The organism is Agrobacterium sp. SOY23 (assembly GCF_027212525.1).
In the GTDB taxonomy this organism is placed as follows: Bacteria; Pseudomonadota; Alphaproteobacteria; order Rhizobiales; family Rhizobiaceae; genus Agrobacterium; species Agrobacterium tumefaciens_I.
On sequence record NZ_JAPWDT010000012.1, the window covers coordinates 1 to 57,671 of the forward strand.

General features: G+C 54.6%; 43 protein-coding genes and 9 pseudogenes (1 of these 52 running past the window's edge). 19 read left to right on the plus strand and 33 right to left on the minus strand.

Features of this window, described 5'->3' with window-relative positions:
- Nucleotides 1-420: 420 nt before the first annotated feature.
- Nucleotides 421-811 (plus strand): annotated as a pseudogene (locus O3S81_RS24680) (IS3 family transposase); the annotation flags it as partial.
- A 196-nt stretch (nucleotides 812-1,007) separates the two neighbouring features.
- Here O3S81_RS24680 and O3S81_RS24685 read toward each other — a convergent pair.
- From O3S81_RS24685 to O3S81_RS24710, 6 genes are all read right to left on the minus strand, one after another.
- Nucleotides 1,008-1,271, minus strand: coding sequence for a hypothetical protein (locus O3S81_RS24685; RefSeq protein ID WP_269347550.1), 264 nt, complete (start codon nucleotides 1,269-1,271; stop codon nucleotides 1,008-1,010).
- Nucleotides 1,272-1,601: 330 nt separating this feature from the next.
- Nucleotides 1,602-2,687 (minus strand): hypothetical protein, encoded by a 1,086-nt coding sequence (locus O3S81_RS24690; protein ID WP_269347476.1) that lies wholly within the window; start codon nucleotides 2,685-2,687, stop codon nucleotides 1,602-1,604.
- 586 nt (nucleotides 2,688-3,273) lie between these two features.
- The gene (locus O3S81_RS24695) at nucleotides 3,274-5,580 is read right to left on the minus strand and encodes a hypothetical protein (RefSeq protein WP_269347477.1); all 2,307 of its coding nucleotides are present in this window, start codon (nucleotides 5,578-5,580) and stop codon (nucleotides 3,274-3,276) included.
- 308 nt (nucleotides 5,581-5,888) lie between these two features.
- Nucleotides 5,889-7,769 (minus strand): hypothetical protein, encoded by a 1,881-nt coding sequence (locus O3S81_RS24700; protein ID WP_269347479.1) that lies wholly within the window; start codon nucleotides 7,767-7,769, stop codon nucleotides 5,889-5,891.
- Between the two features lie 237 nt (nucleotides 7,770-8,006).
- Nucleotides 8,007-9,440, minus strand: a complete 1,434-nt coding sequence (locus O3S81_RS24705) for a VirE2 family protein (RefSeq protein ID WP_269347480.1) — start codon at nucleotides 9,438-9,440, stop codon at nucleotides 8,007-8,009.
- A 27-nt stretch (nucleotides 9,441-9,467) separates the two neighbouring features.
- Nucleotides 9,468-9,656 (minus strand): hypothetical protein, encoded by a 189-nt coding sequence (locus O3S81_RS24710; protein WP_269347482.1) that lies wholly within the window; start codon nucleotides 9,654-9,656, stop codon nucleotides 9,468-9,470.
- Nucleotides 9,657-10,363: 707 nt separating this feature from the next.
- Here O3S81_RS24710 and O3S81_RS24715 point away from each other — a divergent pair.
- The 6 genes from O3S81_RS24715 (at nucleotide 10,364) to O3S81_RS24740 (ending at nucleotide 17,841) form a co-directional block, all read left to right on the plus strand.
- On the plus strand, nucleotides 10,364-10,819 hold the full coding sequence (locus tag O3S81_RS24715; RefSeq protein ID WP_269347483.1) for a DNA mobilization endonuclease VirD1/MobC family subunit: 456 nt from the start codon (nucleotides 10,364-10,366) through the stop codon (nucleotides 10,817-10,819).
- A gap of 49 nt (nucleotides 10,820-10,868) precedes the next feature.
- Nucleotides 10,869-12,629: a relaxase/mobilization nuclease domain-containing protein gene (locus O3S81_RS24720; RefSeq protein ID WP_269347485.1), complete on the plus strand. Its 1,761-nt coding sequence runs from the start codon at nucleotides 10,869-10,871 to the stop codon at nucleotides 12,627-12,629.
- A 97-nt stretch (nucleotides 12,630-12,726) separates the two neighbouring features.
- Complete coding sequence (gene virD4 / locus O3S81_RS24725; protein WP_269347487.1) at nucleotides 12,727-14,763, plus strand: type IV secretion system ATPase VirD4; 2,037 nt, start codon at nucleotides 12,727-12,729, stop codon at nucleotides 14,761-14,763.
- A 632-nt stretch (nucleotides 14,764-15,395) separates the two neighbouring features.
- Complete coding sequence (locus tag O3S81_RS24730) at nucleotides 15,396-16,091, plus strand: conjugal transfer ATPase VirC1 (RefSeq protein ID WP_269347489.1); 696 nt, start codon at nucleotides 15,396-15,398, stop codon at nucleotides 16,089-16,091.
- Between the two features lies 1 nt (nucleotide 16,092).
- Nucleotides 16,093-16,809: a VirC2 family conjugal transfer protein gene (locus O3S81_RS24735; protein WP_269347491.1), complete on the plus strand. Its 717-nt coding sequence runs from the start codon at nucleotides 16,093-16,095 to the stop codon at nucleotides 16,807-16,809.
- A 30-nt stretch (nucleotides 16,810-16,839) separates the two neighbouring features.
- Nucleotides 16,840-17,841 (plus strand): hypothetical protein, encoded by a 1,002-nt coding sequence (locus O3S81_RS24740; protein ID WP_269347493.1) that lies wholly within the window; start codon nucleotides 16,840-16,842, stop codon nucleotides 17,839-17,841.
- Between the two features lie 416 nt (nucleotides 17,842-18,257).
- On the opposite strand, the gene virB11 is transcribed toward O3S81_RS24740, so the two are convergent.
- The 10 genes from virB11 to O3S81_RS24790 form a co-directional block, all read right to left on the minus strand.
- Nucleotides 18,258-19,253 (minus strand): P-type DNA transfer ATPase VirB11, encoded by a 996-nt coding sequence (virB11, locus tag O3S81_RS24745; RefSeq protein WP_269347495.1) that lies wholly within the window; start codon nucleotides 19,251-19,253, stop codon nucleotides 18,258-18,260.
- On the minus strand, nucleotides 19,250-20,653 hold the full coding sequence (locus O3S81_RS24750) for a TrbI/VirB10 family protein (RefSeq protein ID WP_269347496.1): 1,404 nt from the start codon (nucleotides 20,651-20,653) through the stop codon (nucleotides 19,250-19,252). The genes virB11 and O3S81_RS24750 overlap by 4 nt, the downstream gene beginning before the upstream one ends.
- Nucleotides 20,643-21,428, minus strand: a complete 786-nt coding sequence (locus O3S81_RS24755) for a TrbG/VirB9 family P-type conjugative transfer protein (protein ID WP_269347497.1) — start codon at nucleotides 21,426-21,428, stop codon at nucleotides 20,643-20,645. Before O3S81_RS24755 ends, O3S81_RS24750 begins: the two co-directional genes overlap by 11 nt.
- A 17-nt stretch (nucleotides 21,429-21,445) precedes the next feature.
- Nucleotides 21,446-22,120: a virB8 family protein gene (locus O3S81_RS24760; RefSeq protein ID WP_111794436.1), complete on the minus strand. Its 675-nt coding sequence runs from the start codon at nucleotides 22,118-22,120 to the stop codon at nucleotides 21,446-21,448.
- Nucleotides 22,121-22,154: 34 nt separating this feature from the next.
- Entirely contained in the window at nucleotides 22,155-23,336 is a 1,182-nt protein-coding gene (locus tag O3S81_RS24765; protein ID WP_111794435.1) for a type IV secretion system protein, read from the minus strand.
- Between the two features lie 3 nt (nucleotides 23,337-23,339).
- Nucleotides 23,340-24,140, minus strand: coding sequence for a type IV secretion system protein (locus tag O3S81_RS24770; RefSeq protein WP_269347499.1), 801 nt, complete (start codon nucleotides 24,138-24,140; stop codon nucleotides 23,340-23,342).
- Nucleotides 24,141-24,282: 142 nt separating this feature from the next.
- Complete coding sequence (locus O3S81_RS24775; protein ID WP_111794460.1) at nucleotides 24,283-26,568, minus strand: DUF87 domain-containing protein; 2,286 nt, start codon at nucleotides 26,566-26,568, stop codon at nucleotides 24,283-24,285.
- A 58-nt stretch (nucleotides 26,569-26,626) separates the two neighbouring features.
- Nucleotides 26,627-26,905, minus strand: coding sequence for a VirB3 family type IV secretion system protein (locus O3S81_RS24780; RefSeq protein ID WP_269347500.1), 279 nt, complete (start codon nucleotides 26,903-26,905; stop codon nucleotides 26,627-26,629).
- 71 nt (nucleotides 26,906-26,976) lie between these two features.
- Entirely contained in the window at nucleotides 26,977-27,291 is a 315-nt protein-coding gene (locus tag O3S81_RS24785) for a TrbC/VirB2 family protein (RefSeq protein ID WP_111794432.1), read from the minus strand.
- Between the two features lie 35 nt (nucleotides 27,292-27,326).
- Entirely contained in the window at nucleotides 27,327-28,256 is a 930-nt protein-coding gene (locus O3S81_RS24790) for a lytic transglycosylase domain-containing protein (protein WP_269347501.1), read from the minus strand.
- Nucleotides 28,257-28,616: 360 nt separating this feature from the next.
- Here O3S81_RS24790 and O3S81_RS24795 point away from each other — a divergent pair, with 360 nt between their 5' ends.
- On the plus strand, nucleotides 28,617-29,390 hold the full coding sequence (locus O3S81_RS24795; protein ID WP_111794431.1) for a response regulator: 774 nt from the start codon (nucleotides 28,617-28,619) through the stop codon (nucleotides 29,388-29,390).
- Nucleotides 29,391-29,485: 95 nt separating this feature from the next.
- Nucleotides 29,486-30,214, plus strand: coding sequence for a histidine kinase dimerization/phospho-acceptor domain-containing protein (locus O3S81_RS24800; protein WP_269347502.1), 729 nt, complete (start codon nucleotides 29,486-29,488; stop codon nucleotides 30,212-30,214).
- Between the two features lie 240 nt (nucleotides 30,215-30,454).
- Here O3S81_RS24800 and O3S81_RS24805 read toward each other — a convergent pair whose 3' ends face one another.
- The 5 genes from O3S81_RS24805 to O3S81_RS24825 form a co-directional block, all read right to left on the minus strand.
- Entirely contained in the window at nucleotides 30,455-30,829 is a 375-nt protein-coding gene (locus O3S81_RS24805) for a winged helix-turn-helix transcriptional regulator (protein ID WP_111794429.1), read from the minus strand.
- Between the two features lie 179 nt (nucleotides 30,830-31,008).
- The gene (locus O3S81_RS24810) at nucleotides 31,009-31,962 is read right to left on the minus strand and encodes a LysR family transcriptional regulator (RefSeq protein WP_112934536.1); all 954 of its coding nucleotides are present in this window, start codon (nucleotides 31,960-31,962) and stop codon (nucleotides 31,009-31,011) included.
- A 4-nt stretch (nucleotides 31,963-31,966) separates the two neighbouring features.
- Nucleotides 31,967-32,977 carry a LysR family transcriptional regulator gene (locus tag O3S81_RS24815; RefSeq protein ID WP_162693450.1) on the minus strand — a complete coding sequence of 337 codons (1,011 nt, stop codon included), beginning with the start codon at nucleotides 32,975-32,977 and terminating at the stop codon, nucleotides 31,967-31,969.
- Between the two features lie 150 nt (nucleotides 32,978-33,127).
- Nucleotides 33,128-34,921 carry a hybrid-cluster NAD(P)-dependent oxidoreductase gene (locus O3S81_RS24820; RefSeq protein WP_269347504.1) on the minus strand — a complete coding sequence of 598 codons (1,794 nt, stop codon included), beginning with the start codon at nucleotides 34,919-34,921 and terminating at the stop codon, nucleotides 33,128-33,130.
- Nucleotides 34,922-34,952: 31 nt separating this feature from the next.
- Entirely contained in the window at nucleotides 34,953-38,135 is a 3,183-nt protein-coding gene (locus O3S81_RS24825; protein ID WP_269347505.1) for an FHA domain-containing protein, read from the minus strand.
- Between the two features lie 211 nt (nucleotides 38,136-38,346).
- Between O3S81_RS24825 and O3S81_RS24830 the strand changes: the two genes are divergently transcribed.
- The 3 genes from O3S81_RS24830 to O3S81_RS24840 all read left to right on the plus strand — a co-directional run bounded on the left by O3S81_RS24830 (nucleotide 38,347) and on the right by O3S81_RS24840 (nucleotide 42,171).
- Entirely contained in the window at nucleotides 38,347-39,399 is a 1,053-nt protein-coding gene (locus O3S81_RS24830; protein ID WP_162693447.1) for a cytochrome-c peroxidase, read from the plus strand.
- A 12-nt stretch (nucleotides 39,400-39,411) separates the two neighbouring features.
- The gene (locus O3S81_RS24835; protein ID WP_111794423.1) at nucleotides 39,412-41,163 is read left to right on the plus strand and encodes an ATP-binding protein; all 1,752 of its coding nucleotides are present in this window, start codon (nucleotides 39,412-39,414) and stop codon (nucleotides 41,161-41,163) included.
- 63 nt (nucleotides 41,164-41,226) lie between these two features.
- On the plus strand, nucleotides 41,227-42,171 hold the full coding sequence (locus tag O3S81_RS24840) for a response regulator (protein ID WP_111794422.1): 945 nt from the start codon (nucleotides 41,227-41,229) through the stop codon (nucleotides 42,169-42,171).
- Nucleotides 42,172-42,770: 599 nt separating this feature from the next.
- On the opposite strand, the pseudogene O3S81_RS24845 reads toward O3S81_RS24840, so the two are convergent.
- Nucleotides 42,771-43,348: pseudogene (locus tag O3S81_RS24845) on the minus strand (transposase); the annotation flags it as partial.
- Between the two features lie 133 nt (nucleotides 43,349-43,481).
- Between O3S81_RS24845 and O3S81_RS24850 the strand changes: the two are divergent.
- Nucleotides 43,482-43,872: pseudogene (locus O3S81_RS24850) on the plus strand (transposase); the annotation flags it as partial.
- A 1-nt stretch (nucleotide 43,873) separates the two neighbouring features.
- On the opposite strand, the pseudogene O3S81_RS24855 reads toward O3S81_RS24850, so the two are convergent.
- Nucleotides 43,874-44,587, minus strand: a pseudogene (locus O3S81_RS24855) (IS110 family transposase); the annotation flags it as partial.
- Nucleotides 44,588-44,732: 145 nt separating this feature from the next.
- On the opposite strand from O3S81_RS24855, the pseudogene O3S81_RS24860 reads away from it, so the two are divergent.
- A pseudogene (locus O3S81_RS24860) lies at nucleotides 44,733-44,986 on the plus strand (IS3 family transposase); the annotation flags it as partial.
- A gap of 218 nt (nucleotides 44,987-45,204) precedes the next feature.
- Here O3S81_RS24860 and O3S81_RS24865 read toward each other — a convergent pair.
- The 3 genes and pseudogenes from O3S81_RS24865 to O3S81_RS24875 form a co-directional block, all read right to left on the minus strand.
- On the minus strand, nucleotides 45,205-45,567 hold the full coding sequence (locus O3S81_RS24865; RefSeq protein ID WP_269347506.1) for a hypothetical protein: 363 nt from the start codon (nucleotides 45,565-45,567) through the stop codon (nucleotides 45,205-45,207).
- 98 nt (nucleotides 45,568-45,665) lie between these two features.
- The gene (locus tag O3S81_RS24870; RefSeq protein WP_269347507.1) at nucleotides 45,666-46,301 is read right to left on the minus strand and encodes an outer membrane beta-barrel protein; all 636 of its coding nucleotides are present in this window, start codon (nucleotides 46,299-46,301) and stop codon (nucleotides 45,666-45,668) included.
- A 109-nt stretch (nucleotides 46,302-46,410) separates the two neighbouring features.
- A pseudogene (locus O3S81_RS24875) lies at nucleotides 46,411-47,482 on the minus strand (IS5 family transposase); the annotation flags it as partial.
- Nucleotides 47,483-47,605: 123 nt separating this feature from the next.
- Between O3S81_RS24875 and O3S81_RS24880 the strand changes: the two are divergent.
- Nucleotides 47,606-47,746, plus strand: a pseudogene (locus tag O3S81_RS24880) (transposase domain-containing protein); the annotation flags it as partial.
- Between the two features lie 41 nt (nucleotides 47,747-47,787).
- Here the strand turns inward: O3S81_RS24880 and O3S81_RS24885 are convergent.
- Nucleotides 47,788-48,581, minus strand: a pseudogene (locus O3S81_RS24885) (IS110 family transposase); the annotation flags it as partial.
- A 935-nt stretch (nucleotides 48,582-49,516) separates the two neighbouring features.
- On the minus strand, nucleotides 49,517-50,233 hold the full coding sequence (locus O3S81_RS24890; protein ID WP_269347508.1) for a hypothetical protein: 717 nt from the start codon (nucleotides 50,231-50,233) through the stop codon (nucleotides 49,517-49,519).
- A gap of 213 nt (nucleotides 50,234-50,446) precedes the next feature.
- Here O3S81_RS24890 and O3S81_RS24895 point away from each other — a divergent pair, with 213 nt between their 5' ends.
- The 4 genes and pseudogenes from O3S81_RS24895 (at nucleotide 50,447) to O3S81_RS24905 (ending at nucleotide 53,246) form a co-directional block, all read left to right on the plus strand.
- Nucleotides 50,447-50,953, plus strand: coding sequence for a hypothetical protein (locus O3S81_RS24895; protein WP_269347509.1), 507 nt, complete (start codon nucleotides 50,447-50,449; stop codon nucleotides 50,951-50,953).
- Between the two features lie 182 nt (nucleotides 50,954-51,135).
- Entirely contained in the window at nucleotides 51,136-52,149 is a 1,014-nt protein-coding gene (locus O3S81_RS24900; protein WP_111794418.1) for a hypothetical protein, read from the plus strand.
- Between the two features lie 538 nt (nucleotides 52,150-52,687).
- The gene (locus tag O3S81_RS26670; RefSeq protein ID WP_442864991.1) at nucleotides 52,688-52,825 is read left to right on the plus strand and encodes a hypothetical protein; all 138 of its coding nucleotides are present in this window, start codon (nucleotides 52,688-52,690) and stop codon (nucleotides 52,823-52,825) included.
- Nucleotides 52,825-53,246, plus strand: a pseudogene (locus O3S81_RS24905) (IS701 family transposase). The gene O3S81_RS26670 and the pseudogene O3S81_RS24905 overlap by 1 nt, the downstream one beginning before the upstream one ends.
- Before the next feature lie 217 nt (nucleotides 53,247-53,463).
- Here O3S81_RS24905 and O3S81_RS24910 read toward each other — a convergent pair.
- From O3S81_RS24910 to O3S81_RS24930, 5 genes are all read right to left on the minus strand, one after another.
- Nucleotides 53,464-54,600 (minus strand): NAD(P)/FAD-dependent oxidoreductase, encoded by a 1,137-nt coding sequence (locus tag O3S81_RS24910; RefSeq protein ID WP_111794417.1) that lies wholly within the window; start codon nucleotides 54,598-54,600, stop codon nucleotides 53,464-53,466.
- The gene (locus O3S81_RS24915; protein WP_269347548.1) at nucleotides 54,597-55,997 is read right to left on the minus strand and encodes an NAD(P)/FAD-dependent oxidoreductase; all 1,401 of its coding nucleotides are present in this window, start codon (nucleotides 55,995-55,997) and stop codon (nucleotides 54,597-54,599) included. The genes O3S81_RS24910 and O3S81_RS24915 overlap by 4 nt, the downstream gene beginning before the upstream one ends.
- A complete protein-coding gene (locus tag O3S81_RS24920) occupies nucleotides 55,997-56,287 on the minus strand; it encodes a (2Fe-2S)-binding protein (RefSeq protein WP_111794415.1) in 291 nt (96 codons plus the stop codon). The genes O3S81_RS24915 and O3S81_RS24920 overlap by 1 nt, the downstream gene beginning before the upstream one ends.
- Nucleotides 56,287-57,405 carry an NAD/NADP octopine/nopaline dehydrogenase family protein gene (locus tag O3S81_RS24925; protein ID WP_269347510.1) on the minus strand — a complete coding sequence of 373 codons (1,119 nt, stop codon included), beginning with the start codon at nucleotides 57,403-57,405 and terminating at the stop codon, nucleotides 56,287-56,289. The genes O3S81_RS24920 and O3S81_RS24925 overlap by 1 nt, the downstream gene beginning before the upstream one ends.
- A gap of 93 nt (nucleotides 57,406-57,498) precedes the next feature.
- A protein-coding gene (locus O3S81_RS24930) for an ABC transporter ATP-binding protein (RefSeq protein ID WP_111794413.1) crosses the window boundary here: on the minus strand, nucleotides 57,499-57,671 show its final stretch. The gene runs 1,684 nt beyond the window's last position; 173 of the gene's 1,857 nt are visible here — the last part of the coding sequence; the start codon falls outside the window, past its right edge — the gene reads right to left on this strand; it ends in the stop codon at nucleotides 57,499-57,501.

Consider the following 57,671-nt stretch of genomic DNA (forward strand, 5'->3'; position numbering starts at 1 on the left):
GAAGACCAAACAGACAAATGCACCGACCTTTGATGTGCGAGCCGCATTATACGGCCTCTCAGGGACAGATTGACCCAGATTCACGGCCTCGGCTCATCGCTCGCGCTCAAGCTCATCGGCGAGTGTGGAACGGATCTGCGGGCATGGCCGAGACTTTACATCGTGGCTCTGCCTCGCGCCCGGCAACAAGACCTCCGGTGGCAAAGTGCTTTCGTCACGGACCCGACGATCTTCCAGCCGAGCAGCTGCGGGAGAAGCGATACTGCACTCGGCGCGTTCTACCGCCGTATGGCTGGGCGCATCGGCAAGCATAAAGCAGTGACGGCCCGCAAGATAGCCGTCCTGTTCTACAATGCGCTGCGGTTTGGAGTGGTCTACCGCGATCCGGGCGCTGCGGCCTATGATGAACTACATCGTGGCCGCGTCATCGCCAACCTCCAGCGGCGGGGCCGGTCTATGGGCTACGAGCAGGCACCCGTGACGGCTGGAGACTGTGTTTCTTGGGAACGCCTGGGCGTCGATCTGCAGACCCTGAGTAATCGGTAGGAGACACAGCTGGTTGGCGCCCTCAAAAAATATCTATCGATTGCCAGAACTGCTTGTGCAGTTAGGAATTGCGCGAAGCGCTTACTTCTACCACCGCGCCGTGTGAACTTGGCAGACAAGTATCTCACCACCCGTCGTAGCCTGGCGGAAATCTTAAAGCAACCATCGTTGCTACGGCTATTATAGACTGCAGGCGTCGCTGGCCAGGCAGAGTGTGACAACCTCGGAAAAGGTTGTGCAGCGATTGATAAAACAAGAGCGCCTGTTGTCCCACTTTACTCGAACCACAAACTGTCACGGTAAACTCACTTGCACTCGAATTCCGAGACCTCGCACAAAAAGCAAAATTCACACTCGGTCTGACGAAAGGGGTGAGGTTGTGGTGCCGGAAACTAAGCATATGCCGCAATCAAAAACCGACTCTGAGACCGAAAGGCGATGCTCCGATATACGGCGCCTTGTCACGTCCTCGCCGACCACATCAGCGAGAAGTGGGCAGCCAAAACCGGATCCTCCTCGATATGCCTTACCCAATCCGAATGCTCGATCTGTCCCGAGATAAAACAGAGCATCAACATTTGCTGCGACATTGAGAGAGGGGCGACCGCCCCTGACAGGCTCCACTCGTTAGAGGCGGAACCGACGGCAAGATTCGGTGCCGATGGGATGGAATGGCCTTCTAGCTCAGAATATGAGAAACCACCCACGTAATAATCGTAATGCATAAAGAACTCCATCATAAGAATTAATAATTTCACTCGAACAAGAGATTGTGCTTTGACAAACATAGGCTTCATATGAGGGAAAGTCGCATTGAGAACCGTTTCAACTGAAATGATGTTAAAATTCCTGCGGTTCTGTTAGGCGCGCAATGCGCTATGCAAGCAATCTGATGGATGATCTTACCTTGCCTGCTGGATCGTGGCACCGGGCAAGCCGCGCAGCGCCGGTCTTCGCGGTCGTGAATGCGTTGCTTTTGCAACGTGACGACGGGATGCCAGCGGCGGATCGGGTTCATGTCGCGAGATCTTTTGGCTGCGGGAGACCAACATCCGTCAACGACCCAACGATGAATGCTCGCGTTCGGCAAGCCCTCTATTGTTCACATTGCCGATCTGTAAGGACGGCTTGGCAATCGTGGAGCTCGTGTTTGCTTTGCCACCGTTGACATGCTGGTACCTTGCGCTCATCCCATCCCTGAACCGTTCTTCCGGCCCTATCGAGCCAGAATGCAAAGCTTCAGTCGAAGGGAGAGACCACTTGATACTGGGAGGGCATCTTCGCAAGTCACAACAAAACGCAGCGTATGTATCTGCATTTATAAGGGCCTCTTGAAACGTCAGACCATTCTCGCGGTAGCGCATTGGCTGCCCAGCTACAGAGTTATCCAGATATCCTCGCTCCCCGTGGTCATCAAGAGCCGCAACATTGTGTGCAGTTTCATGGATAATGATACGAGGTCCCAATTCGGCGTCGAAAACTGCGGATGTTTTTATTCGAAACGAAACTCGAGGCGACTCGTCGTTAGAAAAACGCCGCCAAGCCAATCCAACTGTACCGGCGTGAGCTGTTTCGGGGAATCGTTTGCTCAGATCGTCGAGCACCTTTATTTCGAGATTCGGACCGTTCAGCCCCGCCGATATTCTTCTCAATTCGCGCAATATGTCACGAGCACTTCCCATCGTTTCTCGATGTGGATCGAAATCGGGGCCGAATACGTCACCTAGGCCCGCCGCCGCACCTTTATCAACATCGAGAAGGAAATGGTGTTTTAGCAACGCAGAGGTTTTGCCGTCGTATTGGGAGCTATCCTTACACGCCAGAGCCTCAATCCCGGCGTCAACATTCGCCCTCGCACGACCGACATTGTGACGAATCATATCCAGTTGCCGCTCGTTGAACTCATATTCATGCAACAGAAGGACGCTGTTCCCGCCCGGGACGGCGAGTTCCGTATACACGGGAAGTTTCGTTTTCCCGATATGGGAAGATAGCAGCCTCCATCCAACATTATCAGGAGGCAGTGGATCTTGATGGGGCTGCTTCAATAGGCCCGCTTGCAGCCCATCAGCTTCACGGCCTGCTCTACGCCATAGGCGAGGTATTCCACTTGTCAATCTCGCAATTTCTTCATTCGGCATTACTGCTTGCCTGCTTCCAGAAGCCTCATTTCATATATTTCTCTCAGAATGCCGCCTGCATGGCTATGTGGATTTGAGTTACAGGTGAAACCAACATTTTTCGGATCGAACGTTCCGCTTCGCCGCCCGGGCGACGTGGCCGACGGTCGATTCCGTAGCAGTTTCCGAATGAAATGGCGCGCAACGCCGAGAGATCATGCCTGAACATCAACTGCAGCCTGCCGATCTCACGGTGCCGTCCAAGGCGCCTATAGACTTCGTCACAGCTACAGATGGGCTGCCGAGAATACGATCGTCAAAATGAGATTAGAAATAGCTTCCTCGCTGATACGATGCTTGGCAAGGAAGGCGAACCGCAAGGCAACTCCCGGAGCGGTCGCCCCCTAGGTCATCGATCCTATCGATGAAACCGCCAACTACATCGTCGCCGTTGCTATCGGCACAGTCAACGGAATGCTATCTCAACGGGCTTCCTCGAAAAACTCAATCGCTGCTATGATCCACCGATCGACGGCTTTTACAAGATCGAAAACCTCGATGCAATTTAGCTGTCTATAGGATTTCTCAGAAAGGGCCTGCTTTGAGTTCAACCTCGACTCACGTCTCGGGAACGGGTACGCCCATTGTCAGGCGGAGAAGACTGAGACGCCTGCCGAGTGATTGTATCGGCCGAAGTTCCGCGCCCGATATTCCTTTTAGCTTGATCCCCACATGGTGAATGTAAGCTTGCCCGATTGACCGCAACAGGGGATTCATCGTCCGAACTGGAGGAGAGCCAAGCAAATTGGGGAGCCTGCGCAAGTCGCCTCGCCATGACTGGACTACCATTGGTTTCCCGCCGTTTACCCACAGAGTTAACCTCGGGTGCCGAAGGCTGCTGCATCGTGATGGAAGGCCGAGGGGTTCCTCCATCAGACCTAGCGTTAGTAGGTCTCTCCACGGAGCGGCGGCTAAGAGCTTTCTGTTCGTCATCGGAACTGTCAGGCGGCAAAGAGCTAAACCGTCGCCTTCTTGACAGGGGAATCGACTGGGTTTCATCGTCGGACGTGTCAGATGGAAGAGAGACCGAACTCTGCCGCACAAACAATTCATCTTCCGAAACCTCCGACGGCACCGGCGAGGGAGACGGCGTTTTGACTATTCTACGTTGCTCGTCGGTCATGAGCCGTTTTGGTTTCTGCAGCGCGCTGGACGGTTCAAAGTACGATACGCTCTGATTGCTTGCAGCATCTCTGAATTTTTCTTCCCGTCTAATCGATCTCCAATTACGTGTATAATTGCCAGTATAGCCAGATTTCTCGCTGACATTTTGTGGGTATATCTGGTGGTGTTCAGCTCCGGGAGGGATTTTATCGATCGGCTCCAATTCGTCCCTTGAAATCTGCATCAGAATAGGAGCGCTGGCACGATTATTTTTGTTTGCCAAGATGTCGGATATGGCTTCCATCTTGACGGCTCCCCTTGAGGAAGCGCGTGATGTGCTCGTGGGAACGTATCCTGTCAAATGAGCCGCCCGCATCCTCTGCTCGTAGAGCTCAGGGTTTAACCACTTCATTGTCTTAGGCTGCAGGAAACCCTGATTGTGATCGCCTAGGATAAGTATTTCCAGTTCTGTCATGTCTTCGTCGAAATTATTTCTGTTTTTCTCGTCATATTGTTTCTTGCTTATCCACTTTCCTTCATCGCTTCGCACAAAAACATTGGGCTCATAGGTACGGCCCGTATATTCACAGAATATTTTTTCGGCCGCATCGAATGTCGGCGCGTTCTTGTTAAACTGATCATGGGTCATGTAGTCGAAATTCGCTGTTTTTAGCCAAACGTTGTTTTCTCCGTACTTGTCTGTTACCGCCTTAAACGAGACCATATCGCGGGTACCCTCGTACAGTTTGAGAAAAATCGCTTTGTAGGTTCCATCTTCCAGGCGGATCAGTGCATCTGGATTGTATTGCCCCGCTTTCAAAGCCTCTATATACGCGTGATTCCGCCTTCTTTCCCCGACGGGTGTCTGGAATTTGCCTATATCTTCGCTTAAGAGCCCGGTAACAACTCGCTCTTTGAAGGACTTGCCGCTTTGGCCAACCTTGCTCATCAGACCGGCGAACTTCCAATCCCGCTCTTGATATTCATCCCTCCAGTCTTCCCGCTTTTCTACCTCAATCGTGTTCCAGGTTCTCGGTTTGGAACGAAAGATGCCTGGCTCAAAACTCGTGATCGTGCAGGTGTCGTCCATGTCAGCGCTTGTAGGCGGTTTACCGAAATCCCGTTCGAATTGCCCTTTCGTTCGAAAAACGACCTCTTTCGCACCAGTTCCTAGCCGTGCGACCTTTCGCAACTGTTCCGGGTCGGAGATGAGGACCACGCCATCATGAGAACCCCGATAATAGTTGTGCATCGTGCGCCGTGGTCCGGGTTGTTTTTTTTTGCCTTTATCCTTCGCCCTTTTCTCCTTGACCTCTCCGGCAGTCGGGCCAGATGCCGAATCGTCGAAATAGTTATGCAAGGTATTGACTGGCGTGGGTTCGCGAGCCGGAAGCGGGACGAATGAAGATGCAGCATGCTCGCTTACAGCTCGTTCGCCTTCACGTTTTGAGGTTGGCCCGTTGCGGTCGATCTGACGAGCGGCCGGAGTCCGGTCCGGGCTAGGACTCCAGCTCAGTTCTCTTTCGTCATCCCCATCGTTGTCAAAAACAATGTTCTCGGGCAAGTCCACGTCAGGGTCGTGCTCGATGCTCTCAAGGACGCTGTTTTCCAACTGCCCGGCAGGGCCTTCATCTCGGCCCGCTGCGGTCGACTTCAATCGCTTAACGCGCCCTGAGGGCCGGGCCGGGCCGTCGCGATTTAATGCACTAGCCTTGCGTTTTGCTGGGCCACCCACTGAACCGTTTTCCATCTGGCACCTTTCGGTCGTACAGCAACAAGGGAGCGATTTCGCCCTCCGGTCTGACAACACCCCGTCTTTTGAAGCCCAGCCTTATTCTGGTCGGCGCTTTGGCCTTGTTGCTGACAACGGGTAGAAATGTGGCTATTCCGGCGTGAAAAATCACTCGAAAAACATTTCGACCAGCCAAACTCCAATTAAAGGATAATTTCTGAATTACTTACCGATAATCAAATATTATTTTTAACTTTTAAAATTACTTTTGGTTTTAATAATATAATTTCCACATTGATCAAATAAGATGAATACCACTTTTAGATTTACCAATCAGCGACAGATGCTACCCCACGATTTCTCGGTCCCAGACCTCTCTTTGAGGCAGCGTCTATACCATTGGTGTCGTCGTGGCCGCTACGGCTGGTACCGCTCGGAGCCCAGCTATTGAGCGCGGCCCTTTCTTTGGCAACTGAACTCTGACGGCTCGCTGACGTCGTTTTCTCCACTTCGTCACCCCCAACGGGTTTCCAATCACCTAAAAAGGCATGCGATTGGGCATCGGCGCTTTTGGAAGCAGTTCTGCTGCTCGGTGGCCTCGTTTTCTCCGCTTCGTTATCCCCAACAGGTTTCCAATCACCTAGAAAGGCATGCGATTGGCCATCAGCGCTTTTGGAAGCAGTTCTGCTGCTCGGTGGCCTCGTTTTCTCCATTTCGTTATCCCCAACAGGTTTCCAATCACCTAGAAAGGCATGCGATTGGGCATCAGCGCTTTTGGAAGCAGTCCTGCTGGGGCTCGGTGACGCAGAGCTTTTCAGAAATGCTTCTTCTTCTTCGTCCTCTGGCGCACGGGGAGCGGCTCTATCGATTTCAACTGAATTCTGATGACTTGGTGCTGGAAGCGTGCTTCGAGCCACATCAGGCTCTGTCGCACTGCTTCCCCGTTGTTGGGTGGAAGGCGCCGGGGCTGTTGGGAAAACAACTCCACTTGCAAACGGAGATCGATCCCTCTTCACTGGGTGCATGGACAGAACAGGAGTTGTCCCCAGGCGCATTGTCGTTCCAGGTGCAGGTACGGGATGCACCGTGATCGCAGAATCGCGGACAGCCTCTCTCCCAGCGACTTCAGCTTTCCATAGAGCGTTATGCTCCTGCGCCTCTGCCTTCCTCAGGTCGTTTGCCGCCACCTCTCTCGGACTGAGTTTTACGGTATCTTTGTAGATTGTTAGGCCGAAAAGTTTCTTCTTAATGGTCTTGAGGCCATCTCCCGCTGTATAATCAGCACTATGTTTATAAAGCTTGCTCCCCCCAAAGGTGTGAACCTGGCTTTCGAGCCGACCTTCTTTATAATCTCGTGATCTTTTACTCAAAAATTTCCGGCGGGCACCGATATCTTTGCTAATGGGATTGCCGTTTGCATCCAGCCGAGATGAATAGGATTTGCTCCATAGCCCCCCGAAGTGCTTGATCTCGACGTTGGCGAAGTCCCTGTTCTTGGATATTTGCGAATACTTGGAGAAAATCCTGCTTTTCCGGCCAATGAGATTCAGATTTTCTCCATTTTCATCTGTCTCGAAGACCTTTTCACTCTTGAAAAGGCCGCCTTTTTTTTGGGTCAAGGTTCGATAGCCGTTTGTATCGGCAGCGCTTAAATCCTCCGAAATAGAGCGGAATAGTCCGCCATCTCTTATGCGGCTTGTCTGATATTTAGTCCGGATGAGCTTTCCGCCCTTGCTCCGCTCCCAGTTCTCTTCATACGATCCGTCCTTGCGCGTGACATTTCTCGACAGGAGCCCACCGTTACGATAGCTTTCTGTTGTCTTCTTTCTGAAGCTCTCCTGCTCGAATCCACTAACGACAGCATGAGACTCTGCATCGCGTGACAAACTCTTTCTTGTTTTTCTAAATCTCCCGCGCTCATGGATGAATGCGCCATCTTTGTCGATCTTTAGCTTCTTGTTACCCCATCCCAAAGGTCTTGAGCGAATGACCGTATCCCTTTTGGAGGGATCTATCTTCTCAAAAAGGTCCAAATCCTTCTCTAACCGATCAGACTTGTCCGACCGATTATATCTGTCAATCCGTCTCTCAGCATTGCGCTCCGCGATATCTACCGCTTGCGCAAGGCTGCTCCCAAAGTCCTGGACCACTCGCCTTTTGTATTTTGAATCGCGTAATTTTGCGGGCTTCTTCTCAATATCGGCCACGATAGGATCCTTCCATTGAAGAACTCATTGTTAGGCGGCCAGCTTCGCCCAGTATGCTGAGCCGGCTTCTTGGAATTGCTGCTTCAACGTCTTTCGGCTCGAGCGATGCGCAGCTTATCGCTAGCCCCTCTTTGTAACCTCTCGGCCGTTGATATCTCTTGGAGACTACAGCCTCGCGAGCTTTGCAGAAGTTCTTATAAGCTCCTCCGCAACATCATTTGGCTACGCCATATTGCGTTACCAGCCCGCCCCCCGAGAGGTTTGAGCGCGCGAGCGGTCGTCATATAGGCCCGCATTCTTTTCAGTTGCCCGCGAATACATGTCCGGCTCGCGCTGGAGTACCTTTGCGGCGTCATCCGGCAGACGCAGCTTCTGTGCAGCATATTCGCTCAAAGTCCTTTGCATTCCAGTGCGATCACCGTGCTTGTCGCGGCCCGCTACCATGATCTGGTCGGGACCATAACTACTCATGACGTCTACGCCCGGGGGCGGCGGGCCATCGCGATGTTCAGCAAGTGGAACCGAGATGGGAGGGAGAGTCTCGCCGACCGCCTTTATTTTCCAGTAATCGTTAGGCCGGACTTCGGCAATCTCCCTCGGAATGCCAGCCTCATCTAGAAGCTTCGCTACATCTGGAAATTTCTCCATCGCAAACTGGACACTGGTTCGCCCATTACCGCTGCCGATAACGCGGAGATTTTCGCTGTATTCGCCCCTTTTTAGCCCTTGGGCGAGAGCATGGTCAGGCGCGTTGGCGAAGAGCCAGTTGACGTCAACATTTGGGCTCGGGATACTGGGATCTCGCTGTGTGACAACCGCCGTTAAATGATTGAAATTTTGGTTGCGCTCACGCTGATCTGCAACCTGAGCGTTCCAGCGTTTGTTCGCTCCATTCTCATATCGGTCAAGCTGTGCGGTACCCATCGTTCTGTTGGTGTTCGCTTTGAGCGCGACTTCAACGCCCGTGCCATACTCGGCGATTGCAGCGGCTTTAACCTCAGCGAGTGACTTACCATCGTATTTTCCCTTACCGTCTTTGGTATGCCACGTCGCCTCCAAAAGCTCTGTGCCTTTCCATATCTGAACATTGGGAATACTGTTGCCGGCTCGGATCTGATTGTCATACTGAATAGTACAAGGCTGGCTGCCTCCGCCTATCGTATGAAAAACTTGATTCTTACCTTCAAGTTTTTTTTCAAACTTGGGGATATCCGGTGGCACGCCAATCTCCGCAGCGATCTCACGGAACCTTGCCGCCTTGAAGGCGAATGCCTTTTTGTTCTGCGCACTTTTGTCGACGATGCTGTCCACTATCTGCTGCTGTTTTTCGGAAAGCTTAATGTTTTGAACGAATACTTGGGGAGGCATTAGGTCGTGCTCGCCAAATTTCCCGTCGACCTGCAATTTCTCATTGCCTGTCAAAGAGGCGTGGATGGCATAGCCGTTTTTGCCGAACTGACTGGTCGTCGGTCCGAGCCCGTTGTTTTGTTCCATCCATTGACCGCGCGTTATGCCTTTCGAGATAGACCCGTCTTTATAGAGAGCCCAAGCATTGCGTGGTATATTGCTCTCGTCTTTAATGGGATAGGAGAAGTCTCGTAGAAAGTCTATCGCTTCGCCGCTGTTAGTACCACTCATATTGCGGTCATTTTCGCCATTATTATTGGTCATCCCGAAACTCCCTGAATAATATAATATTTAATTGTCGGCATCTATAGGTTTAAAATCTTCCAAAATTTTCAAAGTATTAATTTTTTCTATTTCAAAATCCTCAATGTAGGATTCTTGAGGGTAGTATGAATCATCTTTATTGTAGTTATTTTTAATATGAACTATACCTTTACTTTGTTCTTTTCGGAGCATTGAATTACTATCATCATTCTTCATCTTTATCCCTTTCCTAAAAAATCATACCGACAGTCTTCATTGACATTAAAAGAGGGTTGGATCCTTTGCGAAGGCGGAACCCGATGTGCATAATTGCAGTTGCAATCATGGCAAATGCCTCGGCGCGCCACCGCCCGATTGAACCAACTAACTATTTCGCGAAAATTCGTTTTTATTAGAGCCCATGATAACAATCATAATGCCGCCAGACAGCTAAGCTACCTGACCTTGAGAAAATACTAATAATAAATTTATGACGGTCCTCGCTCATGTCAATTTCGATCAGGTTACATCTGTAGCAAATGCTGCGGTTAGCCAGGGCGCCAGCGCGCTTGAAGGCTTGTGACAAGTGGTTGGCACAGTGCCGTCGAGATATTTATGAACGAGAGCGAGGGTCAGCATCGAAGGCGGGCGATGCCCGCAAAGGCTACGCCAGCATCAGCGCAGTGACATTGGCTATCGATATTTGCAGCTGTCCGACGTGGCACCAGGCGTTGGAATCAATTTTACTTTAGGAGTGCACTTACTGCCCAATAATCAGGCGAACGATTATTACACTTGTAGCATGATTGCGCTGCCCTTGACGGCAAAGGAGTGTTAAATTTCTCTGCGATCCCACTCCAATAGGCAACGAAGGAAAAATTCTACCGCTGATAGTCATTACATTATGCTTCTTTTTTTAAACATTGCGACCTGGATATATTTTGATGAAAGACGTTGAAGACGCGCAGCCAAGCCAGCGCCAGATACCTTTAATCCACCACTCTGCGCAAACTGCCCCGGAACCATATAAAATAGTCAGCGTTCGTCTGCGGGAGGCGGAATTTGAAGCCTTCACTGAGCAGGCAAGCGAGTTCGGCCTCACCAACAACATGGCTTTGCGCGTGGCGGCGCGGCGCATTGGCGGCTTTGTCGAGATCGATATGGGAACTCGGGAAGTACTCGAAGGTATTCTGAAATCTATCAGCGAAATTTCGCGCAATATTGCCCGGATGCACGCCACTAGCATGCAGAGCGGTGCTGTAGACATCGCTGAATTTACGAAATTGCGCGCAGAATTTGGCTACGAATTCGCCCGGCTGGATGCGACTTTGATGTCCATTCTGAACATCGCGGAGCGTCGCCTGGACGGTCGCCTGCGGCTGCAGGAAGCCGCAAAATGACATCGGCATATGGTGTTACGTCCCTGACATTACCGAAAGGACTTAAACGATGGCCACTCAAGCCATAGTTCACGTCGTGCGACGAGGTGGCGCGCGTAGCATCAAACGCATCTGCTCGCAGATGGAATATCTGACCCGAAAGAGAAATCCTGCAGAACGCCAACGTGCCCAGCTCCCCGAGCTGCAATTGCAGTTTTCAGAACGCCATGGCGCGGGATTCATTCCATATGATGAGCTTCCCGACTGGGCGCGGCGTTGGGGAGAACAGGCAGGCAATTACATCAATGGCCAGCAGGTTGGCGATGCCGAACAGGATATGACCAGCCATATTATTTTCAGCCTGCCTGCCGGCACCGACAAAACCGCAGCCTATCGGGCGATGCGCAAGGCCGCGGAAGACGTGTTCGGCGCCACCATTATTCGCGAAGGTGACCGAGGTAATCCACATGAATTCGATTACCTTACCGCTTTTCACACCGACAAGCCTCATCCCCATCTGCACGTTCTGGTCAATAGAAAGTCGCTGCAGAGGGATCCCGATACGAAAAAGCACGAATGGCTGAAGATTGCGCGCCGAAATACCAGGATAAATTACGCCGTGATGCGTGAAAGATTCGCTTATTGGGCGCAGCAGGAAGGGATAGACGTTGAAGCCACTTCGCGTCTGGAACGAGGCATCGAAACGCCGTCATTGTCGAACGAACAATTCCGCATCAATGCTCGCAATGCCGTTGAAGTCCGCGAACAATGGGATGATTTAACGGTTATCGCCGTCGATCCTACGTCACAATCCCGTTCCGCGACGCCGGAGCCTACCGCAGGCCCATCGATGCAAAGACCGCAGGGCTCCGGATCCGCGAGCGGCCAGACCGGCGGTGGGACTGGCGGCGGAGGGAATTCGCGGCCGGATATCACCACGAGCGGTAGTGGCAGCATGCAGTCCCGGCATCACGATAACATACATCTGGCACCCGAGGCCGAGCCTACGAGCATTGCACGTCCCTCTTCCACAGGCTCGGATACAGGCATTGGACCCGTCAATAATCCGGCGCAGGACGAAACCAACGGGGGCTCATCCGGTGAAGGCTCTGAATCGCGCAACAATGTCGTAGACACCCAACGCAGCAGGGAAGCTGAGCACCAACGCCGCAAGCAGGCAGAACGCCGCAACGCAACCCGCGAGGCGGAAGACGCCGAAGGTGATCGGTCACGTCGGCGCACACCGCAAAATGCCTCACCGCCCGAGAGCAGCTCCGGATCCCGGCCGATATCCGCGATTGATGACGAGCGCAACAACGAAATTACGCGACAGCAGCGAGAAAGAATAGAACGTGACCATGCCGCACGCGAGGTGGAGGACGCCGAAGGCGACCGGCGCCGGCGGCGCATACCCGGTAATTCCTCTCTTTCTCCGGAACGGGATGGCGGGCACTCCGTCACCCCCCCCCAAGAAAACGCTTCCGCCGGGCGTGCGGATCTTTCGCCACCACCGATCTCTTCCGACGCTCGGCCGGAGGTGCCCGATAACCAGTCCATCGCCAACGAACAGTTCCAGTTCACGTTCAGCGCTACCCCGGATGGCGGCGGGGGAGCTTCGTCGAGGAACGACGCCGACCTTCCGGATGAGACAGCGGCTCAGGCGGCGGCCCGCCGTGCTGCTGGACGCGCCCGCCGACGCGGCGATGACCTGGACCGGGTGGTCCGCACCCGCGGGCAGAAAAACGCGGATGACCTCAAACGTATCGAAGACGGGCCGGTGTCGGGAAGGCTGAGGAATTCAACACGCCCTCCACCAGACAGGACGCGTTGATTGTCCTGCAAAGCGCTCCCCTTATCAAGAGCAGGAATGTTGCGAAGAGGAGCGAAACAAATACCGAGGAAGGGCAGCGCTTCGACAAGGAGATTTTATGGATGCACATAGCAAATGGAACACGTTGATATTTGGAGTGGTGTTCTCTCTCATCGTCGGTACGTTTTTGGCAACTGTATATGCCGCGTTTCAATCCGGCATGGGTGTCAGAACGTTCCAGAATTTCGACATTCTTTCGTTCTGGCACGAATTACCGTTCAACAAGGGTTATACGACCCCCGTATTTAAACGGGGACTGACGATTATTGCCGCAACAGGCGTCGTCCTTCCCCTGATCCTGGCTGTCATCCTCCTGCGCAAGCAGGAACATCACGGTACTGCTCATTGGGCCCGCTTCGCAGACCTAGCACACGCGGGTTACATCAAACGTTACAGGCAGGTGAATGGGCCGATCTTCGGAAAAACCACGGGACCCCGCGGCTTTGGCCGTTATCTCACCAATGGCGACCAGCCGCATAGTCTAGTTGTGGCCCCCACGCGCGCTGGTAAGGGCGTCGGTATCGTTATTCCCACCCTTCTGACCTTCAACGGCTCCATCCTCGCACTGGATGTCAAGGGGGAGTTGTTTGAGTTGACCTCCCGCTCCCGGCTCGCACGCGGCGACCGGGTTTACAAATTCGCGCCCTTTGACGAAGCCGGGCGCACCCACAGCTACAATCCGGTGCTGGATATCGTAAACATGGCACCGGACCGGCGTTTCAGCGAGACCCGACGCCTCGCTTACAATCTGATTGCGGCAAAGGGAAAAGGATCGGAAGGCTTCATTGACGGCGCGCGCGATCTGTTCGTGGCCGGTATCCTTGCCTGCATTGAAAGAGGTACGCCTACCATCGGCGCGGTCTACGATCTTTTTGCGCAGCCGGGTGAAAAATATAAGCTTTTCGCACAGTTGGCCGAAGAAACCAAGAATGTCGAAGCGCAGCGAATCTTCGACAATATGGCTGGCAACGACACGAAAATCCTGACCTCCTACACCTCGGTCCTTGGCGATGGCGGCCTCAATCTGTGGGCCGACCCGATGATCAAGGCGGCAACCACCACATCAGATTTTTCCATCTACGATCTGCGGCGGGATCCGACGTCGATTTTCCTATGCGTCAGTCCCAACGATCTTGAGGTCATCGCTCCCCTTGTCAGGCTGTTTTTTCAGCAGGTCGTTTCGATCCTTCAACGGAGTATGCCTGGCAAGGACGAAATCTTCGAAGTGCTTTTCTTGCTCGATGAATTTAAACACCTCGGCAAGCTGGAATCCATCGAAACAGCCGTGACTACGATTGCCGGTTACAAGGGCCGCTTCATGTTTATCATCCAGAGCCTTGCAGCTCTCACAGGCGCCTACGAGGAATCGGGCAAGGAAAACTTTCTTAGCAATACCGGGCTCCAGGTCTTCATGGCGACCGCTGATGACGAAACACCGGCATATATTTCCAAGTCCATCGGCGACTATACGTATCGCGAGCGTTCCACCTCCTATAGCCAGAGCAATATTTTCGACACCAACGTGCAGCTTTCCAATCAGGGAGCGCCGCTGCTGCGTCCCGAACAGGTGCGCGTCATTGAAGATTCCAAGCAAATCGTGCTGATCAAAGGCCAGCCGCCATTGCGAATGGATAAAGTGAAATATTACTCGGATCGCGTTCTGAAACGCCTGTTCGACGCCCAAACAGGTCCATTGCCGGAACCGGACCCAGTCGATATGGATCAGTTTGCGACGCAGCCTCTCGATAAAACCTGGGAAAATGCACCGGGCGTATCGCCACCGGCTAACGTCGAAGAGCCCCAGCCGTTCTTTCCAGACGATCCTGCGCCGACATCGGAAACAGCCTTTTTTGCGCCGGAAGAGGAGCCTTCCGGTGGGGGAGGTGGCGACTCTCTCGAGTTTGAGCCGGCAACGGACGCACAGACCGTCACCGCGCCAAAACCGGCAACTGAGCCCCCTCGTCTGACGGAACAGGAAATGCAGGCGCTGAACCAGCAGCGCCTCATACTCGATCGGATCATTGCCCTGCAGAAAGGCGGAGCACATCACCGAGTCCCCTCTCCGGAACCGGACAATCAGATCGATTACAGCTGAAACCGTAATATATTTTCCTATCTTTCGATATCCCTATACCTTTTATTGAACTCATCAGGAGGCCTGCCGTGCGGGATAACGTCGATGCAGCAGATGTCTATGCCCCTTTCTCTCTAGAGGAAACAGAAACTGGGCGTGTTACTTCCTCAATATTCGAAGATCAAAAGGAATTGCTTAACACAGTCGAACGCGACGGTATTCCGGAGTATCTGAAGTCTTATCAAAAGGCTCAGGCAGCCGCTCTGCTCTCCCATTCGGCATCCGCATGCTTTTCTTGCAAGTCGTGCGCGCGTGTGCGCGCCTGTGCCCCGGCTTCAGGTGTCAGGTCTATGCCACGAAAGATGACTTCGATTTTCAAACTCCTGGCCAGCCGATTGAGACGGCTTGCGCGCAAAAACCCGTCTGAATTTGGTGACATGCCAGCTGCCACCAACGAACCGTCAGGTTACGGCACCGCAATCGCAATTGCCAGACGCGGGGCTACACCCGCTGAATCGGATACGGAAACGTTACACCAATGGAAAAGAAGACACAGATGAAGCATTGAATAATTATGTTTAAAAATAGAATAAATTTCAAAAATATCTCGATGATGAGAAAGTAATATTTAGGATTTTGGCAAGGGAACTACGATGAAACTTATTACCTTCTGCTCATTCAAAGGTGGAGCGGGCAAGACAACAGCCCTGATGGGACTGTGCTCGGCGCTGGCGGCGGAAGGCAAAACCGTTGCGCTGTTCGAAGCCGATGAGAACCGCCCACTGACCCGGTGGCATGAAAATGCGACCAGACGCGATACCTGGGATCCTAGCTGTGAGGTATTCGTTGCCGACGAGTTGAGCTTGCTCGAAGATGCCTATGAGCGCGCCGAAGCGCGCGACTTCGACTACGCTCTGGTCGATACGCAGGGCGGATCAAGCGAACTAAACAACACAATCATTGCCAGTTCCAATTTTTTGCTGGTGCCTACCATGCTTACGCCGCTCGATGTGGACGAAGCCCTGGCGACCTATCGCTACATCATAGAGCTGCTCCTGGGTGAAAATCTGGCCATCCCCACGGCAATCCTTCGCCAGCGCGTGCCGGTCAGTCGACTGACAACCTCGCAACGCGCGGTTTGGGAGGTCCTTAATTCTCTTCCCCTCACAGAAATGCCGCTTCATGAGCGCGATGCTTTTGCGGCCATGAAAGAGCGCGGTATGCTGCATTTGAGCGTGAGGAACGCCAGCAGCGAGCCAGCCATGCGCCTTTCGCTGCGCAATCTTGAGGTGGCGATGGATGAATTACGGGGCTTGAGCCAGTTCGTCCAAAACACCATCGGAAACTGAAATGGCGATTCACAAGCCAAGTCTCACCGTAACCGAGGCGCGGCGTCTGGCGAAGATCAATTCGGCGCTGGGGGAGGTCGATGGTGGCCTGCCCCCAGCGATCTTTCCAAAAAAACTGGAGGTCACACCGGAACCAAAACCCGTAACGGTGAAGCAGGAAACCACTACGGTTTCCCCGCAGCTCAAATCACCATTATCTCTTGTGACGACGGCGGAAAAACCGGCACGGCCGGAGAGGGTCCAGACGGGTACGGCGCCATCCGCGGTGCGCCGCACTGCGGACAAGCCGTCCTCCAGGCAATCCTCTGGGCCATCCCGTTTTGCGATCACCGGCGCTTATGATTGTTCACCGCTCGCAGAGGACAAAGTCCAGGTCTACGTCTCCGCGCTTCAACCCGCGCCTGGCGTATCAGCCATGTTTGATACATTGCTGACCAACTACCCCTCCCGAAAAGCGCTACAGATGATCTTGCGCAAAGCCTTGCATGATTATGACCTTAGTCTGGAAAGCGGAGAGTTTCTAAAATATGCGCCCGGCTACGACATTAACCCGGCCACCGCCGAATCCCCCATCCAGACGTCCCGCATGATGTCCAAAAAGGTTCTTGCTCTTGCTCGAGAGTATTTCGATCCTCTCGGGCTGGAAAGCACCCGCGCTTTCGGGCGCAAACTGGCGACCGCGGCGCTGGCGGCATTTTTTGCCCGGCATCGAGCTTAAACAACGGGAACAGTAAAAAGGCGCAGGATGATGGCGAATACAGATACCGGCAATGGACCCCTGACAATCCCTCAAGATGAAGCACGCCCGCCGAAACGCGGGCTGATGTCCGGCCTGAAAGCCATAGTGAAACGGGTCAGCAATACATGGTCCCGCTCGCCTCAGATCGATTCCCCACCGCGCGCCGAATACACAGCGCCCGCACCACCTGTTGCCGATCAGGACCAGAACATCTCCAAGCCTCAAGCCGAGGCGAAACACCAGCGACCGGTCGCTGAGCCAATCAAATTGGAATATGCCGATAAGATCCCACAGGCATATGTGCCTCATGAGGAGAACCAGGAGCGGCTTCGGGGGCAGTTGCGCGGAAAAATACGGACCCTTGATGAACAGCAGGCAGCCCGCAAGGAAGCGGCTGCGGTCGCGGCCGCACTCGTGAAAGTGAAGGAAATCCGGCCATCCGGCGAAATCATATACAAAGGCGCGCCATCCCTATCGCCAGGTGATACGATTTACCCTGGCAAGCGCCCCCCGCCGCCCCAGTCCCGAACCCCTTCTGTCGACGCAGGCGTGCCGCCGCTTCCTTCCCCGACTGACGCCTATCAAACGGCTCAAACATTCTCCGCGAGATCCATCAGGGCACATGAGGTTCGGGTGGTCGATATTCCGCCATCAAAAAAGAGTGAGAGCCGGCGCCTGTCCCGAACACCTTCTGCGTCGACCATCAGTTCCACGGCGTCGGCGTCCTCGGTCTTCTCCAACAGCAGCAATTCGAGTGTCGAAACAACTGCCTCGTCAGTGGGCAGCATGCCGCCGCCGCTTTCATCGGCGGTTAACGCTTCTCACAAAGTACCCGAAAAATCGATTAAGCCTCGCGAGGTTCAGACAGTTGGTATTCCGTCATCAAATCGGCCGGAAGATGCGAGAACTCGCCCCTCCCCAACCGATCTGAGCATAGCGGAAGACCGTCAAAAGAGCTTCTCGCGGCCGTCCTTGGACCCTAGAGAACGGCCGCTCGGACGTGGCATATAAGAAGATTCCGCAACCCTACAGCAAACGAAAATGTTCAGGATGCAAATCATGGACATTGTTGTGAATTTTCCATGCCCGAGAAAGCACATCCGACTTAAACGGAACCGTTAGGCCCGCTCTATCTATCTTGTTTTCCGCATTTTCCGGACGTAAAACCGCTACGTGATTTTACGGAAAATGCTCTGACCGACTGCTGGCGTGACCTCGCCGACCGGATCAGACGGCAGAGATCATCTCGCTGCGGCTCAGGCATACTTTCGTCCGTATTGTGCTCTGAACAGAGATGTCACACAAACCATAGGCTACCTGCGGCTATCCCCGCGCCGCGCCACAAGCAGTCTTCCCTTGGCGCGAACGGCTGGCTTGCGGCTTTTACTGGTCGCAATCATCATGGGCTGATTGTCTTGGCGCGTCCGTCAATCCTGTGACGGAAGATAAACTTCCAGAACGCCTCTGACGCCGTTACGCCTGCCAACCTGGACGACGAGGTCGATGGTGCGCTTGGCGTACAGAATCACCTCGCTGTGGCTGAGACGCACGCCAGATCGCATCACCATCAGTGCGAGGCGATCGAAAGCAAGTGCCGGGCTGTCGGCGTGGATGGTGGTCACCGCCCCTGGATGGCCGGTATTGATCGCCTCGAGAAAATCATAAGCCTCGACGCCGCGGATTTCGCCAAGAATAATGCGATCGGGCCGCATTCGCAGGCAACTTTCCAGAAGCTTGGAAGGCATTCGCGCAGATTTGTCTTTGCGGTCCGCGATAAGGGCAACTTGGTTACGATGGTTGGGAAAGAGTTCCGGCGCATCCTCGATGGTAATCAACCGTTCATTTCGGTCCATCATCTCAATGAGCGTACGCGCCACGGTGGTCTTGCCCGACGAGGTGCCGCCTGCGATCAGAATATTAAAATGCTCATCGATGGCCTGCCGAAACAGACGCTGCAGATCGCCCGTATTCGCCAGTTCCGCAATTTCGGCGTGACGCCTGCGGCGCTCATCGTCGACGCGTATCTGCCGGCCGCCGATGAAGCCGATATCGGCGCTGGTTAATGTACGGCTCAGATATTTGCGGATCGACAGCGACACGCCCTGCTCGACCGCCGGATCGACTACGATCTGCACGCGTTGTGGATTTCCCCAGACATTGACACGACCTGACACGATGGGATTGAGAGCGCCGAGCGTATTGCGCGTCTCGCCGGCCAGTGTCGCCCCCAGTCGTTTGATCGAATGGGGTGACAGCGTGACATCGATTTCGGTCATGAAACCCGCGCCGGCGACTTCGATGAAGATCGATCCGTTGGGATTGATCACCAGCTCGTTGATGCGATCGTCGGTCAGATACTCTTTCAGAGGCGCCAGATATTGCTCGACATAGGAAATTTCACGCGAAGGCACCAGTTCATTCATCGGAACACCAGATCACGGTTTACGAAAATACGGATTTCCTCTCCCTGCGGAACGCGAATGACGGGTGGCAAATTGAGGTATTTTTCCATAACCCCATTTGTCTGTTCACCCAGCGAGCCGCCGACGGAACTGGCTATCGCCTGCCCACTGCCACCACCACCACTGCTGCCGCCGATGTTGATCGTCGTACCACTGCTATTTGAATCGTTCCCACCGATGCTGTCAGCGATCATCGAGGGAGCGATGGTGATGGCGCTGATGACCGCGGCGGCTCCGAACTTGGTCATGTAACGGTTATTGACATTGCCCAGTGTCCCGGACCGGCCGAGCTTATCTGTGCCTGTAGAGCCCAGCGCCACCGATTTTCCATCCGGTGTCACGGCTCTGTTCCAAGCGATCAGCACCCGTTTTTGCGCAATATCGACGTCATTATTGAATTGGCCGATCAGAATAGTACCCTGCGGCATAAGAACTCGGGATCCATCGAACGAGAACACAGGCTCCATGACCTGAGCCCTGAGGTACCCGGGGAGCTGGGTGTCAATCGCCGTTTCCAGAACGGCGGAGACGATTGTTCCCTGCACCACGGTGCGGGACGGATCAGAGAGATTGGTGGAAACCGAAGTCTGAACGACCGACGACGCTGCCGACATGAGGAAACGCTGGTTCGCATTCAGATCGCCCTCCGGTGTCATTTCCCCGTTTTGACCGATCATTGCGGCGTATGCGTTTGCGCCCTCGTCGACGACAACGGCATCCGATTCGCGTTGAGCCTTGTCCAATGCGCGGCGTTCCTTGAGATCGGACGCGGCACGGGCCTGCTCCTCTTCAAGCTTGCGGCGCAACTCGTCGGCGCGCATCGTCTCATCGCGCAGGCGTGCATTCTCTTCGGCGAGCGCTTTGCTTTGCGCCTCCATTTTTTCGGTCATCGTCTGGGTATACCGCGCCAGCAGCTGCTGAACTTCAGAATTCGACACGCCTGACGGTCTGTTTTTTCCCATTTCGGCAATCTGCGCCTGCATTGCCTTGAGTTTTTCATTCAACGCCGCGTTGGGATCGACCTCCTTTACCTCCGGCACCGGTTTTCCGGGCACGATGAAATCAAGCTTGACGTCGTTATTCCGACCTCTGCCGACTTCCATATCCACTTCCGACACGCGCTGCGTGTCCTCGTTTTGACCGAAAATCATTTTGAGACCGGTCGATCCAAAGCCAATCGCAAAGACAAGCACACCGCCGCAGATCATCGCCACGGACATGATGAGCTTCTTGTTCGCTCGGGAAGAACCCTGTTGACGCTGCCGACGGGCGCCTATCAGTTCTTCGCGATCCGGCGTCGCATGACCACGCGGCGTATCATTGCCCGCTCGGTCGTCATCCTGCAGACCATTAGACGCCATTGCGAACCTCCGCCTTCACCTTGCCGCCGCCCGATGCCTGCACGGCCGAACCGAGACCGACGCAAACGACTTCATTGCCGATACGCAGCACCCAATAGGTGCTTGTACCGTCCACGACGACGCGGTTGCCGTTGGTCCGAGAGTTGATCAGCTCTTCCTTGCGGTCAGCCCCCACCTTGAAAATCGCGGGGCGGGGGGAGTTTTTCGGAAGGTAGAACGTTGTCTGACTGCCATTGTCCTGGACCCAATCGGGGCGGAAGGCTGCTGTGCCGGACAGCATGTAATCTGTGTTGACCGGCATTGCGTCTGGCGTAGGCGCCGTTGGGACGCGTTTCTTATCGGCCGGGTAGGTAAAGACGGAGCGGAACACGTTGGGAGCGCCCGCCTTGGCGGCACCTGCGGAGTGAAGGTCGAACGAGTAGACGCGCTTGTCGGTGTAAATGGTCATGTTTGTATCACCCGACTCGACGATGGGTTTCACGCTGACGACATTACCGCTCTTGAGCTTTACGACCTCCCAGCTGGTGCTATCGCCAATCAGAATGGCCTGAACTTCTTCCCCGCTCGCAAATTGTAACGCCGTCACTGATTTGAGGTAGAGTTCAAGCCGATACACCGCGTTTTCATTATAGGCATAGTGCCGGATCCGCGGATCGGAAGCAGATACTGTTGCCGTGACCGGAGTTGGGGCAATGCCAGGGACCGGGGCGGCAGAAGCGTTCTGCAAGCAGAGAATTGAAACAAATGGAAAAACTACATATCTGATATTAAACATAAAATATCCTCGTTATGTTATCCGGCCAGTTCGGCGTCGATGCGATAGGAAACTACGGTAAAGCCCAATGGATTTTTCCACACCGCCTGCAACTGCGCATTAGCGTTAGGCTGGAACGTAAAGCCGACAGTCGCCACGAAAGTACGCTCGGCGGTCTCCCTCCCCTTTTCCTCGCGGTATTTGGTAATTCGTACACGGGCGAGATCGGGCGCATTCCGCCGCGCCGACGGGCTGATGGAAATCGACTTGACGACCACACGAACCCGGATGTCGCTACCGTAGACCGCCGGCGGATATTGTTTCGATGACGCGCTCCACAGCGATGCAAGTGTTTCCGCCGCGTTGTCCTTGGATCGTGTCATGACGTCGGGGATACGGATTCCATTGTCCGCCGGATCAAATGTTTCACGATCGACCACATAAGACACCAGCTCGGCCTGACGCACCGCATCCTGCTGGTCAAGCGTGGCAGGCCGCACCTCCACCACCTTCTCCGCCTGCCCCGTTGTCTTGTCCACCATGACGACAAAAGGGCGTGTCTCATTCAGTGGCAGGATGACCAGCAAACAACAAATGGAGAGAAGTGCCAAGGCGACAGAGCCAATAGCAATCTTCGCCCAATTATTGCGCTGCTGGCGCAAGGTGAAGAAAAGTTCATCCTCAAAGGCGTGATGAGTGTCGCTGTCTGTCATGATGCATCTCGTTATTCAAAAGATTTAAAAGTGATCAGGGGCGATTTAGGTTCTGTTGCTCAGGCGTGTCGGTGCTGGCGGGCGTTCGGGCCGCGGAATTGCCTTCATGGTGACGCCGGGGCGCTTTCTTCTCGCCGCCCGTCCCTTTAATACGATCAGCTAGCCTGTCATCGCGACGCGCCTGGCGCAGGCCGGCGCTCTGTCTGAAGCCGCTGATGGCGGACATCGCGATTCCAGAGGGTGACGCGCCTGCCTTGCGGGCGCTGTTGGCAACACCGACACCGTCTCGAGCGCGCTGCCCCAGGCTGTGAAGTCTGGAAGAATTCCTCATCATGCTGCGCGCGCTTGCCACACTGGCTCCAACCACTGAAACAGAGGAGGATGCAAGGGTGCTGGCCATGGTGGGAAGTTGCGACAACAGGATCAATGCCGCCGCCATGATGAAGATGAATGCGAAGAAGCGATCCTTGTTCTCGGCAGACGCACCCGACGAAGCTAGAATTTCGCCCGCGACATAAAGAATAATCGACATCAGCGCCGTCACCAGAATGGGAAGCACCACGAAACCAACCAAAAACCGTAGCCAGCTGTCAAAATACTGCTTGGTCTGCTCCATCATCAAAAAAACGATGGCAAGCGGGGCGAGACACATTGCGACGGCAAAACCGATTTTGGCAAACGCCAGCACGACCGCCGCGATGGCCGTGAAAACACATGCAATGATAAGAATAAGTGCGCCCAAAAACACGTTCTTGATGGATCCGCCAATGTCCCAAATGGAGACATCGGTTAGATACTTGCTGGAAATCCACGTCAGTGCATGGGTGAATTCATCCATCGCCGTGGGGCTGTCCGTGATACGCGCCGGGTCCAGAATGTCGGTCGAAATCGTTTTGATGTTCGACAGGGACGATTTGATCAAAAGCGTGGAGTAGTCACTCGGAAGCTCCACGAATATATTATATATTCCCTCGAAATTTACCCAGAATGTTCCCACTGAATAAATTAATATAAATCTCAGAAACCACGAGAAATACACGGCCATACTGACTGTTTTGAATTGAAGTATGTGGTTTAACGCCAAAAACATCAGTGCAAGTACAGCCATGGAATTCAGGAGAATACGCATGGGGGTTGCGATATCATTGAATACTTCTTCAACGTACCCGATCATCGTCGAATCTATCGATGTGGAAATGTAAGTGATCAGGCCCATATATCACCTGTTATATTCTTCGAGGCCTTTGAACGGCGATTGTTTTCCAACCTCGCCGCCGAGGACCATGAAATAGGTGCCGGCCATCGAAGCCAAAGCGGACTGGGTCCGCAGGCTTTCATTGACCTGCTGGGTCAGCTCGATCATCACGCGGGTGTTGATGTCGACGCTCGTTTTCAGGTCCAGGCTGTTTTCAATGGCGCTGATATAGCTGGGGATTCTATCCATGCTGCTATTTGCGCGCTTGTAAGAAACCTCCGCTGTCGAGGCTGCGATCGCGCCCTGCGCGGCCGCGTTTGCAAGAAAGAATTTGCTGGGCGAGCCGTCATCCTTGAGCGCAAACGCTTTTTCAAGTCCGAAATCCAGTCGAAATTTCGCAAGCGCCTCACTGATCGCCTCGGGTTCGAGCGGCAGGCCTTCCAAGGCAGTCTTTGCCATTTCATTGAGGCCAAAACCACCCGCACGTTCCTCCGCCTTTTCCGGCTCATTGTGGAGCGGGATCGTCTTCACGCCGTTCTGCGCATCCCGCATTTTTTCCAATGCGGCGGTCTGCGAAACAATCGTATTGAACAATTGGGTGATCCCGCCGCCGATCACCCGGGAAAGCTCAACAATCTTCATCAACTGCCCGATGGATACTTCGTCGTGGGATAGTTGCGCATCGTTTGGAGCAGCGGGAATGGCGCCAATGATGGGATCGGCCAGACGTTCGATGATCTGCTGCGCTCGCACGGGCAGTGTCGCGGCACTGACGGACAGCAATGCGGTGAAAGACAGCAATGCAATATACCGGGTGTTGGTCATGCCTGTACTCCTTCTAGTATAGTTTGAATACCTTGAGGTCTTTCCCATAGACACGCGCAGTTGTTCTTCCGCTCGGCAGGAACAGACTGGCAGGAAACGAGACCGGAAAGACATAAAAATAGAATAAGTATTTTCCGCATTACTAAAGCATCTCCGTGTAAAAATCCGGCCTGTCGCGCCAGCCGGCCGGCGCCCTTTCACCGCGTCCGCCTCCCAAAATATCGAGTGCCTTGCCCAAAGCGCCGAGATCCAGATCCAGGACCACACTGTCGGCACCGGATTTCATCAACACGAAATGGTTGTCGACATTGCTCATTTGCAGGAACGAGGTTTCCGTCGGCGTCAGGTGTAGCGGCGCCAATTCCGCTTCCGTGTTAAAGGCGCTGGGATAGACGAGGCGCGTTACCGCGCTTTCCAGAATGGCGTCGCCGGCGCGGCTGTTTTTAATGTGGGATACGCGCTGCGTCAGGAGAACGACGGCAACGTTCTTCTTGCGCATGGTCAGCATCCAGTCCTTCAGACGGGATTCGAAATACGGATCGTCAAGAAGCTTCCAGGCCTCGTCCAGCACCAGAAGCGTGGGATGTTCGTCTTCCACGAGCCTTTCGACCCGTCGAAACACATAACTCAGCCATGCGGTGCGAACGGTATCGTTATCGAAGATTTCGGAGAGATCGAACGCGGTAACCCCGTCATCGAATGCGAGGGGATCGAGGCCCTTGCCTCCAAACAGCCAGCCAAACTGGCCGGTATCGTCCCAGCGGCCCAGGCGATTGTAAAGATCGCCATCGTCGTCGGTCGCACGCAGCTGACTGCGAAACTGCTCGAAATTCTGCAATCTCCGGTCCGCAACGCTGTTGGACTGGACGGCATCGGTTAGTGCCTGAATCTGTACGGGATTGAGCCTGTCGCCGTCATTTTCAACCATTGCGGTCAACCAGTCCGTCAGCCATGCGGCGCCGCGCGCGTCTGCTTCGGCACGCATGGGGTTGAACGCCGTTTCCGCACCCATGCGCACAGCGGAATAATGGCCGCCCATCGCACGCACGGCCATTTCGAAGCCGTTATCCTTGTCGAACAGAATTGTACGAACATTCAGCCTTTGCGCCTGACTTATCAGAAATGCCGTGCCTAGCGTCTTGCCGGATCCGGTCTGGCCAAGCACCAGCGTGTGGCCGACCGTTCTCTGGTCGCGTTTGCCAGGAAGGTGAAAATTGAACCGGAACGTTTCTCCGCGCGCCGTCGGAATAATCGTGACGGCGTCACCCCAAGGGCATTTCTCCGGCGGATTGCCTTTTGGCAGACCATGAAGCGCGCAGAGCTGCGCAAAATTCTGCGACGAGATCATTGCCGGGCGGGTACGATACGCAAAATTACCAGGATGTTGGGCGAAATACACGGCACGCGATGAAAAGCTTTCGCGCACGATTGCCGCCCCCGCATCCTGCATGGCGCGGGTCACATATGCCATGGCTTGTTCGAGTTCGGCACGGCTGTCGCAAAACAGGGCAATGCTGCAATGGTGTTCACCAAAGACCACCCTGCCAGAGGCCACATCGTCCTCGGCCTCTTCCAGCTGCGCCAACAGCGAGACAGCGGCATCCTCGGCGGCGCGCATCTGCTTACGTACCCTTGAAATCTTCCCCTGCGCCGAAATCGGATCTATCGGGGTGAAGCTTTGTGTGACAACGGTATCATACGGCAGGTTCAAACGATCGAGAATGCCGGGGTAAGTTTCGTTGGGGTAATCCTTGACCGAGACAATGGTGCCGAAGCGAACGCGGCCTGCGCCATGGCATTCGAAGACCCGTCCCTGGAAGCTTATCTGCGACGTCGCGAGGCGATCTGAAACCGGTACAAACTTTGCGCCGGGAATAAGTTTGACGTCCGATCCGTCAATGGCGGTGCGCAGCAGGCCCAGCCACCTGCCATCGCTGACCTTGAGCCGGGCGGGTTTGGCCTCACTGAGACCCACCATGCAGGTTTTGACCATTTGATCCAGACGTACAGCGCGCCCGGTGATCTCTTCGCGGCTATAGACATCCTTTCCGCTGAAGAGCGAAACAAACTTCGTGATGCGGCGAGGTGGCCGAATGACCAGCGTTACCATCGTAACGCGATCACGCAGCCCTACAGTCTGGAGATACTCCTGCCACCGGCGGTCGATCTCCTGGTTGAACGGGTGACCGGAAACGGGTGTTATTCGCGGCTGTGTTTCCACTGAAATTCGATGGACATAGTAGCCGACATCCGTGCGCTGCTGAGCGATGAAGCGCGACAGCGAATCGCACAGCTCGACAGTGTGGCGCGCGTCCATCGTGTCGGCATTGATACCTTCCACCGCAAACGACGCCATGAGGTCGCCGTTGCGCAGCATGAGCGTGGTATCATTGACGACGCTCAGATAGGGCAGATCGCCAACCAACATTTCGCTGCGTCTGATCGACTTGTCGGTCGTCTGCCTGGTGGCGTGGGTTGCGGGCGCCTCAAGCACGGTACACCACCCCTTCGCCGGTAAACAGGCCCGGATGCATCCGGGTCTGCTGCACGGTGGCAATGAAAACGCTGATGATCTTGGGGTCATAAGCGGCCAGACCACGCAGGGCCGCATAACCGAACCCGCCCATCAGGACCAGGTAGAGAAACGATTGCGAGATGATGAAACCGAGAATAGTCGCCGTAACCAGCACCACCAGATACATAATTGGTAGTCCGGCAAACGTCACCTCGCGCGTCAGACCGATGAAGAGCGGCGTATGTTGCATTGTGTGGGATCTCCCGTTCGTGGGGCTCGGCCACTTGGCCGAGCATTTCCGGCACTCTTAGAAGCCTCGTTTTACATGGCGCCAAGGCTGCCGACGAAGGTTGCACCACCGAAGACAATTGCGATGCCGAGAATGACGGAGATCGCAAACGTCCAGTCCATACGCCCGAGCATAAAAACGAAACCAATGGCGATAACGGCGATGGAGGCACAGGCGATACCGAGTGGTCCGGTGAGCGCCTTGACGATACCGTCGATAAAATTAGTAATGCCGCTGAATTCCTGCGCAGCGCTAGGATGAGCCGACAGCAGCATATAGGTCGTGGCCGCGAACAGCAGGCGATAGGTCTTGATGTTGCGTTGAAGATGAAGACGGATGAATGACATAGTACCCTCTCAAATGAATTGGACTTTACTTCTACTTATACGGGAATCAGGTTTGTTTTCGGGGTCGCGTCTTCAGCGTTGCAACCCGTTGCAAACCCTGTTTCGGCTCTTTTTCCGACACCCTCCGGTGGCAGTTCGACGTCAGACTGCAACGCGGCCGCATGAACGATATCGGCAACGTATTGGCGCGTTTCACGATAGGGCGGAATGCCCCGATATTTTTGCACGGCACCGGGCCCGGCATTGTATGCGGCGAGCGCCAGCGCCGATGACCCAAACTGGTCGAGCATCTGTGCGAGGTAACGTGCTGATCCTTCCAGATTGTCCCGCTCGGAAAAGACGTCGCATACTCCCATGGCACGGGCAGTGGCGGGCATTAACTGGCCGAGGCCGCTTGCACCGGCATGCGATACCGCTCTTGCATTAAAGTTGCTTTCGCGCTGGATCATCGTCGTGAACAATTTCACAAAAGACTGCCGGTCCAGCCCTGCCCTAGCGACACCGCCATCCCGAGAAAACTCGAAGGCGACCTGCGTAGCCAGATCACGCATTTTATGTTGCTCGGCGGAAAATCGCCGGGTTAACGCCCGCGGTTTCGGCAGCGGCTTCTCAGGGTCATCGCGCACACTAAATGATATCCGGTTAGCGGGCTTGGCAGATTTAAGATCGAGATCGAGAAGAACCGAACTATTGCGAGTGGCAGGCGATTGATCGGATCCTACAATCACATGCGATATTGCCATGCGGGGTCGCCCCTCCTCTTTCGCTGTCACCTGGTCGAGGGACGGCGTGCCCTCGGGCACGCCGCCATCCATTGTCGCAATCTGTCCATTATCCATTTGTTCAAAAACAGCTGATCGGACATCGCTAAAGTGACCGAGCAGCAATGCACCTGAAATTACAAATACGCAGTATTTATTGGTTATTATAAATTCGCAGCTCAACAGTTTAATTAAATATTTCATATCAAAAATCCTGATCTATATTTAATTTATGGCTACATATTCATAATTAACTCGCCTGAAATATTGCACCTATAATCTTCCACAACCGCTTCATGTCAACACGGACTTCGGTTGCATTTGTAACGGATATGTAATTTAGCGATTTCGCATTTTTTTTCGTGGCCAGTCATCCCACCGCAAAGACTGGAAAGTCCAACAAATACGGGGGGTTCCAGTCGATGGAGAGTCGTGAGTTCGCCAGGTGTCCGTCGTCGCACCCTCTTTTTTGGCATGATGCCATGCGCATCGCGACGGTTGTCTCACACGCCACGCGCGCTTTAAGTTTTGGTTATGCCTAATTCGTTTGTAACAGGAGCGACCATGCAAACCATTCTTGTTGTCGATGACGATCCCTCGATGAGAAACCTCCTTGTCGATTATCTTTCAAAGCACAATTTTCATGCGTTCGCTCTGGAAGATGGTTCGCAGCTTCGGCGATCTCTGGCCGCAAAGGCCGTGGATCTGGTTATCGTCGACCTCAACCTCGGCGAGGAGGACGGGCTGGAGATCGTGCGCGAGCTGAATGACAAACCCGATCTCCCGGTCATTATCATAAGCGGTGACCGCCTGGAGGAGAACGACAAGGTGGTGGGGCTGGAAACCGGGGCGTCCGATTACATCACCAAGCCGTTCGGGATGCATGAGTTCTTGGCTCGGGTGCGCGCGGCGTTGCGCGGACGCATTGATCGCAAGCCTGTTAATTCCAATGCTGTTTATGTCTTCGACGAGTGGCGCGTAAACACACGCCACCGCAAGCTGCGCGATGCCTCCGGAGAGGAACTGAAGCTGACCTCGACGGAATACAATCTTCTAATGGCGTTCCTGAAATCGCCAAAACAAACACTCTCACGTGAACAGCTTCTGATTGCCTCCCGCGTCTATGACCAGGAGATATTCGACCGCAGCATCGACGTTCTTATCCTTCGCCTACGCCGGAAGCTGGAACTGGATGCATCCAATCCACGCTACATCAAGACAGAGCGCGGCATGGGTTATCATTTCGATGTCGATGTCCACATCGAGCAACCAGGCCAAGGCACAGCGGGTCGCATCATACCGAGCTACAAGGGCTCCCAACACGCTCCTCATTCGTAGTTACTAAGCCGCCACCTTAAATCCGGTGACATTCATCAGCTGAAGCAACGCTTCTCTGAAAGCATTCCCTCACAACTTATTCGGCAGGAGACACCATGGCAGATGCAGCACGGATGAAGCGTTTTCTCAACATAACGGCGACATTCGCCCACCAACTTAATAATGATCTCGCAGCGGTCCTTGGATATGCGGAGATTCTAGCCGACGACGCAAATGCGGATGAAGCCGTCAACACCTACGCGATGGAAATTCTTGTCGGTGGACGTAGCGTGCGATCGACTGTCGAGCGATTCCACATGCTTCACCGTCTCGCCAGTGCCGAGGTCTTCCCGTTTGATGTCCGCCAGGTCATCGAGCGGACACGAAACGCTCTGCTCTCCCGGCTTGTTCCAAGCCTCAGATTGGCTGTCGATACGTCGCAATCACCATTGACACACACCGGAAGTCCAAAAGATCTTGAGCCTATTTTGCGCGAGTTATGCGATGTGGCTATGGGCAATATTTCACATACTGGCACACTCTATATTGCGTCCGATACTATCGAGGTGACTTCGCCAAAACACCTGTCTCACGGGCTCCTATCGGAAGGGGAATATGTGCGGATCACAATTCAGGCGACCGCAGATGGCGTCACTCCCGCAGATATCGAAACAACAGAGTATGCGACCATCAAGGACCATATGCGGCCCGGTAAAATCAGCGGTGAGTTGATCGGCGCGCGGTCGGCAATTTATCTTCTTGATGGCGTCCTGCACACACTTAGTCAGCCCAATCGATATAGTCAGTCCGAGATTTACCTGCCCGCCACGGAATATGTTCCATAGGCGAGAACACCCGGTTTAAACGGAGCCGTCAAACTGTCTGGTTGTTCTTACGTCTTCAGGACCTAAAACCGCTACGCTTTTTTACTGGAAATGCTCTGGATGCATGGAGAGGGCATTCCGGTGAAAACCTCTCTCGCCTCTCTCGGGGAAGCAGCGCCCAATGCTGTGGTCCAAAAATCGAAAAAGCTTTCTTTGACCTGATGAGAAGTCTTGGGTGTAGAATCCCACCCAAGACCTGGATCATTTTCCCACTGCGCGGCGGCGATCAACCGGATCTGCGCAATGAGTGTCATAACGCTCGCTCCAATATTCAAGCGCAAGCAGAATGGGCTCGAGGGTGCGTCCAATCGGGCTGATGCTATATTCCACCCACACATCCGGCTTCGTCGACGCCTCGCGCATCACCAATCCGCGTCGTTCAAGATCATGAAGCTGGCGCAAAAGGTTCTTGGGCGCAGCCAACGGCATGCATCGCCGAAGTTCGGCAAAACGCAACGGTCCGGCCAACAAATGCCAGAGAATAACGAATTTCCAGCGACCGCCGAGCAGGGCTGATGCTCCTTCCAGCGAATCCGCCTCTATCTTTGTTTGATCGTTCTTTACAGCATATCGCATTTGGCTCTCTTCGGTGTTCCTCAGCCATTGTTGAAAATAGGCTGGTAAAGTAAATTCACGTTGTTACTGAATATACTTTACGATACCGCCCGCGATTTGCAATTTTCAAACAGTTATATCTGTAATAGACGTGTATTTTTAGCGGCGGATAATACCGTCTTAAAAACGCGCCGCGGCGGTCATGCCTCGACCCGCCCTTCCATTACTTGCGAGGCGACCATGCTGCGAACCGCAGCATGGATACTGTTGCGATGACACCGCTCGTGCCAGATGAGCGACACCTGGTACGATGGAGGCGCCGGCCCTTTTTTCGGCAGGAATGTTTCCAGATCAAATCGATGGGATAGGAACCTGGCTGAAGGAGAAGGCAGGACAAGGATGGCGTCCGTATCATGAACTAGTCGCGCGGCGGTATGAATATCGGGCACGGTTATGGTCTCTCGGCCGCGCGGTCGCAATGCTTCCAGCCCGTCACTCACCTCGCCAAACCCGGCATTAAAGACTGCACCAATTCGCACGGAGAGAAACCGGCCAAGGTCCGCATAGGGTATGGTGCCTTGCAGTGCGGCATGTCCTTTGCGCGCCAGACAGAGCGAAGGGATCGGCGGCAAAGCCCGACAGAAGAAGCCAGGGGGCGTGTCATCGGCCTGCCCCAATGCCAGATCGATCCCGCCATCCGACATCTGGCTGAGAATATTGGACAAGCGAATATGGGGAAGAAAAATAGTGGTTGATGAGACTTCGCGAAAATAAGCTGTGAGACTTGGAGCCAGAAAGAACGCAATATGATCAGGCATGGCAACACTGAAGCGTTCGGGCGCGATGATCCGCTTTGAAAAGACCTTGTCGATATTGCCAAGCGCCGCTTGGACCTTGGGCATCAGTACCTTTGCAAGCGGCGTTAACACAAAAGAACGCTGGTTGCGGATGAGAAGTTCATCCTCAAACAATTCCCGCAGCCGCGTCAGGGCCCGGCTGGTAGCAGGCTGGCTCAACTGCAGCGCATTGCCGGCATGTGTAATGTTCCGATGCTGCAACAACGCATTCAGCACCACCAGAAGATTGAGGTCAAACTGCCCAAGATCGACATTGTCCGTATCGTTTTCGGTCCACAGAGCGAGTTTGGCGACCATGTAACTAGTCTTCCCGATCAACCGCGCGCAAGGCGGTTACCGAAAGCTGTTCCTGCGCCATGGCATCCCTGACTGACGCTTTTAGTTCATTGAGCGTGCGAGTGCGTTTATTCTGGGAAGCGCCAGCAAGCCATGCCAGCGAAATCCTCTCCGGACTAATGGATACCGGCGGTAACACAGCCGCCAGCCGCAGGCTTTTGGAAAGCCAGCTGGCGATGGAGCGGGGGACGGTCAATGCAAGATCGCTCTCGGAAACCATGAGCGCGGCAGCTGTCACATCCGGAATCTCGATCATATTGGATCGTCTGATGCCATGGCTATGCAAGGCCTCACCCAGCTGAGGAAAAATTTCCCTGCCATTCTCGACAAGACTTATTTGCTGAAGCGACAGATAGGCGCCTTCACTCGGGCGCGCACCACCAACCCCTTGCCGATTGTAACCAACCAGCGTGACAAATTCCTCTTCTGCCACAAGTTCGCTTTCGATGTCCGTATCGATCGTGGAGATACCGCCAAGGACAAAATCGGCCGTCCGCAAACGCAGCTGCGATAGAGCTTCGTCCGCAGATCTGTGCGTGGCAATTTTTAACATCTCATTTTCACGGCCGCTAAATTTGAGAAAATAGGGCAGCACGGCAGGCGTCAATCCGTTGCTGATGCTCAGCCGTGTTTCCGCCTCCATCGGTCGGGAAGATATCAGATCTCTGATATGGAGCATGGCCGCCGGCAATACGGTCGCGAGATAATCGCCATATGCCGTCGGCTTCAGGCCGGTAGAACTACGAACCAGAAGATCGTCACCCAAAAGATCACGCAAACGTCCGAGCGATCGACTCATGGCAGGCTGGGTTTGACCGAGCTTTCTGGCCGCATGGGTCACATTTCGACAATCCATCAGAGCTTCAAGAGCGATCAGGAGGTTTAGATCGATACCGGACAACCTCCTATGCAATGAGGATTGATCTTCCGCTTGGCCGGCTTCCTCCGTGTCATCCCCATCACGCCAGTCCGTCATGTCGTTCCTAACCTTGACGATTCGCTCCCTGTTGCAGGGACCAGTCATACGGGAAATAATCAACCCAGACCGGAAAATTTAATTGTATTACTGATCAACGGCGTTGCATTAGTTGCAAGGAAATCAGTTTTTTGCAACCCTCATCGTTGGCTACTGCAATGACAGCACAACATCGCCTTTGGCGCGGCCGACGCAGGTCAACACCAGACCGTCCGCCATTTCATCGCTCGACAGACAATGTCCACCATCCATGTCGACATCGCCTGAAACCGCGCGCATCTTGCAGGCACCACACACCCCTGCCCTGCATGAGTGGGTGAGGTTCACGCCGTTTGCTTCAGCCGCTTCCAGTATCGTTTGGCCCGACTCTGACGCAAAACGCTCACCGCTATGTTTTATCTCGATGTTCGGGGTACTTCTGACGGGAACTGTCCGGGCTGGAGGGGTAACACTGACGGGGGGCGACAACATTGTGCGCGGTGTCACGACCGCTGGGATCGGTTTGGGAGCCTCGATGACGCTTGCCACCGCGATCGAAGCACCGGAAGTGGGTTTTAGAGCGGGAACGGGCGGCGATACGGTCCCGGCCGGTACCGCAGGAGCTACTGCCGCCGCAGCCGGGGCAACAGGACCGAAACTCTCCTGATGATAATGCCGAAGCGGAAAATCCATTTTCTGCAAAAGAGATCGAGCAAAATCCATGAAGCCTGGCGGTCCACAGGTAAACACTTCCCGCTTCAGATAGTCCGGGGCATAGCTCCGCAGCAAATCCGAGTTCAGAGGTCCGACTGGACCGTGCCAAGGCAGACCCGGCGACAGCGCGCTAGGCAAAATCGCAAGACGCAGCCGCGTACCCAGCCGTGTGCTGAGATAAAGCAGCTCCTGATGGAAGATGATGTCCGCCGGTGTCCGCACACTGTTGATGAAAACAATTTCCGTGGTGGTCGGTGTATCCGCCAGCCATCGCAGCATGGACATACAGGGCGTAATTCCGCTGCCGGCGGCCAAAAACAATATTTTCGGGGCCATGTGGTCGGCGCATGTAAATTTGCCCACCGGACCACTAATGGTACACTCCATCCCCTCGATCATGTTTTCAAACAACCAATTCGACATCCAACCCATCGGTACCTTCTTCACGGTAATCGACAACAGGTAGGGCCGCGAGGGTGAAGAAGAAATGGTGTAGCTGCGCCGCAGGGTCTGGCCCTTGAGGTCAATTTCGATAGTAACGAATTGTCCCGCCTTGAAATGAAACAATACCTGTGGTTCAGCCACGAAATTATAGGTCTTGGTGTCATGGGTCTCCTGAACAATCGAGACACAGCGAACGCGCGTCTTACCCGCCTGCCAGAGACGAACCCCCGCGGCTTGCGCCGAAGCTGGGGCTGGGGCTGGAATCGGAGATTGGACCGGGGTCTTGACTTCCGGCGCACGCACCACCAACACAGGTCTTGTACCCTCCGGCTGCTCCTGCTCCGGCTTTGGCGGGGTTTCCCGCACATGACCCACGATCCGGTGCAACTCCTTGCGCGCCTGGGCCTTCGCTTTTTGGTCTCCCTGAAGAAGTTTTACGCCATAGATTCCCCCTTCAAGCCGCTCCAGAAAGCGGCTTAGATCCTTGCGTAGCCTCTTGTCCCTGGTCTCACCGACCAGCAGGCTCACATGTGTCATGGCCTCGCTGATTGACGCACTTGTCACCGTGAGACGGCCATCCTCGTAAGCGCTCCAGAAAGTTGAATATTTCTCCCGCAGTTCTTCGAAAGCTTCAAGGAGATCAGGATTTTCGCTCCAGGCTGTCTCTTTCAGCAGGGTCTGGAAACGGCGAACTTCCTGGGCGGTGATGTCCTTTTCAACATCCGCCACATATACGAACATGGAAAAGGCAATTCGGGCAATGAAGAGGGATGCTTTTTGTTGTTCAACCGAAACATTCGTATTCATAACAATACTTTCTTTATTTAAAAATAACCTATCAAATATTCTCGTCTGTCGATTCCGAATGGATAACCCGGCCGTTGCGCGCCGAACGTTCACCGACATGCAGGTTCACAGCGCAAACTTCGACATCGGGACGAGCTGGAACATCAAGTAAAATGGAAATGTCGCTTTCCGTTTCCGGAAAATAGGGGGAATCCACGGCGCCTGGGGCGAACCTGAACAAATCGCCAGCTTCATACGATACGCCAGACACGTAGTTCATACCGGCCGGATCGAAGAGCCGGACCGACCCGGTATACACGAGGAAAAACCGCTGCTCGCCGGTTCTCGCTTCAAGCCGATCGCCTCGACGATACTTTACCGCACGAGATTCAAGTGCCAGCGTGGAAAGTGATGTTGGATTTAATCGGCGTAACTTGCTGTGGCGGGCGAGAATGGCCAGACGGTGAACTGGGTGAATGTGAACCATATCCCCCGTCTCGATCTCGTTGTCCCAGTCAATCACCACAGATGTGGCGGTCGCCTCCGCGCTCCCGAACCGAATGACACTGTGTCTCGTGACGGCCACGGGTTCATTGTGAACCTGGGAGCCGTTCACAAAAATGACTGCGTTATCCACACGCATGAGACGAACTTCGCCGTGTTCGGCTCTGAGTTCGGCGTGGTAGGTCCACACCGCAGGATCAGAGATACTAATGTCGTTATCGACAGCCCGGCCGAGTGTGACGAGACGCTTGTTAAGGCATAGGATCTGGCTACCGCTCGCCGTATTCACGGTAGCGCGGAACGTTACTACCGCACTGTCGGACTGTGATGGTGTTTCGAGCCCGCCGACATGCTTGGCGACCGCATACAGCATCGCGTGCTGCCGCGTATCCGACTCTTCCAGCAATCCCCGCGCCACGCTCGCAACCAGCTCCGGTGCCATATAGCTGAATACCGTCAAGCCGATAGCGCGGATAGTCGGGTCTTCCAGCGTCAACACTTCAAGGAGGCTCTGTTCGATATCGCGGCTACCCGTAACCGCACGATGGTAGGCCGCATTCTCCCACTCCCCAAGGCTGCGCGTTTGCTGGAGCCTCTCCAGAACTTCCGCCGGGAATACCTCACGCCAGCGCATGTCCGGATTGGAGGGTACGGGTTGACGCAGCATGAGATTGAGGCGCGGCCCGGCAAGGGCTGCCAGATCATCAGCTATTAGACACGTTTCAGGCGTGTCGAGGAAATTGCGCAGAAGGCTGAGCGCGGTGCTAAACAACACCTGCTCCCGCTCCTCGAGATAGTCGAGCAACACGTCCATCAAAGAACTGCCGAGCGGATCGTACACTTCCGCCCGTTCCAGACACAGGCGAACCGATTTGTGCCGCACAAGCGCCTCAAGGCTGTCTTTCATCTCCTCGCTGACCATCCCGCCGGAAAACAGCGCCGCCAGAGCAGCTTCATGTTCGCTATCGCTCACCTGCAGGCTTTGCCGCATGACCGTGAGCATGGACTTTACCGCTTCAAGCTCCAGGATGTTGGCCACTGTCTGGCCCGTTTCCATTCGGTCGGCTACGGTTTTTTCCAGAATGCTGCGATACTGGGCAATAGAGGTTGCCTTTTCTTCCGCACTCAGACTGATCTGGTGCATGTTCGAATCATCGCTATATCCGAGCGCATCCAGAAGATAGTTATGATCTTCTTCGGTAATGTTCAGCTGCTTTCGGAAAGCTTCAAGCAACTTGTGCGATGTTTCTCCCCCCGTCGTGCCTTTCGCAATTTGCTCCTCCAGCATCTTGCTGTAGGCATCCAGCTTTTGTTGCTGCGAAAAATTGGGGAGGACTTTAGCCAGGAGATAAATTTCGTTGGGGCGTAGATTTTCAATCTTCTTGTTATCTGGAAAGGACGACCCATCCAGCTTCATGGTCTTGAGCTGTTTCAGCAGGCCGGATGCCATGCCTTCCTGCTGATAACGTTCCGGGGTTTGCAGAAGGACCTGCCGCAGCCAGATTGTCGTCAGGGTTACAATGGCGATATCCACGACCCGGCCGGCAAGCGGCGGCAAGAGAAGAATATTGGGGCGTCCGCCAAAGAGATAAAAAGCGTTGATGGAGACCCAAGCGCTGACGCACAGGCAATGATGAACAATAAGTTGCTCTGTCATGCCCGGATCGCGCGCGCGGATTTTCCGGTACAGCGCTTCAAGGCCGCGTCCAAGAATGAGACTCACAGCACAGGCCAGCCCCAGCACAAGGGGAGCAGACAGCATCTTTGGAATGGGAACAAGATATCCGAGGATAAAGAGGCCCGGCTGCAAAAGCTTGGCGTGAATGCCTTCTTCATGTGTCCATATGCCCGAGAAATAGTAATCCCAGCTTCCGGCATACAGATAATAGAACCCGTAAAACCCGATTATCAACCCAAAAAACATATAATAAACATTGCGGCGCGGGACGGCCGTGACGCCGCTCCAATAGGAGCGCTGCAAATCTATATCACCACAATTGGCCTTGCAGGCGACACATGCGCTTATGTCCCCCTTCCCGCTTGGCTTGCGACACATCGATTGCGGCAGTGCGGGACGGGAAAAGTGCGGGCTACTTTCCAAAATCCCGCCAGGTTCCGTATAGATTTTTTGAACGACATTTGCAGGGCAAAAAAAGTTGCACCAGGTTTTTCCGCCCCACAGCATACCCGTCAACATTGCGGCGCCGATCACCGATAAAAGCGCGATCGCCAGCGCGAAACGATCGGTGTTAATCAGGAGAAGCCGTGCGATGATACCACAAAACAACAGCCCGAATTGCACGTACCAGCTGTTCCGTTCCAGCCAGCCGTCGCGTTTAATAAGGGGGATAGTGAGCTTTATCAGCCCGGTTCGACGTTCCAGTGTACTGCGGCGGCGGCGAAAACCGAGATATGACGGAATTTGCGACGCGAGCGAGAGGGGGCAAATACGACGCCAGGCCTCATGACCAAAAACCATCAGAAAAAGCGGCAATATCGGCACGATCATCGTCCAGAACATACGGCTGCCCATAGAATATGGCTGATTGGGCAGCACCTGGCCTTGTACCACTACGGGAGTCAAACTGACGCCGAAGGGACCGGCGCTGTCCGGACGGGTCCATTGCACAGAAAATGGATCGTAAAGAAGGGAGGCGATTAGCACCAGCCACGCAAATAGCAACAAGCCGCGTATGCTCAACATTGCTCGTTCGGGGAAGGATGAGAACATGCAGGATTTCCTTAACGCCGACCGAGGCGGGCGGTGCTCTTGATCGATTGCAGTCTTCTCGAAGACGGCATCCCGCATCAAATCAAAGCACGGCGAATACTCAATACTCGCCACAGGCATATTGGTATGCGTCTGGCGTATGGTGACTCCCTGTCACTTTTGCCCTAAAGCTGACGACATATCGCGCTCAAGACTTAAGAGACCTGCAAAAATGAAACCCCATTTTCCGCCAGACACAAAGCGAGTGGTCTTGCGGCTGAAAATATCAGAGGACTGCAAGGCGGTGCTGCCAAGGCTTGCGCGCTTCGGCGTTCTCTGTTGTGCAATGGGGACAGCAATACTCGGCACGGTGGCTCACGCGCAGACCCCCGACATCGGGGAGCCGATTACACCCGTACCCCAGCATACCGAACTGAATACCCAGAAAGTCGAGTTGGGAAAAAAACTATTCTCCGACAGTCGATTGTCAGGCGACAATGGCGTGGCCTGCACAAGCTGTCACCTGAAGCAATTTGGCCTAACGGATGGCCGCGCGCTTTCGCCCGGTTTACCGGGCTGGCCTGGCCAAATAAACACGCCTACCCTTTACAATGTTAGCCTGAACGCGCTTTTCAGTTGGTCGGGTCAAATCAAGACGCTGCATGATCAGGCGGATGGAGTGGTAGAACGGACAATGGGTGGCCACTGGCCGGAGGTCGTCGCCACATTGAACCGCGATAGTAAACTGACCCAAGCCTTCGATGCGATCTACGACGATGGCCTTGTGAGGAAAAACATTGTGGACGCGCTGGTAGAATACGAGCGATCCCTGAATACGCCAGACGCCCCCTTCGACCGTTATTTGCGCGGTGAGGAAAACGCCATCAGTGCAGAGGCAAAGGCGGGTTATGGCCTGTTTAAGGACTATGGCTGCGCGTCCTGTCATCAAGGCGTGAATGTCGGCGGAAATATGATGCAAGTTTTCGGCATATTCGGAACTCCTCCGGGTACCGAGGATGGCGCAAGTACCCACGGATCGGCGAAAGCCACAGGTATCAGCGAAAATGAAGCCGTTTTCAGAGTGCCTTCTCTGCGTAATGTGGCAAAGACAGCCCCCTACTTCCATAACGGATCGGCCCGCACGCTGCCCGATGCTATCAATGTCATGGCCATAAATCAGCTTGGTCGTGATCTGGCCACCGAAGAAGTTGCTCGGCTGGAAGCATTTCTGGAATCTCTGACCGGTGAACATCAGGGATTCCCCGTGGGCAATTCGGGACAATGACAGGACAACCGAATGAAGATCTCTGATTTTATCGACGATGTCTCAGGCCGCAGCAGAATCCAGCGATTTGCAAGTTCGCGCAAGGGGTGGATGTGGTGTGTTGCTTTCGTGGTTCTGCTGTCAGGCCTGCTCAGCTGTCTCGTTTGGTACGCCCAACGACCGAGCCAGGCGCTGCCGGCGTTCCAGCAAAGTTTCGAGGAGTTGCGCAGCCTCGAGGCCCAATGGAATTCCGGTATTCTGGCGCTACAGCTTGGAATCACGCCGAATTACGACAATGTCACCCTCACAGCACGAGATCTCGAGCAAGGGTTGAATGCTTTAACGACGCTCACCGCGTCAAATCCAGAACTTGTCGGTCTTTTAGACAAATTGCGTCAATATCAATCCTCCATAGGCCAGAAAAACGTTTTATTTCAACAGGTGAAAGCAAGCCACGCGATGCTTCGCAACGCCGTATCCGTGCTGCCTGGTGTTATCGCTGAATGTTATGAACATCCTGGCGTGGCGGCCCAGGCGACCGGTAACAAGCGTATATCCGACCTCATCACCGAGAGTGTGAACAGTGTGATGAGCTTCTTGACGGCACCCACCCCTCTGCTTCAGGGGGAAGTGAACGAGCGGCTTTCCAGAATACGCGACGCAGCTCAGGCAACCGAGACCGGCTTGGCAAATGCACTGAACCGCCTTCTGGCACAGATCGACGTTGTGGTGCGTGAGCGCATCAAAGGCAACGATCTCAGCCTGCAATTGAATGCGGTTGCAACGGATGCGGACGCCAAGGTTATTCTCGAGCAAGTCCGGGAACTTTCCGTTGGAGCTGAGGCAACAAAACGTGCGCTCTGGCTCGGCGTTATTTTGCTCAGCGCCATACTTTTCGTCCTCTTTTTGATCCTAGTATACAGCCTTTCCCGACGGTTTCTTAAGCTCAAAAAAGATAACGCAATGCTTCAACAAGCCAATGAAAATGTCGAGGAACAACTTATGCAGTCGGCGAAGCTGTCGGCGCTTGGCCAGATGGTTGCTGGTATCACACATGAGATCAACACACCTCTCGCCTATGTGAGAGCCGTGTTTGAACTGATCCGCGAACGCCTGACCTCTGAAACAGCTCTGGAACAGGCCGCCGATGAAGAAGCGCATGAGGAAGTGGTAATGTTGCTCAGTGACGGACTGCATGGCCTCGACGAGATCGCTACCCTCGTCCGCACCATGAAGAATTTCAGTCGACTGGATAAGGGCACCATTGAGCCTTTCTCCGTAGAAGAGGGGCTTGAAAGCGCACTGCTGCTGGCGAAGCCCAAACTGAAATACGTGGCGGACATCAAGCGGGATTTCGATTCCATTCCGCCCATCATGGGATCTCCAACGCAACTTCGACAGGTTTTTCTCAATCTGATTGTCAATGCGGCTGACGCTATAGCGTCCACAAACCGTCGGGGGACGCTGACATTGCGGACGTTGATAACGTCATCTGACACGGTACAGATCGATATTTGCGACGATGGTCCTGGTATCCCGGAAGAGAATTTGTCCAAGATCTTCGATCCATTCTTCACGACAAAAAGCGTCGGTCAGGGAACTGGAATGGGTCTGTCAATTTGCTACCGCATCATTGAAAACCATGGCGGTACAATCGCCGTCAATTCTTGGGTCGGAAAGGGATCTGTTATCACCCTCATCTTGCCCAGAAAGGATGCGTCCTTCGCATCAGCAAATACCCCAAAACTATCGCACATCAGCGAGACATTGCTCTCAACAGGCTAAGAACAACGGCGGACCTATCTCGCGACCCCGAGTTGCGCAGTCCATGGAATTGAGGTTAGTGATATGAATGATAAGCCTGTACTCTTGTTTGTCGATGACGAGGAGCGGATCGTTAAGCTGCTGAAGATCATGTTCCGCAGTGAATATGAAGTCTACACGGCAACGAGCGCAAGAGAAGCACTCGCAGTGCTGGAGACTATTACCGTCGATGTGTTGATCAGTGACCAGCGAATGCCGGAAATAACTGGCATTCAGCTTCTTTCGCAGGTGCGCGAGCGTTGGCCGGAGACGGTGCGTCTTCTGCTAACCGGCTACAGTGACCTCGTTGCCATCGTCGGCGCGGTCAACGAGGGAGAGGTTTATCGTTTCATCAATAAGCCGTGGAACCAAGCCGAACTTCGGGCTGTCATCGCCGAGGCGGTAGATTCAGCTCAAAGCGCGCGGACAATCCGACAGACTGTCGCACCAATCTGGGGTGACGATACCAACACGCCTTTCAGCGTCGCTTCCCAGCTGCTGGCCATCGAGGGCTGTGACGCAGATCGGCAAGAAGTCGTAGAAATGTTCAGCTATGATTATCGCGTACACGCTGCCCGCACTCTGAAAGAGGCGATCGACATTCTCACGCATGAGCAGATTGGGGTCATTGTCTCCAATGCCGAGGTGGATGGTGTCGATATTACCGACGTCCTTGCGGAAATCGGGAGGATTGATCCCGCCATTACGATGGTGGTCATGACGGAGAAGCCGAGCAGCGAGACTATCATCAACCTTATCAACAGCGGCCGCATTTACCGTTTTGCCATGCAACCCTTGAGCCCTAACCTGTTTCGCCTTGCCGTCCATGCGGCTATGCGCGAACATCACCGCCGCCTTGCCGACCCCCGGGTCGTTAAGCGTCGTATGCTATTGGAGGCATCAAAAGATAGCGAATCAGACGGCATGTACAATAGTCTGGTTCAGAACCTTCGCCGCTTTACTGAAGTTTCAAGGGCAACAGCTGAGTGAGGCGCTCGGTCTCGACACTCCGTCGCAAATGGCAGTGACTTCTCAATAGAGCGATTCGCGGGCCTGCCCGCCGGCTCTGCTGGGCTTGGAACATGCTTTACGGGATAAGGCCCGTCTTCGCTGTCCGGTGCTTATCACCCACAGGGTAGGCCTTTGCGACTGGGTGCTTTTCCTCTCAAGGCAGAACCGATGGCGCCGATGGAAGGCGTAATGCTCAATATGTCCGCTCATGGACTGACAGCATCAACAATTTGAGGGAGTTCGCAACCCTTTAGACGTTACGACTGTAACTCTGCCATATCTAGAACACGTCTGGTGAAAAGCGAAATCGTCGGGCGTGCTCCAACTCTTTGTTTTTACGCATTTTCCGGACAGCGATTCCGGTAAATTGCGGACAGTCTTTCGGCGAATAAAAGATCGATCTTCGCACGCGCCGTTTTTTGACATTCTGGACCCGCTTTAAGAGGTGTGCGGAGAATGGCGAGACGGAAGCAGGAGAGACTTACTGACGTGAAGGACATTCGAATGATATTGCGATAGGGGTGGCTCGGTTTGTCTGGACAGTTTCGGGCGTTTTGCCAAGTGGATTTCCGCCTCGATTATGCGGCCACCATCATCGGTGTCAGGGCGTTGAAGTAGCGCCTGATCCGGCGTCTGCCGGTCAAGTGATGAACGTGAGCGTCGGCTGTTATAAAAGGTTAGATAGCGGCCGATGCCACCGCGAGCCTCGGACACTGTCTTGTAGGCATGGAGATAGACCTCCTCATATTTGATCGACCGCCAGAGCCGTCCAACGAAGACATTGTCCCGCTATGTACCCTTGCCGTCCATCGAGATGGCGACCTCCGACTTCTTCAGCGCTGCATAGCAGGCAAGCGCCTCCTCCACGGCCTCGATGCAGAAGGTTGCTTCCATCGTGATCGAGAGCTGCCATGGCAGAACCTTCCTACTGAACCAGTCGACGACGGCGCAGAGATAGACAAATCCGCCTGCCATTGGGATGTAGGTCAGGATACCGGACGCGGCGAGTAATAGACGCTGCTACGGCTGAAGCCGAGGAGCCTAGCCTGTCTCACGATCGACAGCTTGTGCTCGCGGTCAATCATTTCTTTCCGCCCAGCAATCCCGCCTTGCCGAGCGCATCGGACAAAAAATCATTCTCCAGCGTCTGCTCGCCTCGGATGGCGGCCGAGCGCTACCTTCGCCTAGAAAACCGAGCTATGGTTCCGGCACCGTCGTCTGAATTAGCCCCCGAAAGGCCCGGACATGCTCCCCCATTTAGCTAAGTGGGTAGAAGTAATGTTGGTAATATGACTGGTAGCAATTTTAAGATGGAAGTCCTCTCCGGTCCGGAACGTCGGCGGCGCTGGAGCAGGGCAGAGAAGCTCGCGATCATTCACGAGACCTATAAGGCGGACGCGACGGTGACCGTCGTCATGGCATTCAGCCGAACCAGTTGTTCGCCTGGCGCAAGCTAGCGTCCCAAGGGGCGCTGACGGCCACGGCCGCCGAAGAGGAGGCCATTCCGGCATCCGAATACCGGGCGCTTTAGGCCCAGGTGAAGGAGTTGCAGCGCCTGTTGGGCAAGAGGACGATGGAGAGCGAAATTCTGAAGGAAGCCCTCGAAATCACCGGCGGCCCAAAAAACGGATGTTGCGCTCGCTCTCTCTTCCAAGGGGGGATTTTGGAATGAAGACCGTCATGGCAAGCCAATCGAGGTGCGGGCAGTCTCATAAATATCCATTAAAATCTGTGCCTTGCTCACTTTCCTGCCGACAACATCCCATGCCGCTTCGACGAACTTCTCCTTCGTCAGTGTCGTGATGCTCGATGGTGTGGGGAAGGCATCGAGGAACGCGAAGAACCAGTCGCTCCGACTGTTACCCCGGAAACGCTCGATCTCTGGAAAATACAACGGCAGGTAATGCGTCAGGATGCGATGTTGGATTTCGGTCTTGGCGTTAGCAATGGCTTCGTGTGTCTTCGACAATTCTTGAACGTCGTTGATGCCAGCACGCAAGGGATCATGATAGACCTGAGTCGAGTGGATCCTCAACATGTGCAGGATCACCTGGGCATCCTTGGGATCGTTTTTTGTCCCAACTGTTGTGCAAGGCTTCTCGCGTGCGGGCAAGCGCTAGCGACGACACTCACCGCGTTTCGAAGCCGGCTTCCACCAACCGCCAGGCGATCTCGGACGATGATAGTTACCCGTTGCCTCAAAGGCGCAGACCACCGGTCGGTCATATGATTGCAAAATCTCGATCAGATGGTCATGTTCTGCACGCGTATTGAGAACAGACAACCAACGGCGGCGTTTATGGCCGGGTGCTTCGATCAACACTTCATTGCGAACCTTGGCGATGTCGATAGCTACCAACACGGCATCGGCAGGTATAGAATTCTGACTGGTCATGGTCGGTCTCTCCGGAATGAGTTGTGAACACTCACATTCTAGAGGTACTTCGACTGGCCATGGCCACCTCGAACGATGCGCGCTTGCAGCAAAAAAGCTGCGCGCATCGTTCCCTCGGTGGCTCCAGTTCTTCCTTCCGTAGGTGCACGGCTCATGTTTTGTGGCCAGGGACACCAGATCGCTACTCATCGACATCGGCATGGAGCCGTGTTCGACGCCCATCCGAAGCCTCCAGTCCAACGGCATGGCCGAGGCCTTCGTCAAGGCATTCAAGCGCGATTACGTCTCGGTGAACCCCACCCCGGATGCCGAGACCGTAATGGCGCAACTGCCGGTCTGGTTCGAGCATTACAATAATGTGCTTTAGGATATCAATCGCCGCGCGAGTTCTTCAGCTAGCAATCTCAAACATGAGCATGTCCAGTCTTTTGAGGGCAACTCCATCCGGCGTCGCCGTCTTGTCATGGTCTCTCCTGTTCCCGGCATCTAAGCCGAAGTCAGGCAGAAATCCACTCATCTCCGCTGTGCAGATTTCCCGAACCAGCTTTCGGGTGGCAACCACAGAAGATTCGTCGGCTTTTGGAAATCCCAAGAGTCAGGGTTAGCGACGATTGTCATCAGACACTTTCAGGCGCTGGCTGCTCGTTGTCGTCCTCGGCCATATTATTCAGGACAGTCACGATCACTTCGTCATCGAATGATTGCAGGAGCGAAATCGCGGCGGCCTGGCATTCCTCGCGTCCTTCACTTAGACCGAGATTGAACGCGATTTCCATAGCCCCCAGCAATTGGACAAACTGTCCCGATGAAAAATGCTGGTCGGTATGAAGTTCCATAAATTTTTCTTTAGCCAAATCTAGCACTTCCCAAGCGCCGCTATCCGACTTTTCTGGAGGAACAACCGATATATCCGGACTTTCCAGATAGTACAACGTATCGAACACCCTGATGTTAAATGGGGTATTGGTCGGTTCAACCATAAAGAGCTTCCCTCGAATTATTCAGCGCGATCCCGCGAAAGCTCCTGCTCAAATTTAGCAGGAGAAAGCATGTGGACGGATAGGTAGTCTTTGACCGATTAGAATCTGTGAGCGATGCCGATGCTGATAACATCCTCATCGAAATCGACGTCGACGCCGGCCAATGTTGCGGGGGAATAATTGTTGAAACGATATTCGGCCCGCAGGACGGTCGTGTCGTTCAGTGCCCAATCGATACCCGCTCCCAGAGTCCAGCCCTGAGTGAAGGCCGTATCGTCGGGGTTCTGAACATAGACGTTTGCGCCGGTCCATCCGAAAGCAGCATAGATGAGGGCGTTACCGACTTCCTCACCGACACGCAGGCGAACGGATCCGGCAAGATCGGTCCCCACCCGGGATCCGAAATAATGGATTTCGGTCCACTTATGGCTGATGTCGCCCTCGATACCCATCCAGGTCCGGTCTGCAATTTGCCAATTGCGACCCACAAACAGACCCACCTGCCTGCCCGTAGCCTCGGCGGCATCTTCGCAGCTGCAGCTATCCGTAAAAAGACCCTGCAGGTTGTTGAATCCGATATTGACACCAGCGTAACCGCCATCCCAGTCGAGTTTCGGGGGGGCATTTTCGGCGGGGGGAGTTAAAATCAGGGGAGGATCAATCAGATCCGCAGTATGCCCGGAAGAAAAAGACAAAACACTAATGGCCATTGCCATGGTAATAAATTTCTTCATATTTGCCCGCTCAAACAACGTGAATACAATAGAAGGACGATAACGTCATTCTCGCCGCGGCATCAATTTCAATGTCGTTGCATTTGTAATGCGTCGCCCCAAACAAAGGCTAAGTCATTGATCTTCTGGCGGTAGGAAGATGAAGATCTGGAGAAGTATCCGATTTCGCCATGAGAACGGTAAGCAGGGCCGTGATGAAGGCACGCCAAAGGGCCAGTTTGGCTAGGATGAGGCGCAGATTGTGACCTGCGGCCACGAGCAGCGCATTGATGATATCGCCATCGTGCCCGAGGAGGAAGTTGCGGGTTCAGCCTACCATTGGTCTTCATAGGGCCCATCGTCGTTTCAGCTCCCGCCGCATGGTCGGCGTCAGCCCGCGCCGGCTTCCGGCAATCATCACCGACGCCGATCCGGTGTAATCATGACCGCGATAGCCTAATCGACGTAGATGCGATCTGGATCGACACCTTCGCAACAGCCTGATCGACGGCGCGTGAGAGCGTGTGCCCCTACTGGGATTGTCTTCGAACGTCATGGCCGTCAGCACCAGCCCCTCGATACCGATCTTGCAACCGAACTCGTATGGCGTGCGAGCTTTGCCCTTCGAGATGCAGACGACCCCGGGAGCATGCAGCGAATAGAGCTTGTTCTGGTCCTTCGGTTTTTGCGCCAGCAGTCGTTCGACAAGACCCTGCAGCCGGACGAAGGTCCTTTCCAATTCGACGTTGACGGCGATCTTGCGGCCGATACCGCGCAAAATGCGACCAATGAAGGTGCGCAGGCGCTTCAGTTCGCGGTGCATGCGGCGGAATTGCCCGGCATGGGCATAACGGCTGGAGCGCACCGTCGCTGCTTTTGCCAGACGCATGCAGCTCTGTCTGAGCTCGATGCCATGCTTCTCCGCTTGTCGGACCAGTATCTGCAGAGCCTTCAGATACAACCCGCTGTCAGTCGGAGGAGCAATGGCTTTCGGCTGCACCGTCGTATCGACATTGATCCGCTCCAAGGATTCCGGCTTGGCCGTTCCGGTCTCAAGCGCTGCCTCGATACTCGTCTTCAGCAATTCCTCCAGCCCCTGCGGCCCAATCCTTGCGCCGGTGCGCCATCGTGCTCGCGTTAATCGGCGCTTCACGCTGGGAAAACTCAAAGCCGCAGAAGAACTGCCAATACGGATTCTCCACCCCCTCTGAGCATCAGAACTATACCGGGAGTCAACCAATGTTTCCCGGCGGAACAGGACGGGAATGGGCGGCGTGCCGTCGACGCCAAAACAAGCATTCGGCATAGTTCGTCGGTCGGCATAAACTGCCAAGCTCAACGAAATCGATCCGCAAGCGTGGCTCACCGACGTTCTGGCCCGCAACGCGGACACGCCGATTACCAAACTGGAGCATATGCTTCCGTGGAATTGGACGCCGTCGACCATCGACACTCAAGCTGCCTGATCGGCTGCCCTCACCGCATGCTCTGATGTCCGTTGTCAAGGTTCTGGCCGCACGAGGCCGAGGTATCCCATGAGTTGGCGGGGTTGTCGAACCGAGAGACATCGCCGATCTCAGCCACAAAGGTCACAGCGACAATCAGATTGATGCCGCGCAGAGCTTGTAGGGCGACCACAAGGGGGCCGAGCGACTATGAACCAACGAATTCAGCGATCGACGGCTCTAGTCGCATCACTGGCTCCTTGGCGACACGCACTGCATCAATCATCTCCTGCAGCGCTATCTGATGCGCAGGATGATCAAACCTCTGCTCTTGAAGCCAGCGCAGATGGCGCGTTGCCCGGCCTGTCTTTTGAGGATAGATCCTCCCATGTTCAGCATGAAGGCGCTGACCTGCTGGCGATGCACGCGCAAGCTTTCGAAGGCTGCCGTTCGTGCACGAACCAGGTCCCGCATTGCCTCGTGTCCAGCATCAAGCACCCAGACTCCCGTCAGTTCGTCCGCTCGAAGTAGCTTTGCCAGCGAAATTGCATCGCGGCGATTTGTTTTGACCCGATCACCCGGCTTCTTTGGAATGAGCGGCGGCGCAACAACGATGCAATCGCAGCCCAACTCGGTGATAAGGCGAGGAAGGCCATAGCCTGTCGGGCCGGCTTCGCAGCAAAAATGCAATCTGTGATAATTTGCAGCCAAGCGCTTCACAAAACACCGCATATTCTCCACAGATGCATCGACCTCACCGAGATAGCGAACTTCACCACCAAACTCGCCGTCCGCCACTGCAATAGCGTTGCGTGCCTTCGATAATACCAATGAAAACTTCTGTGCAATGCTTCACGGCTTGTCCTCTGCCGGGAGGATCGGCTCGGCCTATCCGAGCAACCCTCGCAAAGGCAATGTAGGGCAAGCCACCACCTAGCCAAAAGGACATACGGTCTTACATTCCAAGACGTTGAGAGGGTTTTCAGCGACGACTAGGTGAGTCCGTCGATTTTAGCCGCGGCCGTGAAGCAGCCGCAAATAGCTGCTGTTCGAAGAGAGTTTGGTGACAACACACTCCACCTATATGATATCCGCGGCAGCTACTGTGTTCGAAGGACACGATCACGCGGGCGGGTGTTTCCCTCCGAGCCGACTACGCCTGCCCAGTTAAACGGTGCGTGCACCAACGCTGCTTACTGCTCATCAACCTGGCCAAGATTTATGACCGCCCTCGCTACGGCGTCGGTTGCCGAACGCCGAACTCATCGTCGCGGAATTGAAGGCCGATTCACCGGTCCAGGACACCGCCGTTCTGCCCTTGCGGCGTAAATTCGTTTAACCGCATGAACACACGAACGTATGCAGTCATAAACTCATGCCTTCATGAATTCTTAAACATTCACATCTTCTTATAGACAAACAAATGTACAAGCACACGAATATACAGACATACTTAGTTTACATTACCATATATCCTGCCCCACGAAGAGGGAAAACGGCTTGCGCCCCCACGAAGAGGGAAAACGGCTTGCGCGCTCTTCACTTTGCTCCTCATTTTACACACTGAGCTTCAACGCCAGATCACTTCCCGAAAATTACTTGGCTCACGCAATTTATCCAGGACATTTGCGAAAAGGAAAAAATTCCTTTTGTTATAAGTGACCTACCAAACGAGCGGGCGCAGTTATGCTGCATATAATGAGTGACTAATTACAAAAATTGCACATCCATCCTCAAGTATCCCTTGCCCCTTAGCACTTCGCTCCCCTGCCGTACCTCGCCATCCTCAAACTAGGTGGCGCGGTAGTAAACGGTGCAAATCCCGATGATCGTATGGAGGATGACAGCGATAACCGACGCAATGAATGCGAGGCGAGTAAAACCTAGGTTCCGCTGTGCAATGATGCGCTGATTGTCGGCAATCTCCTTCTGCTGCTGCTGAATAAGCAACGCCTGGTTCTGCATCTCAAGGGACTTCTGCTGTAACTGAACGCTAAGATCGGCAAACTTGACTTGAGCGCGGGTGAGCTCAATCTGAATGGTTGTGAGGTCAAGGGTGGCCGCAGCAATCTCGGTTTGCTTTTCCGTCAACTTGAGCCCCTTCTCCCTCGCGATGTTCGTTCGGCCCATCATGTAGGCACGATCGTAATCCTTGAACTCCTTGACCTGAGCCTCGGAGAAGTTGCGGTGACGCTCGATTGCCTTGTGGGCTCGTGCAAGCATCTCATCCGCATTGCCATCGTCGGCGGAAAGCTCCTTCAATATCTCCCGTGCAGCACGAGCAAGTTCAAGGTTCTCGCGTTGGACGTTGACAGCATTAGATTTCTCATAGAGCTCCCCGACCTTGGCGACTTGAGTTCCTTCAGGATTGGTGGCATTCATCTGGACTAGTCGATTGAGGTTCTCGTCGGCGGTGGCAACAGTCTCAAGGAGAATTGGGAGAAGAGGGTCATCGTCCTTGAGGAGGCGGGCCAAAAGAGACCTGACAGGCGCGATGGCGGAAGACATTTTGATAGTGTAAAAAATGTACTAGTTCTGTGGTGAATTGGATGTTGCTTGTGATGAAATACGTCCGAACGCACTTCCTTTTATACATCTACGCCTTTTCTCCGCACGAAGCTCGGCTACTTAGCATCGGTGCTGCTGGTAAGCCTTGCCTCTCACACCTCGCTTACATCACGAGACGCACATGACCTTGGCAACACGGAACTCCTCCATTCGATGCAAGCGATCGTCAAAAAAGGGGCGCAGCATGGTCACGTTGCATTTGGCCGCGTCAGCTTGATTTCAAATCAAGAAAAACCTGCTCACGCTGCTACACCTCGCTTGCAATACGAGACGCACCATAACCTTGGCAGCACGGAACTCCTCCATCCGATGCAAGCGATCATCAAAAAGGGGGCACAGCATGGTCACGTTGCATTTGGCCGCGTCAGCTTGATTTCAAATCAAGAAAAACCTGCTCACGCTGCCACACCTCGCTTGCAATACGAGACGCACCATGACCTTGGCAGCACGGAACTCCTCCATCCGATGCAAGCGATCGTCAAAAAAGGGGCGCAGCATGGTCACGTTGCATTTGGCCGCGTCAGCTTGATTTCAAATCAAGAAAAACCTGCTCACGCTGCCACACCTCGCTTGCAATACGAGACGCGCCATAACCTTGGCAACACGGAACTCCTCCATCCGATGCAAGCGATCGCCGATGAAGGGCGCGCACCGGTCTAGCAGTTTCATCCGAGTTCAAACCATAGTAGAAGATGGCAGGCGAAGCTAATCTCGTTATTGAATATATATACCTTTAAAGTTTCCTCCCTTAGAGCGTAACTTTCTCATCATCACACAAATTCATCCAACAACACTTCACACATTTGAACATTCCAATACTCACGCTTTTGTCCTCACGCAAAATGGCTTCTCTTTCTCGCGAACAGCTTAACATCACGCCGGCGCTGGTCATCGAAGCGACTAGCACCTTCTTGTCGCAGCAAGCACAGGGCGACATCACTCGGGGTCAGAAGACCATCACCTACCTCAACCCCAACTTTCTGTGGAACGACCCGGCGTACGCTCACCTTAAGAAAAAGTATGAGGGCAAGTCCCTTGAGTACCGCCACACAGCATTGATCGGAGGCGATGGCACCTACACCGGCGTCAAGGACCTGTTCTCCAACCCTCTCAACATCGATTTGGGAGGACAGCGCCAGAACACTGTGGTGAAGGTCCGCAAGATCACCTCAGGCGAATTCATCGGAGAGGTTGACGGAACCGACATCTCCGACGCCCGCACTGCCCTTTACGCCCACTGGACTCTTCAGTACTGCTTTGCGGGTGCGAATGACATCAAAGTCTTCATGTTCGGAGCCGGTCCCGTCGCTCAGCAAATTGTCAAGTTCCTTGAGCATAGCGCTGGGGATCGCATCGCCTCCCTGACCGTCTCCAGCCGGGGCCCAACCGCCGACAAACTGGCTCTCGATTATTCCGACAGTACTTCGTTCCCTATTACCGCAGTCCACGACAAGAAGGGTCTAAAAGAGGCGGACTTTGTCATATCGGTCACCACTGCAACTGAGGTGCTTTTCGGCATCGAAGACGTGAACCTCGACGCAGTCTTCTTGAGCTTGGGCGGAAAGGACATGACTGAGGATCTGGCTGCCAAAATCTTGCATGAGGGCGAAACACTTTGTGATGACGTTCGCCTGGTGAACGAGCGCAAGACAAAGGCTGCTTGGCGTTACCTCCAGCGTCGCGAGACTGATCTTGTTCGAGAAGCTGAGGCCGGCACTTACAAAATCCGCAACTTCTGCCACGCCACCCCACTGGACCGTAAGAACAAGAAGGGTCTGGTTCAGGTTCTTTGCTCCGGATACGCCGCTCTGGACATCATGGTTGCCGGACACTGTCTTCGCGCCGCCGGCTATTAAATGATGCAAGATGAGAAGAGATAGGGTTGGGGAGGTCTGACGGAATTTCAACACTTGGAGCCATGGGAGTTCAACACCCCGGGCAGGATTTTCGGACTGGAATTATACAGAAAAATTAGCGCCTGGAGCGCCTATCTAAAAATAAAAAAAATTGGCTGGCCCAAGTAAATGACCACTGATGACTTGAGACAAGTGACAAGTAGAGCTTCGGGTTAGGGTTAGGGTTAGGGTTAGGGTTAGGGTTAGGGTTAGGAATGTTTACATCTGTATATTTCCTGCCAAGTGGGTGGAATAAAAAAGATGGTTATTGATCTGAATGGCCCGCTGCCGGTTTTTCGAACACCGGATTAGTATTACTTTGGCAGATTAATCCTCGGTCAGCGATGATCGGTCATCGAGGGATGGTAGAGTAGGAAGTTGCACTGACGGAATGGCTGAAGCCGTTCGTTGAGAAGCTTGGCCACGAGAAGCGTCGGCAGATATGCCCGATCTATGTTTATGGCCTGATCGGGCCGGGAGATCGCAAGAGTATCAAGCGATGGCGGAGCGCTTGGCACCTGGTCGCTACGACCGCCTGCATCATTTCATCTCGGATGGCATTTGGGACGCCTGTCCGCTTGAGGCGGAATTGGCGGTGCAAGCTGACAGAATAGTCGGGCTTCAGATGCTTTTCTGATGATCGATGATACAGCTCTTCCGAAGAAGGGCGACCATTCTGTCGGGGTCGCACCGCAATATGCATCGATGCTGGGCAAGCGAGCCAACTGCCAGATGCTGGTGTCATTGACGCTGGCACGCGACAAGGTTTCTGTCCCGTTGGCCTGCGACTGTTTCTGCCCGACAGTTGGACCAGTGATCAGGATCGGATGGCAAAAGCCGGCGTTCCCGAGCCAATGCGCCTATCGCGCACCAAACCGGAGATCGCGCTTGACGAGATCGATCGGCTGATTGCTGCGGGCGTGCGGTTTGGCGCCGTGCTTGCTGAGGCAGGTTACGGTCTGTCACGCGCTTTTCGCCAGGCTTTGAATGCGCGGGGTCTCACTTGGACCGTCGGCCTTCCCAAGCATCAGAAGGTGTATCCCATGATGTCGCGTTGATCTTTCCTGTTGGATATCCAGGGGGACTTCGGCGACCTTATCGGTATCGGCGCGAACTTCGATGCGATGCCGGCCGGTAGTTTCAGCATCGGCATTTCAGCCGATATTGTATGATCCCTGTTGCCAGCCTGTCAACGACCGTGATGTCGACCACGGAGACAACCATGCACGCGGCAGTGATCTTCAGAGAAATTCAATCTTGACGCCCCAGCTGCGATTAGACAATCACATCACCTCTCTTCCCTATCAAGCGACCCGGCGCGAAATGTTTGATGACTCTGTTCGTCCCGCTATGAACAATCAGATCAGCCATAATGGCTCCTACCACTGGGACCAGCTGAAAGCCGTGCCCGGAATAACCAAACGAGTGAAAAATCCCATTCGCATTGGGTGAAGGGCCGATAATCGGCAGGTGATCGGGCGTCATCGCTTCCATGCCCGCCCATGTTCGCACGATACGCAATTGTCCGACGATGGGAAATAGATCAGTCGCCGCGCGGGCACCCTTGGAGAGCTCTCTAAAGTTGACGAAGCTTCGTTGTGCGTCAATATCTGCGCTTCCCTGCAGCCCTCCGCCAATGACGAGCGTCCCTTGGTCCGATTGCTTGAACGAGAGAGGCCGGCCAACGACGCTTACAACCGGTTTCAGCAGAGGGGCAATTCGCTCCGTCACGATCATCATCGATGCCTTGTGCCCAATCTGGATGTCGTCGCCAACCATGGCGGCGATTTTCACCGCCCAGGCACCCGCGGCGTTGATTACCGTCGGTGCGACGAATTCCATGCTGCCCGTCCTGACACGCCAGTCAGTACCCGCATGCTCGATCGCGATAACGCCCGCTCCCTCGTATATGATCACGCCGGCGGCTTCCGCAGCGTTGCGGAAAGCCTTCAGTGTGCGATGCGGATCGGCGGCTCCATCTTTGCGGGCGATTAGGGCGCCCACGCAATGGGGTGATATAGAGGGTACGAGGCGCAAAAGTTCTGAGCGATCGATGAATTCTTCGTGGTCGTATCCAGCCGACCGGATTTTGGCGAGGCGATTTTCAAGAACGGCGAGATGCGCCGGCTTTTCTGCAATGCTCATCTGGCCGTAAGCTTGAAAACCGCAGCTGTCGCCGACGATACTCTCGATGTTGTGCCACATGTCCATGGCCTCGAGCGAAATCGGTAATTCCGCAAGATCCCGGTTCAGGGTCCTGACACCTGCAGCAGTCGCCCCGGACGAATGACGGCCGACCCAGGACCGTTCCAGAATGACGACCCCCCTGCCAGCCCGAGCCAGATTGAGTGCCGCGGAAAGCCCGTGCAGGCCCCCGCCGATGACGATCGTATCCAATGCCTTGGCGTTCATCGTGTTTCGTCCTGGCTGTCGAGAGCTGCAAGTTCGCTGAGCGTGACAGGCTTCAGCGGTGGTCGCACCCGATATAGTCCGACATCCGGCGCCGCTCGACCTTCCGCGTCGGCGAGAACCCGCGCGATGGTGTAGCCACACTGGCGCCCCTGACACGGGCCCATCCCGGCGCGGGTGAAAGCCTTGATTTGGTTGGGCCCCGGCCGACCGGAAGATAGCTGGGCTCGGACAGAAGCAACGGTTACCTCCTCGCATCGACAGGCAATCGTGCGATCGGTCGGCACGAAAACAGACGGACGCGGCCGATAAAACTTGTCGAGGAACGGCCGGGGTGCGAGGGCACGCTCCAGGCGTCTGCGTATTGGTTTGGCCTCGATAGCCAGAGCCGCCCGCGAGAGCCTTCCAGCTTTGAAGGCGATCTGAAGACCGGCAAGCTCGCCGCGCAGGCAGGCAGCCGTCGCGCCGCCGATCCCTGCACTGTCACCTGCGACAAAGACATTCGCCTCGGATGTCTCGCCCCAGCTGTCGAGCTCGGGCGCAAAACTGTCCTGGTCCTCGTTCCAGACGTGACGGCAACTGAGGGCAAGCGTCGGATGGATCGTCGGAATGACGCCTTCATGGACTAGCAGAAGCTCCGCATCAACCGTGCCGGACTGGCCGCTCGCGGTAACGTAACGGAGGTGTTCAAGGCTTTCCTTGCCCGTCGCTTCGATTTCGGTCACATGTTTGATATATTGAACGCGCCGTTTGACCGATTGTAACCAGCCAATGCCTTTCACGATGTCCAGAGGCGCATTCATGAACGCCGCGAAAAGATCGGGGATCACACCGCTGAGCTGACGGGGGCGGGACGTATCGAGAAAACCGGCGATCCGTCCACCTGCCTGCAGAAGCTGGGCGGCATAGAGCAGCGATAGCGGTCCGCTACCTGCGATCCAGACTGGCTCCGACGGGATTTGATCCGACGTCTTGAGCACGATCTGGGCCGCACCGACAGTCATCACGCCCGGCAATGTCCAGCCGGGGAAGGGGGCCGGTCTTTCCTGCGCACCCGTCGCAAGAAGAAGGTAGTTGGCGTCGACCGAACTCGCAGCCCCCGCGCGCGTAACGTAGGCCCGAGGGCCGCTTTCGACTTGCCAGACCTGTGTGCCCGGCTCGTAGTTCGCGCCGCTGGCACGGAACTGCCGCACGACGTTCAACCCTTCCGCATACGCCTTCCCGAGGACGTCCATCCGGGGGGTGCCCACTACAGCCTCGACATTGCGCCAGATCTGACCGCCCGGGGTCGGCTGCTCGTCGACAACAAGGACATTCAGTCCGTGGCGCCGTGCAGCCACGGCACCAGACATACCTGCCGGACCTGCGCCGACAATGAGAAGATCGACGTGTCTACTCATCACGCTATCCTCCGTCGGCCCAGTTGTCGCTCGATCCGCATCCCATCTCGAACCGATACCAGGCAAGTCTGCATAGAGGCGCCATCGACCAAAGCAAGGCACTCGAAACAAACGCCCATCATGCAGTAGGGCGCTCGCCTTGCTTCTGACACCGGTGTTGTACGCGACCAGACGGGATCCTGCCGCAGAAGAACCGCGGCGACGCTTTCGTTGGTCTCCGCTGTGACCGCCTCACCATCGATGTAGACAGTTATGGCCTCGACGTCACTTTGATTGAGTTTCGTGAACATCAGGAAACCTGCGCAATCAAGCTGGACTGATCGTCAGGCCGTGACCTGCATTCGGGAGAAAACCCATTTGCGACCCGCTCAAGCAGATTTTCGCGTGTCAGCGGGCCGATTTCGCTAAAGAGGTCGTTGCCTTGACCGAGATCCCGAGCATAGCAGGCGTTGATGATATTGACACCGCTCCGGTGAAGAGGCGTGTCGACACCAGCCAGTTCAGCAAGCAAGAGCGTCGGCGTCAAACCATAGGGAACATCTTCAAGGATGTAGCGTGTATCAAGGTTCTTCGGTCCCATGGGGTCGTTGCCCCGTGCGCTGACAGCTGCCGCGGCCTCACCAACGCTCTCACCCGTGACGTTGTGCGTAAGTCGATAGTGATCAAAAACCGTGCGAACATCCTTGCCAAACGCCGAAGCGATCGCCACACGCTCGCGGTCGAGCGCCTCGATAAGATTTCCGACTGCGGATGTAAGGTTCGTGTTTTGGCCCCAGGCTTCGCCGCGCTCGATTCTTGTCAAATTGCACAGGGCGACCGCGAGGTGATTTTGCGGGTTTAGATTACTCAACGCGATCGTCAGAACGTCGTCCTTGAGATTGAAGCGGTCACCGAACAGGGTCGTGCAGGTCGCCAGCCCTGCATCCGCCAGGCGGACCGGGATCGTTGCCATATCAACTTTGCTGCGAATGGTTCCGATGTTGAACGTGTCCACACCGCGCTGCTTAGAGGTCAATACTGTCGTGCTCCAGGCGACGATCGGAATTTCAATGCCGCGCTCGGAGAGACGTTTTGCGAGGAACAATGCGGCAAGGGAGAGGTGACCGCTGATGATGACAGTATGGTTCTCACGCATAAACGGTATGAGTGCTTCGAGCACCGACCGATGACCATAGGCAGGCAGTGCCAAAACGACGACGTCGTTCTCAGCGAGCTGTTCAGCGGACACACAAACGTTCGGTCGAAACTCCCCCGTGATAGCTCCCGTGATCGTCAGCGGGGTTCCTTTGGTGAGTTCGGTTGTTCCGCGCCCGGAGGGGGACCAAACGTTTGCCGTGTGGCCTTGCTTATCCAGAAAGGCCGCGTAGCCCATCGCGATTGCCCCGGCGCCCGCAATTCCAACACGCATATTGTAATGTCCTTTGTACCATATTTGATTGCCGGGTACCGGCGATGTGAAACGGATCGAAGGTCGCGGAGGAATGTCCGCGACCTTTCAAAGTCATCGCGTCTCGCCGACCTGAACGAGATGTCCCGGTGAAACCTCAACATACTTGCGTTGCGGCGGCACATAATCGATCGAGCGAACCGGGCTCTTGATCTCATCGATCTGGCTGTTCCGCTTGATCAGGCGCCGTGCCGGATCCGGCACTGGCACAGCGGACATCAGTTTTT

Excerpts from the sequence above, each read along its gene's own strand:
- O3S81_RS24750 (WP_269347496.1), bottom strand. The coding sequence starts at position 20,653 with ATGGCGTCTAATGGTCTGCAGGATGACGACCGAGCGGGCAATGATACG.
- O3S81_RS24735 (WP_269347491.1), top strand. The coding sequence starts at position 16,093 with ATGGCGATTCACAAGCCAAGTCTCACCGTAACCGAGGCGCGGCGTCTG.
- O3S81_RS24755 (WP_269347497.1), bottom strand. The coding sequence starts at position 21,428 with ATGTTTAATATCAGATATGTAGTTTTTCCATTTGTTTCAATTCTCTGC.
- O3S81_RS24790 (WP_269347501.1), bottom strand. The coding sequence starts at position 28,256 with ATGAAATATTTAATTAAACTGTTGAGCTGCGAATTTATAATAACCAAT.
- O3S81_RS24695 (WP_269347477.1), bottom strand. The coding sequence starts at position 5,580 with ATGGAAAACGGTTCAGTGGGTGGCCCAGCAAAACGCAAGGCTAGTGCA.
- O3S81_RS24805 (WP_111794429.1), bottom strand. The coding sequence starts at position 30,829 with ATGCGATATGCTGTAAAGAACGATCAAACAAAGATAGAGGCGGATTCG.
- O3S81_RS24690 (WP_269347476.1), bottom strand. The coding sequence starts at position 2,687 with ATGCCGAATGAAGAAATTGCGAGATTGACAAGTGGAATACCTCGCCTA.
- O3S81_RS24915 (WP_269347548.1), bottom strand. The coding sequence starts at position 55,997 with ATGAGTAGACACGTCGATCTTCTCATTGTCGGCGCAGGTCCGGCAGGT.
- O3S81_RS24870 (WP_269347507.1), bottom strand. The coding sequence starts at position 46,301 with ATGAAGAAATTTATTACCATGGCAATGGCCATTAGTGTTTTGTCTTTT.
- O3S81_RS24890 (WP_269347508.1), bottom strand. The coding sequence starts at position 50,233 with ATGTCTTCCGCCATCGCGCCTGTCAGGTCTCTTTTGGCCCGCCTCCTC.
- O3S81_RS24865 (WP_269347506.1), bottom strand. The coding sequence starts at position 45,567 with ATGGTTGAACCGACCAATACCCCATTTAACATCAGGGTGTTCGATACG.
- O3S81_RS24710 (WP_269347482.1), bottom strand. The coding sequence starts at position 9,656 with ATGAAGAATGATGATAGTAATTCAATGCTCCGAAAAGAACAAAGTAAA.
- O3S81_RS24720 (WP_269347485.1), top strand. The coding sequence starts at position 10,869 with ATGGCCACTCAAGCCATAGTTCACGTCGTGCGACGAGGTGGCGCGCGT.
- O3S81_RS24770 (WP_269347499.1), bottom strand. The coding sequence starts at position 24,140 with ATGACCAACACCCGGTATATTGCATTGCTGTCTTTCACCGCATTGCTG.
- O3S81_RS26670 (WP_442864991.1), top strand. The coding sequence starts at position 52,688 with ATGGCGGAGCGCTTGGCACCTGGTCGCTACGACCGCCTGCATCATTTC.
- O3S81_RS24820 (WP_269347504.1), bottom strand. The coding sequence starts at position 34,921 with ATGAATACGAATGTTTCGGTTGAACAACAAAAAGCATCCCTCTTCATT.
- O3S81_RS24780 (WP_269347500.1), bottom strand. The coding sequence starts at position 26,905 with ATGCAACATACGCCGCTCTTCATCGGTCTGACGCGCGAGGTGACGTTT.
- O3S81_RS24760 (WP_111794436.1), bottom strand. The coding sequence starts at position 22,120 with ATGACAGACAGCGACACTCATCACGCCTTTGAGGATGAACTTTTCTTC.
- O3S81_RS24730 (WP_269347489.1), top strand. The coding sequence starts at position 15,396 with ATGAAACTTATTACCTTCTGCTCATTCAAAGGTGGAGCGGGCAAGACA.
- O3S81_RS24840 (WP_111794422.1), top strand. The coding sequence starts at position 41,227 with ATGAATGATAAGCCTGTACTCTTGTTTGTCGATGACGAGGAGCGGATC.
- O3S81_RS24895 (WP_269347509.1), top strand. The coding sequence starts at position 50,447 with ATGCAAGCGATCGTCAAAAAAGGGGCGCAGCATGGTCACGTTGCATTT.
- O3S81_RS24775 (WP_111794460.1), bottom strand. The coding sequence starts at position 26,568 with ATGTTGGTTGGCGATCTGCCCTATCTGAGCGTCGTCAATGATACCACG.
- O3S81_RS24795 (WP_111794431.1), top strand. The coding sequence starts at position 28,617 with ATGCAAACCATTCTTGTTGTCGATGACGATCCCTCGATGAGAAACCTC.
- O3S81_RS24705 (WP_269347480.1), bottom strand. The coding sequence starts at position 9,440 with ATGACCAATAATAATGGCGAAAATGACCGCAATATGAGTGGTACTAAC.
- O3S81_RS24830 (WP_162693447.1), top strand. The coding sequence starts at position 38,347 with ATGAAACCCCATTTTCCGCCAGACACAAAGCGAGTGGTCTTGCGGCTG.
- O3S81_RS24715 (WP_269347483.1), top strand. The coding sequence starts at position 10,364 with ATGAAAGACGTTGAAGACGCGCAGCCAAGCCAGCGCCAGATACCTTTA.
- O3S81_RS24800 (WP_269347502.1), top strand. The coding sequence starts at position 29,486 with ATGGCAGATGCAGCACGGATGAAGCGTTTTCTCAACATAACGGCGACA.
- O3S81_RS24785 (WP_111794432.1), bottom strand. The coding sequence starts at position 27,291 with ATGTCATTCATCCGTCTTCATCTTCAACGCAACATCAAGACCTATCGC.
- O3S81_RS24685 (WP_269347550.1), bottom strand. The coding sequence starts at position 1,271 with ATGCATTACGATTATTACGTGGGTGGTTTCTCATATTCTGAGCTAGAA.
- O3S81_RS24825 (WP_269347505.1), bottom strand. The coding sequence starts at position 38,135 with ATGTTCTCATCCTTCCCCGAACGAGCAATGTTGAGCATACGCGGCTTG.
- O3S81_RS24925 (WP_269347510.1), bottom strand. The coding sequence starts at position 57,405 with ATGCGTGTTGGAATTGCGGGCGCCGGGGCAATCGCGATGGGCTACGCG.
- O3S81_RS24810 (WP_112934536.1), bottom strand. The coding sequence starts at position 31,962 with ATGGTCGCCAAACTCGCTCTGTGGACCGAAAACGATACGGACAATGTC.
- O3S81_RS24900 (WP_111794418.1), top strand. The coding sequence starts at position 51,136 with ATGGCTTCTCTTTCTCGCGAACAGCTTAACATCACGCCGGCGCTGGTC.
- virD4 (WP_269347487.1), top strand. The coding sequence starts at position 12,727 with ATGGATGCACATAGCAAATGGAACACGTTGATATTTGGAGTGGTGTTC.
- O3S81_RS24815 (WP_162693450.1), bottom strand. The coding sequence starts at position 32,977 with ATGACGGACTGGCGTGATGGGGATGACACGGAGGAAGCCGGCCAAGCG.
- O3S81_RS24835 (WP_111794423.1), top strand. The coding sequence starts at position 39,412 with ATGAAGATCTCTGATTTTATCGACGATGTCTCAGGCCGCAGCAGAATC.
- O3S81_RS24910 (WP_111794417.1), bottom strand. The coding sequence starts at position 54,600 with ATGAACGCCAAGGCATTGGATACGATCGTCATCGGCGGGGGCCTGCAC.
- O3S81_RS24920 (WP_111794415.1), bottom strand. The coding sequence starts at position 56,287 with ATGTTCACGAAACTCAATCAAAGTGACGTCGAGGCCATAACTGTCTAC.
- virB11 (WP_269347495.1), bottom strand. The coding sequence starts at position 19,253 with ATGAATGAACTGGTGCCTTCGCGTGAAATTTCCTATGTCGAGCAATAT.
- O3S81_RS24765 (WP_111794435.1), bottom strand. The coding sequence starts at position 23,336 with ATGGGCCTGATCACTTACATTTCCACATCGATAGATTCGACGATGATC.
- O3S81_RS24740 (WP_269347493.1), top strand. The coding sequence starts at position 16,840 with ATGGCGAATACAGATACCGGCAATGGACCCCTGACAATCCCTCAAGAT.